50 protein-coding genes and 2 tRNA genes (1 of these 52 running past the window's edge) are annotated in these 57,671 nt (G+C 45.4%); 25 read left to right on the plus strand and 27 right to left on the minus strand.

Features of this window, described 5'->3' with window-relative positions; translation table 11 throughout:
• From RJ47_RS17975 to nspC, 4 genes are all read left to right on the plus strand, one after another.
• A partial coding sequence (locus tag RJ47_RS17975) for a cadherin repeat domain-containing protein (protein ID WP_197058155.1) occupies positions 1 to 1,919 on the plus strand: 1,919 nt, incomplete at its 5' end.
• A 530-nt stretch (positions 1,920 to 2,449) separates the two neighbouring features.
• A complete protein-coding gene (locus RJ47_RS17980; RefSeq protein ID WP_039485955.1) occupies positions 2,450 to 5,341 on the plus strand; it encodes a pyridoxal phosphate-dependent class III aminotransferase in 2,892 nt (963 codons plus the stop codon).
• Between the two features lie 18 nt (positions 5,342 to 5,359).
• Positions 5,360 to 6,613, plus strand: coding sequence for a carboxynorspermidine synthase (locus tag RJ47_RS17985; protein ID WP_039485958.1), 1,254 nt, complete (start codon positions 5,360 to 5,362; stop codon positions 6,611 to 6,613).
• Between the two features lie 192 nt (positions 6,614 to 6,805).
• Entirely contained in the window at positions 6,806 to 7,945 is a 1,140-nt protein-coding gene (gene nspC, locus RJ47_RS17990; RefSeq protein ID WP_039485961.1) for a carboxynorspermidine decarboxylase, read from the plus strand.
• 65 nt (positions 7,946 to 8,010) lie between these two features.
• Here nspC and RJ47_RS17995 read toward each other — a convergent pair whose 3' ends face one another.
• Positions 8,011 to 8,574: a DUF1566 domain-containing protein gene (locus tag RJ47_RS17995; RefSeq protein WP_039477717.1), complete on the minus strand. Its 564-nt coding sequence runs from the start codon at positions 8,572 to 8,574 to the stop codon at positions 8,011 to 8,013.
• Positions 8,574 to 10,259: a DUF1566 domain-containing protein gene (locus RJ47_RS18000; RefSeq protein WP_039485964.1), complete on the minus strand. Its 1,686-nt coding sequence runs from the start codon at positions 10,257 to 10,259 to the stop codon at positions 8,574 to 8,576. Before RJ47_RS18000 ends, RJ47_RS17995 begins: the two co-directional genes overlap by 1 nt.
• A 151-nt stretch (positions 10,260 to 10,410) precedes the next feature.
• On the opposite strand from RJ47_RS18000, the gene RJ47_RS18005 reads away from it, so the two are divergent.
• Positions 10,411 to 10,971: a hypothetical protein gene (locus RJ47_RS18005; protein WP_156143350.1), complete on the plus strand. Its 561-nt coding sequence runs from the start codon at positions 10,411 to 10,413 to the stop codon at positions 10,969 to 10,971.
• Positions 10,972 to 11,020: 49 nt separating this feature from the next.
• On the opposite strand, the gene RJ47_RS18010 is transcribed toward RJ47_RS18005, so the two are convergent.
• Together RJ47_RS18010 and RJ47_RS18015 are read right to left on the minus strand one after the other, a co-directional pair.
• Entirely contained in the window at positions 11,021 to 11,533 is a 513-nt protein-coding gene (locus RJ47_RS18010) for a glycine cleavage system protein R (protein ID WP_005473739.1), read from the minus strand.
• 178 nt (positions 11,534 to 11,711) lie between these two features.
• Positions 11,712 to 12,608, minus strand: coding sequence for a DUF3943 domain-containing protein (locus RJ47_RS18015; protein WP_038212008.1), 897 nt, complete (start codon positions 12,606 to 12,608; stop codon positions 11,712 to 11,714).
• Between the two features lie 175 nt (positions 12,609 to 12,783).
• On the opposite strand from RJ47_RS18015, the gene RJ47_RS18020 reads away from it, so the two are divergent.
• Both RJ47_RS18020 and RJ47_RS18025 read left to right on the plus strand, forming a co-directional pair.
• Complete coding sequence (locus tag RJ47_RS18020) at positions 12,784 to 14,028, plus strand: CinA family nicotinamide mononucleotide deamidase-related protein (protein WP_039485968.1); 1,245 nt, start codon at positions 12,784 to 12,786, stop codon at positions 14,026 to 14,028.
• A gap of 230 nt (positions 14,029 to 14,258) precedes the next feature.
• The gene (locus RJ47_RS18025) at positions 14,259 to 14,510 is read left to right on the plus strand and encodes a hypothetical protein (protein ID WP_039485971.1); all 252 of its coding nucleotides are present in this window, start codon (positions 14,259 to 14,261) and stop codon (positions 14,508 to 14,510) included.
• A 51-nt stretch (positions 14,511 to 14,561) separates the two neighbouring features.
• Here the strand turns inward: RJ47_RS18025 and yfaE are convergent, their stop codons facing one another.
• The 4 genes from yfaE to ubiG form a co-directional block, all read right to left on the minus strand.
• Positions 14,562 to 14,840, minus strand: a complete 279-nt coding sequence (gene yfaE, locus RJ47_RS18030) for a class I ribonucleotide reductase maintenance protein YfaE (RefSeq protein WP_005473726.1) — start codon at positions 14,838 to 14,840, stop codon at positions 14,562 to 14,564.
• A gap of 8 nt (positions 14,841 to 14,848) precedes the next feature.
• Positions 14,849 to 15,982 carry a class Ia ribonucleoside-diphosphate reductase subunit beta gene (gene nrdB, locus RJ47_RS18035; protein WP_038212006.1) on the minus strand — a complete coding sequence of 378 codons (1,134 nt, stop codon included), beginning with the start codon at positions 15,980 to 15,982 and terminating at the stop codon, positions 14,849 to 14,851.
• An 82-nt stretch (positions 15,983 to 16,064) separates the two neighbouring features.
• Entirely contained in the window at positions 16,065 to 18,347 is a 2,283-nt protein-coding gene (gene nrdA / locus RJ47_RS18040) for a class 1a ribonucleoside-diphosphate reductase subunit alpha (RefSeq protein WP_005473790.1), read from the minus strand.
• 470 nt (positions 18,348 to 18,817) lie between these two features.
• The gene (gene ubiG / locus RJ47_RS18045) at positions 18,818 to 19,525 is read right to left on the minus strand and encodes a bifunctional 2-polyprenyl-6-hydroxyphenol methylase/3-demethylubiquinol 3-O-methyltransferase UbiG (protein ID WP_039485974.1); all 708 of its coding nucleotides are present in this window, start codon (positions 19,523 to 19,525) and stop codon (positions 18,818 to 18,820) included.
• Positions 19,526 to 19,810: 285 nt separating this feature from the next.
• On the opposite strand from ubiG, the gene gyrA reads away from it, so the two are divergent.
• The 5 genes from gyrA (at position 19,811) to RJ47_RS18070 (ending at position 27,539) form a co-directional block, all read left to right on the plus strand.
• Positions 19,811 to 22,444 (plus strand): DNA topoisomerase (ATP-hydrolyzing) subunit A, encoded by a 2,634-nt coding sequence (gene gyrA, locus RJ47_RS18050; protein ID WP_039485977.1) that lies wholly within the window; start codon positions 19,811 to 19,813, stop codon positions 22,442 to 22,444.
• Positions 22,445 to 22,623: 179 nt separating this feature from the next.
• Complete coding sequence (locus RJ47_RS18055) at positions 22,624 to 22,956, plus strand: hypothetical protein (RefSeq protein ID WP_038134466.1); 333 nt, start codon at positions 22,624 to 22,626, stop codon at positions 22,954 to 22,956.
• A gap of 126 nt (positions 22,957 to 23,082) precedes the next feature.
• Positions 23,083 to 24,966, plus strand: coding sequence for a methyl-accepting chemotaxis protein (locus RJ47_RS18060; protein ID WP_038212000.1), 1,884 nt, complete (start codon positions 23,083 to 23,085; stop codon positions 24,964 to 24,966).
• 155 nt (positions 24,967 to 25,121) lie between these two features.
• On the plus strand, positions 25,122 to 26,663 hold the full coding sequence (locus RJ47_RS18065; protein ID WP_039485980.1) for a YjjI family glycine radical enzyme: 1,542 nt from the start codon (positions 25,122 to 25,124) through the stop codon (positions 26,661 to 26,663).
• A 9-nt stretch (positions 26,664 to 26,672) separates the two neighbouring features.
• Positions 26,673 to 27,539, plus strand: coding sequence for a YjjW family glycine radical enzyme activase (locus tag RJ47_RS18070; RefSeq protein ID WP_039485983.1), 867 nt, complete (start codon positions 26,673 to 26,675; stop codon positions 27,537 to 27,539).
• Here RJ47_RS18070 and RJ47_RS18075 read toward each other — a convergent pair.
• Positions 27,530 to 28,453: a LysR family transcriptional regulator gene (locus tag RJ47_RS18075; RefSeq protein ID WP_038134473.1), complete on the minus strand. Its 924-nt coding sequence runs from the start codon at positions 28,451 to 28,453 to the stop codon at positions 27,530 to 27,532. The genes RJ47_RS18070 and RJ47_RS18075 overlap by 10 nt on opposite strands.
• Before the next feature lie 159 nt (positions 28,454 to 28,612).
• Here RJ47_RS18075 and RJ47_RS18080 point away from each other — a divergent pair, with 159 nt between their 5' ends.
• Positions 28,613 to 29,047, plus strand: coding sequence for an EF-hand domain-containing protein (locus RJ47_RS18080; RefSeq protein WP_038211991.1), 435 nt, complete (start codon positions 28,613 to 28,615; stop codon positions 29,045 to 29,047).
• A 48-nt stretch (positions 29,048 to 29,095) separates the two neighbouring features.
• Here the strand turns inward: RJ47_RS18080 and RJ47_RS18085 are convergent, their stop codons facing one another.
• The 3 genes from RJ47_RS18085 to RJ47_RS18095 form a co-directional block, all read right to left on the minus strand.
• On the minus strand, positions 29,096 to 30,199 hold the full coding sequence (locus RJ47_RS18085) for a phosphoribosylaminoimidazolesuccinocarboxamide synthase (protein WP_039485985.1): 1,104 nt from the start codon (positions 30,197 to 30,199) through the stop codon (positions 29,096 to 29,098).
• Between the two features lie 201 nt (positions 30,200 to 30,400).
• A complete protein-coding gene (locus RJ47_RS18090; RefSeq protein ID WP_005473851.1) occupies positions 30,401 to 30,796 on the minus strand; it encodes a SulA-like leucine-rich domain-containing protein in 396 nt (131 codons plus the stop codon).
• A gap of 366 nt (positions 30,797 to 31,162) precedes the next feature.
• Positions 31,163 to 31,867: a glycerophosphodiester phosphodiesterase gene (locus tag RJ47_RS18095; protein ID WP_039485988.1), complete on the minus strand. Its 705-nt coding sequence runs from the start codon at positions 31,865 to 31,867 to the stop codon at positions 31,163 to 31,165.
• Between the two features lie 146 nt (positions 31,868 to 32,013).
• Here RJ47_RS18095 and RJ47_RS18100 point away from each other — a divergent pair, with 146 nt between their 5' ends.
• The 3 genes from RJ47_RS18100 (at position 32,014) to RJ47_RS18110 (ending at position 34,827) form a co-directional block, all read left to right on the plus strand.
• Complete coding sequence (locus RJ47_RS18100; protein ID WP_039485990.1) at positions 32,014 to 32,886, plus strand: DMT family transporter; 873 nt, start codon at positions 32,014 to 32,016, stop codon at positions 32,884 to 32,886.
• A gap of 114 nt (positions 32,887 to 33,000) precedes the next feature.
• Entirely contained in the window at positions 33,001 to 33,957 is a 957-nt protein-coding gene (locus tag RJ47_RS18105) for a lactate/malate family dehydrogenase (protein WP_039485992.1), read from the plus strand.
• Positions 33,958 to 34,044: 87 nt separating this feature from the next.
• On the plus strand, positions 34,045 to 34,827 hold the full coding sequence (locus RJ47_RS18110; protein ID WP_039485999.1) for an MBL fold metallo-hydrolase: 783 nt from the start codon (positions 34,045 to 34,047) through the stop codon (positions 34,825 to 34,827).
• On the opposite strand, the gene RJ47_RS18115 is transcribed toward RJ47_RS18110, so the two are convergent.
• A complete protein-coding gene (locus RJ47_RS18115; protein ID WP_038134485.1) occupies positions 34,795 to 35,313 on the minus strand; it encodes a lipocalin family protein in 519 nt (172 codons plus the stop codon). The two genes, RJ47_RS18110 and RJ47_RS18115, sit on opposite strands and share 33 nt — an antisense overlap.
• 167 nt (positions 35,314 to 35,480) lie before the next feature.
• Positions 35,481 to 35,705 (minus strand): hypothetical protein, encoded by a 225-nt coding sequence (locus tag RJ47_RS21570; RefSeq protein WP_038187030.1) that lies wholly within the window; start codon positions 35,703 to 35,705, stop codon positions 35,481 to 35,483.
• 323 nt (positions 35,706 to 36,028) lie between these two features.
• Between RJ47_RS21570 and RJ47_RS18125 the strand changes: the two genes are divergently transcribed.
• The 4 genes from RJ47_RS18125 to RJ47_RS18140 all read left to right on the plus strand — a co-directional run bounded on the left by RJ47_RS18125 (position 36,029) and on the right by RJ47_RS18140 (position 40,101).
• Positions 36,029 to 37,648 carry an ATP-binding protein gene (locus RJ47_RS18125; RefSeq protein ID WP_039486004.1) on the plus strand — a complete coding sequence of 540 codons (1,620 nt, stop codon included), beginning with the start codon at positions 36,029 to 36,031 and terminating at the stop codon, positions 37,646 to 37,648.
• Entirely contained in the window at positions 37,645 to 38,328 is a 684-nt protein-coding gene (locus tag RJ47_RS18130) for a response regulator (protein ID WP_039477686.1), read from the plus strand. Before RJ47_RS18125 ends, RJ47_RS18130 begins: the two co-directional genes overlap by 4 nt.
• A 236-nt stretch (positions 38,329 to 38,564) precedes the next feature.
• Positions 38,565 to 39,371 carry a hypothetical protein gene (locus tag RJ47_RS18135; protein ID WP_039486007.1) on the plus strand — a complete coding sequence of 269 codons (807 nt, stop codon included), beginning with the start codon at positions 38,565 to 38,567 and terminating at the stop codon, positions 39,369 to 39,371.
• A gap of 70 nt (positions 39,372 to 39,441) precedes the next feature.
• Positions 39,442 to 40,101 (plus strand): DUF2726 domain-containing protein, encoded by a 660-nt coding sequence (locus RJ47_RS18140; RefSeq protein WP_005473818.1) that lies wholly within the window; start codon positions 39,442 to 39,444, stop codon positions 40,099 to 40,101.
• A 122-nt stretch (positions 40,102 to 40,223) separates the two neighbouring features.
• Here RJ47_RS18140 and RJ47_RS18145 read toward each other — a convergent pair whose 3' ends face one another.
• Both RJ47_RS18145 and RJ47_RS18150 read right to left on the minus strand, forming a co-directional pair.
• The gene (locus tag RJ47_RS18145; RefSeq protein WP_039486009.1) at positions 40,224 to 41,261 is read right to left on the minus strand and encodes a GGDEF domain-containing protein; all 1,038 of its coding nucleotides are present in this window, start codon (positions 41,259 to 41,261) and stop codon (positions 40,224 to 40,226) included.
• A gap of 296 nt (positions 41,262 to 41,557) precedes the next feature.
• The gene (locus RJ47_RS18150; protein ID WP_038187021.1) at positions 41,558 to 42,049 is read right to left on the minus strand and encodes a VOC family protein; all 492 of its coding nucleotides are present in this window, start codon (positions 42,047 to 42,049) and stop codon (positions 41,558 to 41,560) included.
• 360 nt (positions 42,050 to 42,409) lie between these two features.
• Here RJ47_RS18150 and nirB point away from each other — a divergent pair, with 360 nt between their 5' ends.
• The 5 genes from nirB to RJ47_RS18175 all read left to right on the plus strand — a co-directional run bounded on the left by nirB (position 42,410) and on the right by RJ47_RS18175 (position 47,793).
• Positions 42,410 to 44,983, plus strand: coding sequence for a nitrite reductase large subunit NirB (gene nirB, locus RJ47_RS18155; RefSeq protein ID WP_039486011.1), 2,574 nt, complete (start codon positions 42,410 to 42,412; stop codon positions 44,981 to 44,983).
• A 14-nt stretch (positions 44,984 to 44,997) separates the two neighbouring features.
• Positions 44,998 to 45,321, plus strand: a complete 324-nt coding sequence (gene nirD, locus RJ47_RS18160; protein WP_005473845.1) for a nitrite reductase small subunit NirD — start codon at positions 44,998 to 45,000, stop codon at positions 45,319 to 45,321.
• A 126-nt stretch (positions 45,322 to 45,447) separates the two neighbouring features.
• Positions 45,448 to 46,296: a formate/nitrite transporter family protein gene (locus RJ47_RS18165; protein ID WP_038134501.1), complete on the plus strand. Its 849-nt coding sequence runs from the start codon at positions 45,448 to 45,450 to the stop codon at positions 46,294 to 46,296.
• Between the two features lie 138 nt (positions 46,297 to 46,434).
• On the plus strand, positions 46,435 to 47,193 hold the full coding sequence (gene cobA, locus RJ47_RS18170; protein ID WP_039486015.1) for a uroporphyrinogen-III C-methyltransferase: 759 nt from the start codon (positions 46,435 to 46,437) through the stop codon (positions 47,191 to 47,193).
• Between the two features lie 114 nt (positions 47,194 to 47,307).
• Positions 47,308 to 47,793: an NYN domain-containing protein gene (locus tag RJ47_RS18175; protein ID WP_038134506.1), complete on the plus strand. Its 486-nt coding sequence runs from the start codon at positions 47,308 to 47,310 to the stop codon at positions 47,791 to 47,793.
• Here RJ47_RS18175 and RJ47_RS18180 read toward each other — a convergent pair.
• The 11 genes from RJ47_RS18180 to RJ47_RS18230 all read right to left on the minus strand — a co-directional run.
• Complete coding sequence (locus RJ47_RS18180) at positions 47,770 to 47,967, minus strand: DUF2986 domain-containing protein (protein ID WP_039486018.1); 198 nt, start codon at positions 47,965 to 47,967, stop codon at positions 47,770 to 47,772. The two genes, RJ47_RS18175 and RJ47_RS18180, sit on opposite strands and share 24 nt — an antisense overlap.
• A 70-nt stretch (positions 47,968 to 48,037) precedes the next feature.
• On the minus strand, positions 48,038 to 50,170 hold the full coding sequence (locus tag RJ47_RS18185; protein ID WP_072036375.1) for an EAL domain-containing protein: 2,133 nt from the start codon (positions 50,168 to 50,170) through the stop codon (positions 48,038 to 48,040).
• A 3-nt stretch (positions 50,171 to 50,173) separates the two neighbouring features.
• The gene (locus RJ47_RS18190; RefSeq protein ID WP_231565975.1) at positions 50,174 to 51,118 is read right to left on the minus strand and encodes a phosphate/phosphite/phosphonate ABC transporter substrate-binding protein; all 945 of its coding nucleotides are present in this window, start codon (positions 51,116 to 51,118) and stop codon (positions 50,174 to 50,176) included.
• 232 nt (positions 51,119 to 51,350) lie between these two features.
• Positions 51,351 to 53,102 (minus strand): Na/Pi cotransporter family protein, encoded by a 1,752-nt coding sequence (locus RJ47_RS18195; protein WP_231565976.1) that lies wholly within the window; start codon positions 53,100 to 53,102, stop codon positions 51,351 to 51,353.
• Between the two features lie 179 nt (positions 53,103 to 53,281).
• Entirely contained in the window at positions 53,282 to 53,818 is a 537-nt protein-coding gene (locus RJ47_RS18200; RefSeq protein WP_231565977.1) for a hypothetical protein, read from the minus strand.
• A 245-nt stretch (positions 53,819 to 54,063) separates the two neighbouring features.
• Positions 54,064 to 54,140, minus strand: a tRNA-Val gene (locus RJ47_RS18205).
• 46 nt (positions 54,141 to 54,186) lie between these two features.
• Positions 54,187 to 54,263 (minus strand) — tRNA-Val (locus RJ47_RS18210).
• A gap of 168 nt (positions 54,264 to 54,431) precedes the next feature.
• The gene (locus RJ47_RS18215) at positions 54,432 to 55,070 is read right to left on the minus strand and encodes a sugar transferase (RefSeq protein WP_038134513.1); all 639 of its coding nucleotides are present in this window, start codon (positions 55,068 to 55,070) and stop codon (positions 54,432 to 54,434) included.
• A 10-nt stretch (positions 55,071 to 55,080) separates the two neighbouring features.
• Positions 55,081 to 56,268 carry a glycosyltransferase family 2 protein gene (locus RJ47_RS18220; RefSeq protein WP_039486025.1) on the minus strand — a complete coding sequence of 396 codons (1,188 nt, stop codon included), beginning with the start codon at positions 56,266 to 56,268 and terminating at the stop codon, positions 55,081 to 55,083.
• A complete protein-coding gene (locus RJ47_RS18225; protein WP_039486027.1) occupies positions 56,265 to 57,356 on the minus strand; it encodes a glycosyltransferase in 1,092 nt (363 codons plus the stop codon). Before RJ47_RS18225 ends, RJ47_RS18220 begins: the two co-directional genes overlap by 4 nt.
• 169 nt (positions 57,357 to 57,525) lie before the next feature.
• Positions 57,526 to 57,671: the end of a GumC family protein gene (locus RJ47_RS18230; protein ID WP_038134520.1), read on the minus strand. It continues 1,279 nt past the right edge of the window; only the last 146 of its 1,425 coding nucleotides appear in the window; the start codon falls outside the window, past its right edge — the gene reads right to left on this strand; the stop codon is at positions 57,526 to 57,528.

The following is a 57,671-nucleotide window of genomic DNA, read 5'->3' on the forward strand; positions in this document are numbered from 1 at the left end:
ACGTCACCTACAGCATCACCACCAATGTCACCAACGACGCCGATGAGCCGCTGTTTGAAATCGACGCCAACTCCGGTGAGATCAGCTTAACGGCAGCCGGGGTCGCTGCGTTTACCAATGATTTTGAACTTGCGGGCAATATTCACAGTCTTGTCGTGACTGCTACGGAAGTTGATGGACTTGGTCCAATTAAATCTACTGACGTTCAAGTCACGCTTGAAGAGCTCAATATTGATGACAATGCTCCGGTGTTTGATGCGAATGATGGTGATCAATATTCATTCTCCTACTATGAAAACAACAACGACGAACATGTTATCGGAACTGTATCTGCAACCGATGCTGATGGCGAAGACGTCACCTACAGCATCACCACCAATGTGACCAATGATGCGAATGAACCATTGTTCGCGATTGACTCTTCAAGTGGATCAATTTCCTTAACGGCTGCTGGTGTGCTTGCGTTTACAAACAACTTCGAGGCTTTGGCCAATGCGCATACATTAGTGGTAACCGCCACAGAAGTGGATGGATTCGGTATTCAGAAGTCGACCAATATTGATGTGGTTCTTACCGAGTTGAATGTCAATGAGTTGCCGGTGGCAGAGGACTTTGAGGTTGATGCCGGAGAGGCCATCGTGATACCGATCGTGTTTGACTCTGATGTTGAGGAGTTTGACCATATTTCAGATGAAGACGACGATTTCAACGATGTACAACTCAACGTCATGCTGACTTCCTTACCAGAATATGGGACGTTGCTGTATACCGATGATTTTGGTGACACTCGCGTCATTACCGAAGCGGATCTGCATGTGATCGGTGCCGAGATTGACTCTAGCAAATTGTTTGATCCTGATAACATCAGCTATGTTCCAGGACCAGGGGAAGCCTTTGAAATAGGTTACTCTGGTGATCCGGACAATATCGTTTTGGATGAAGATGGATTCTACAACTGGGGTGAGTATATCAGCGATACCGAGCGACTCATCACGTTGGAAAACGGCAACACGATTGGCATCAGTATTACTGATAACAATGATAAACCACTCAAACAGTACACTGGCGGCCCTGCTCACGTTGGATGGGGGATTGGCGATACTGATGGCAACGGGCTCAACGCGCAGGAGACGTTAATTGTTGATTTAAGTGATAACCCATTGGATGTGGTGACGTTTGGCCTAGATGGAATGGGGGGCGCATTTAACAGCAACAGTAACGTTTATGTCGAAGTTACCTATACCTTTGCAGATGGCACGACGGCCGTAGAGCACTATCAAAAAGACGAAGGTGATGTTGGAAACGACAAAATTCTCTATGAGTTTAGTTACTCCTCACCAGATAACCCGATTACAAAAATGGAATTGAGCTCTACTGGGGGAAACTGGGAGTTTAGATACTTATCCGGCAACCAAGACATCACGGAAGATGTGTCGTTCGATTACGTTGCTGTCGACTCTGATCTGGCAATAAGCAACGAAGCGACCGTCACCATCGATGTGTCTGATTCTCCGGAATACACGGTGCTATCTGCCGAGTTAGGGGAGGACTTAACCGCGCAGCTAGGCAATCAAATGATGCTTGGTGATGACAATAGCAACGTGTTTACTTGGCTTGATACCACGCTGGACAATGGTACCGATGTGATTGATAACTTCAAATTAGGCAGTGATTTAATCGATTTGCGTGAAATACTGCAAGACGATGACAACGTTGAAGTCGCCGATTTGGTTAATCAAATAGACGTGAGTATCAGTGAAGACGATGTAGTCTTTACCGTGAGTGACGAAGGCCGAGAGCAGACCATCGTTTTGGAGGGGGTCTATGACAGCTTTGCTGATGCGGGCCTTATCGCAAACAATGCGATAACGGATGAGCTGGAAATGCTCACTCAAGTTCTAAAAACTGACGCGGCGTAAGTGCGCTCGAGAGTGTTTTTAGCTAAAGATAGAGAGGCGAGTTAAGACACTCGCCTCTTTTTGATAGATGAATAAATAATTTAACATTCAAAAGTGAAAAATTGTTGCCAGAAGATTTTATTTTATGATACTTTCGCGCGCAATCTCGGACGAGAGTCTAGTAAAGACATTCTGGGGGATACGCGAGGTGTTCATTCGGGCTGAGTGAGCATCGCGTAGGGTAGGTATCGGTAAGTTCTTTTACCGATAGACGGGATACTAATGTCGTGGATGCGGCATGTGAATGGGAAACCCAACATTGAACTCACTTAACAAACACACAATAATCAGCTTCGTTCTCCCTCAATGCCCTGTTCTGCAAGACAGTTGCATTACCGAACCTTGATCTAATTTCTTACATGTAACCCGCGTCTTGTTATGCGGAGTGATTTGTCGTACCCGATTTACTTCATTGGGGCGGCTGACTGTACCTTGCATTCACCCATTGCGTGAAATTGCGAGTGTTCATTTACATTTCATGGGATTAAATCATGAGCACAGCCTTTGAAGTCGATACGCCAGCCCTAGACGCTGGGATCGCAACACCATTTTCTCGTCAGATTCCAACTGTGGAAGGTCTTTATGATTTAACGCCTGATGAGGTGTTACTAGACCAAGAACAACACGAATCTGAAGTTCGTTCATATCCACGTCGTTTACCGATTGCGATTAAACAAGCGTTTGGCTGTTTAGTCGAAGATACGCGTGGTCAAATCTTCCTAGATTGCCTCGCGGGTGCGGGTACATTGGCTCTGGGCTACAACCATCCAGAGATCAACCAAGCGCTAAAAGAACAATTGGATTCTGGTTTGCCATACCAGACTCTCGATATCGCGACCTCAGCGAAAACGCATTTTATTAAGTCTGTTAAAGGCTTCCTTCCTCAAGAGTTGAGCGACAACTGTGTGATCCAGTTCTGTGGTCCTTCTGGCGCGGATGCGGTTGAAGCGGCAATCAAACTGGCAAAGCAGACAACTGGTCGTAACACCATGTTTGCTTTCCGCGGTGCATACCACGGTATGACAAACGGCACCATGGGTATGATGGGTAACTTGGGCACCAAAGCACGTCGCACTGGCTTGATGTCAGACGTCCACTTTATGCCATTCCCTTACGATCTGCGTTGTCCATTTGGTCTAGGTGGCGATGAAGGCGCGAAAGCGGGTATTCGTTATATTGAACGTCTTTTAAACGATGATGAAGCAGGGATCATGAAGCCTGCGGCGATCGTAGTAGAGCCTGTGCAAGGTGAAGGTGGTGTTATTCCAGCACCTGCATTTTGGCTACGTGAGTTGCGTCGTATTTGTGACGAGCACGGCATCCTACTAATTTTTGATGAAATTCAATGTGGTGTAGGTAAATCTGGCTACAACTTCGCATTTGAAGAAGCAGGGATTGTTCCTGATATTTTGTGTTTGTCTAAAGCGATTGGCGGCGGCTTGCCGATGTCGCTACTTGTGATCAACAAACAACACGACACATGGAAGCCTGGTGAACACACCGGTACTTTCCGTGGCAACCAACTTGCAATGGTGTCAGGTGCGAAAGCATTAGAAATCATCCAGCGCGACAACCTTGTTGAGCACGCTAACGTTTCAGGCCAGTACCTTCGTTTTGGTCTTGAGAGCATTCAAAAGCGTGTCAACTGTATTGCAGATGTGCGCGGTAAAGGTTTGATGCTTGGCGTTGAGATTAAACATCCAAGTGGCGAGCTAAACAAGTTTGGCGAGCCTTTGTCTGATGGCCAGCTTACTCTTGCGATTCAACGCGCAGCCCTTGAGCGTGGCTTAATGGTAGAAAAGGGCGGCCGCGACGGTTCGGTGATTCGTTTCCTTCCACCACTGATTATCTCTTTCGAGCAAATCGACTTTGCACTACGTGTACTGGAAGATGCGATCATCGCTGCAGGCGGTAACCATGTTGAAGCGGACCCACAAGAAGAGTGGAAGAAGCACTTCATTCAAACTGGTGAGCTAGGCGGTACTGAGTTTGCCTCAGTAATGAATCACATGACAGCCGCGATGAAGTCCGTGTTCGAGCAGGTGGACGCGCCATACTCAGGTATGGATCCAAAACTGTTGGAAACGGCAATTAACGCAGTCGATCTGGACAACAAAAACGCATCTCTAAAATCTGTAATTGATGAAGCAGCAGAGCTTGTTGCGAAGAATGCGATTTTCACTCAGCACCCAGATTGCATTGCTCACCTGCATACACCGCCTCTTATGCCTGCAGTCGCGGCAGAAACCATGATTGCAGCATTGAACCAATCAATGGATTCATGGGATCAAGCATCGTCTGCGACTTACGTTGAGCAGAAAGTCATAAACTGGTTGTGTGACAAGTACGAACTTGGTGAGAAGTCGGACGGCATCTTCACTAGTGGCGGCACACAAAGCAACCAAATGGGCTTGATGTTGGCTCGTGATTGGATTGCTGACAAGCTAAGCGGTCACTCTATTCAGAAGTTGGGTCTTCCGGATTACGCCGACAAACTGCGTATTGTGTGCTCTAAGAAATCACACTTCACGGTTCAGAAGTCAGCATCTTGGATGGGGCTAGGTGAGAAAGCCGTGATGACCGTTGATGCGAACGCTGACGGCACAATGGACGTAAGCCAATTAGATCAAGTTCTAACTCAGGCAAAAGCAGAAGGTTTGATTCCATTCGCGGTTGTTGGCACTGCGGGTACGACCGATCACGGTGCGATTGACGATCTTGATTTCATTGCTGATATGGCAGCGAAACATGAGATGTGGATGCATGTTGACGGCGCTTATGGTGGTGCTCTGATTCTTAGCAGTCACAAATCTCGCCTGAAAGGTGTAGAGCGTGCACACTCGATCAGCGTCGATTTCCACAAATTGTTCTACCAAACAATCAGTTGTGGCGCTTTGCTGGTGAACGACAAGTCGAACTTTAAGTTCTTGCTTCACCATGCTGACTACCTAAACCGTGAACACGATGAGCTACCAAACTTGGTGGACAAATCCATCGCAACGACGAAGCGATTTGACGCATTGAAAGTCTTTATGACGATGCAAAACGTCGGTCCTAAAGCGCTTGGTGATATGTACGATCACTTGTTGGCACAAACTAAAGACGTTGCTGAGATGGTTCGTGCACATGATCAGTTCGAGCTTCTGGCTGAACCAGCACTTTCAACGGTTCTTTTCCGCGCAACCAATGTGTGTGCCGATCTTGATGAATTGAACAAAGCGTTGCGCCTTGAAGCGTTGACTCGTGGTATTGCAGTTCTGGGTGAAACCATCGTTGATGGTAAGACCGCACTTAAATTTACGATTTTAAACCCTTGTTTGACGACAGCGGATTTTGAATCTTTGCTTTTGAAAATTAACACGCTAGCGGCTGAGCTAGCTTAATAAAGGTAACGGAAAACTATGGCTATTCTACAGATTGGTGCAGGTGGTGTTGGTTGGGTTGTTGCACACAAAGCGGCACAAAACAACGACGTTCTAGGAGATATTACTATTGCGTCTCGCACGGTTGGTAAGTGTGAAAAAATCATCGAATCGATTCAGAAGAAAAATAACCTGAAAGATGCATCTAAGAAACTCGAAGCACGCGCAGTGAATGCTGATGATGTCGATGCACTCGTTGCTCTTATTAACGAAGTGAAGCCAGATCTTGTGATTAACGCAGGTCCTCCTTGGGTTAACATGACCATTATGGAAGCGTGTTACCAAGCGAAAGTTTCATACCTAGATACATCAGTAGCCGTTGATCTCTGTTCTGAAGGGCAGCAAGTGCCAGAGGCTTACGACTGGCAGTGGGGTTACCGTGAGAAGTTCGAAGAAGCGGGCATCACTGGTATTCTAGGTGCTGGTTTCGATCCTGGTGTAGTGTCGGTGTTCGCGGCGTACGCTGTGAAGCATCTGTTTGATGAAATCGATACGATCGACGTTATGGATGTAAACGCAGGCGATCACGGCAAGAAGTTCGCAACCAACTTTGACCCAGAAACGAACATGCTTGAGATCCAGGGCGACTCGTTCTACTGGGAAAACGGTGAGTGGAAGCAAGTGCCTTGTCACTCTCGTATGCTAGAGTTTGATTTCCCGAATTGTGGTTCACACAAAGTGTACTCAATGGCGCACGATGAAGTTCGTTCAATGAAAGAGTTCATCCCAGCTAAACGCATTGAATTCTGGATGGGTTTCGGTGACCGTTACCTAAACTACTTCAATGTAATGCGTGATATCGGCCTATTGAGCCCAGATCCACTCACGCTGCACGATGGCACTGTTGTACAGCCTCTACACGTGTTGAAGGCACTATTACCAGATCCAACATCACTAGCGCCAGGCTACACAGGTCTAACGTGTATCGGTACTTGGGTTCAAGGTAAGAAAGACGGTAAAGAGCGTAGTGTGTTTATCTACAACAACGCAGACCACGAAGTGGCTTACGAAGATGTAGAACACCAAGCGATCTCTTACACGACAGGTGTTCCTGCCATTACTGCTGCACTGCAATTCTTCCGTGGTAAGTGGGCGGATAAAGGCGTGTTCAACATGGAACAGCTAGATCCAGATCCGTTCTTAGAGACAATGCCAAGTATTGGTCTAGATTGGCACGTTCAGGAGTTGGAAGCGGGTCAAGGTCTGCCAGTAATTCACGAGCTTAATAAGTAACGACTGAATTTTCGTTTTGTATCAAAAGGGGACAGCAGTGTTCCCTTTTTCGGTCATAGCATTCGATTAGGTATGCTATTAACCATGTTTATTTTGTAACTCACTTCGTTCAAACAGGACAAAATAAACATAATCAATAGCAACGCCATCTGCTTTGGCTATTTATTCTTAGATTCTGCTTGAGTGCATAAAATGACATTTCAGAAAGAAGAACTTAAAACCCCGTACTTCATGATCAACGAAGATAAGTTGATTGAGAACCTTGAGAAAGCGAAACAGTTGAAAGAGATTTCGGGCGTGAAGCTAGTGTTGGCACTGAAGTGCTTCTCAACATGGGGGGTATTTGACATCATCAAGCCTTACCTAGACGGCACAACTAGCTCTGGCCCGTTTGAAGTGAAACTTGGCTACGAAACGTTTGGTGGTGAGACTCATGCATACAGCGTGGGCTACAGCGAAGATGATGTACGCGAAGTCGCGGATATCTGTGACAAGATGATTTTTAATTCGCAGTCACAGTTAGCGGCTTACCGCCATATCGTTGAAGGCAAAGCGTCAATTGGCCTTCGCCTAAACCCAGGTGTGAGCTACGCAGGTCAAGACTTAGCGAACCCTGCACGTCAGTTTTCTCGTTTGGGTGTACAAGCTGACCACATCAAACCAGAAATTTTCGATGGCATTGATGGTGTGATGTTCCACATGAACTGCGAAAACAAAGACGTGGATGCGTTTATTGGCCTGCTGGATTCCATCTCTGAGCAATTTGGCGAATACCTAAATAAACTCGATTGGGTGAGCATGGGCGGCGGCGTGTTTTTCACATGGCCGGGCTATGACATTGAAAAACTGGGTCTTGCACTTAAAGCCTTCTCTGAAAAGCACGGCGTACAAATGTACTTAGAGCCGGGAGAGGCAATCATCACCAAAACCACGGACCTTGTGGTGACTGTGGTCGACATCGTAGAAAACGTGAAGAAGACTGCGATTGTGGATTCGGCAACGGAAGCGCACCGCTTGGATACCTTGATTTATAACGAGCCAGCGTCAATCTTGGAAGCATCTGAAAACGGTGATCATGAATACGTGATTGGTTCGTGTTCTTGTCTGGCTGGTGACCAGTTCTGTGTTGCGAACTTCGAGCAGCCACTAGAAATTGGTCAGCGCTTACATATTTTGGACAGTGCCGGTTACACCATGGTGAAACTGAACTGGTTCAACGGTCTGCGTATGCCTTCGGTATACTGTGAACGTTCCAACGGTGAGATTCAAAAGCTGAACGAATTTGATTACTCAGACTTTAAACGCTCTCTCTCTCAGTGGAGTGTAGAGTAAGCGTAAATTGATTGGTGAAATGTAAAAAGAGCAGCTTGTCGCTGCTCTTTTTTTGCCTTTCTGAACTACTGATAATCTTTAACCAAACGAATAAGAATTCTATCGTTTTCTCCGTTAATAAATTCTTCTCCATTATTAAAGTCGATCACTAAACCTTTGATATCAGAGTTTATCTCAGTATTAGAAATCCCATTCACAGTTCTCGGAGCATCTGGAGTGTTGGTCCAATAAGGTTCATTTTCCGTTGCAGGGAAAAACGTTGTGTCAATGGCTGGGAACACACACTGGTAATTTACGATTGAGGTGAGCTCTTTGATATTCGGCAAACGAAAACCAGGGATTCCTTCAACAGTCGTAATAGCTGTGTCCTCTGTTGCTTTAAGAGCCGCTTGCCATGTTCCAAAGTGTTCTGCGCCATCGTTGGTACAACTGTTGCTGTCAGCCAAGTAGGTTTGCCCCAACGTACATTTTTGCCAAAGCAAGTTGGTTTTTACATCAAGGATGGTACCGTTTTCAAGGTCGACCAATTGCCCCTCGTCTTGTGACAGTGGCTGGTTGGTGATACAAGTTTGAGCCCAAGCCGAAGTTGTTACGAACGTTAAGCAAGCTATTAGATGTAGTGCTTTCATTATTCTTTACCTCCGCTTACGGCAATAACTGAGTTGTAGGATCCTTTGTTACAGAGTTTCGCTTGACCAGAGATGGTATCAATACACCAAGCAGAACCGTTACGTTCTGCGTTTGTCGCGCTGGTGAAATAGGTCTTTCCATGGATAAATTTTAGGAACGCTCGGTTGTTGTCGTCGTTGTTATCGACATTAAAGCTAACTAATGATTTCATTTCAGCAGGCGTGGGCAAGCGCCAGTCAGTAAACCCACAAATCGAAAATCGATTCATTTGGCTTAAATAACCCGCTGTATCACAACGGCGATCACCACCAGACAATTCATCAATAGCACAGGTTGTGTAAAAAGGTACTTTCTCTGGCATTGTATCGTTCTCTGCACCTAAAGAACCGCCATTGAGCTCATTATTTGGTTCATACCAAGTGTAAAAATAGTCGGTGTGTTGCCAATACTCAGAAGCCATTACGAAAACGTCTGGATAGATGTAATTGTCTGGATCTTTTTTCTGCTTGTCTCGCTCTTCTTTAACTTTGTTCTTTGAAGGTGGCCACTGACCAGGGAAGTTACTATCGAAATCAAAGAATGTTTTGTTTTCAACATATAGACCCGTCGTGTTATCACGGACACAAGCAAAGTTAGACGCATTCAAAGGAAGAGCGTTACCATGGATATCAAACTTAGTGTAACTAAAGCCGTAGCGTCCATCATCGTGCGTCATATCTGGAGCGGTGTCCAAACCAAAATCAGCATCTTGATTTGGATATTCCGCTTGAGGGTTAGCGTTGTTAAAGTTGTTACCGTCGTAACGAGTTACAAAGCCTGTATCGTTAAAGCGTTTGTCACCCGGAATATAAATGGTGAGCGCTTTGTGTTGTTCATCAATTGTGACGTTGTTTGGGTTTGTGAGAGTATAAATTAACTTCTCCGCGCCTTCGCTGATGTCATCTTTTGTCGCGGTGACGCCAAATGTTACGCTTAGTTCGTCTTTTAATATTGTGACGGTTTTCTCTGGGGTGAGTGTGTCGGTGAAGTCGTTTTGATTTACTGTCCCCGATTGTTCCAAAGTCACAGATATAGGCAGGCTCGACGGATGAGTAACACTAATAGAGAAAGTGTCACTTTCACCTTCAAGCAGTGTGCGGTTTAGTTTTTCAAAACTAATATGGGGCTCGCCATCGATGTCAGATAGGGTAACGGTTGATTGACCACGCTCAATTGTGTAGTCAGAGCGAATCGGACCGGAGATGGAATAGGTGAGTGACACATCATTTTCGAAATATTTGTTATTGCTTACGCTAAGTGGCAATTTTACTTGTGTCTCTCCAGCAACAATCGTAAAAGGTTCTGATACTTTCGCTGTGTAGTTTTTGAATTTACCGCTACTTCTCGCATTAATATCCGAAGTGGTGATATATAGCGTAAGGTCGCTTTTTAAAGCTTCCGAGAGTGTCAGTTGAATATATTGTGTTTCACTACCATTAATTGGCTCAACAAAGCTGATTGAGCTAGGGATATTGATTTTACTAACAGTAGGGAGAGGATCAGGATTGGGTGTTGGTCCCGGATTTGGAGAGACTCCACCATTGTCACCACCTAGGCTTCCGCCGCTGCCACCTTTACAACCACCGAGCAGAATTGCAAATAATGCAATAGCTATCGCTTTCTTATTATGCGTAATCTCATGCATGAGAATATAAATTCCTGAATATGTAATACAACTAATCTATCGATTGTATCAGAGATGTGTGCTGTAAAATAAGGGTATTTCTTGGATAGTTAGAGTTAATCACACTTGATTGGTGTTACTTTGTATATATAAATACTTTGATTATAATGCGATGGATTATTTATTATCTGGAATACACAAAATGTATAAAGCCCTTATCATTGCGCTGTCTGCTTCGGTTGCATTTACCGCACAAGCAGAGCAGGAAAAAGAGTATTTAACACAAGATTTCTATGTTGGCGGTAACTTTAGTTCTTACAGTCTTGAAGGTAATAACGGAGCATCGTTTGGTGCTCATGTTGGCGCGAAAAATATTTATAATGAGCGTTTTTTGGTTGGTGGTGAGTTTGTCATTGCAGGTTACGGTAGCAGTGATTTTGAAAAAGAACAAAACGCCTCAGAAAAATACTCTATTGCAGGTAATATCCCACTCGGTGTAAGGATTGATGCTGGCAACGCATTAAATGTAGATATTTACGGTTTGCTTGGTTATAAAGTGCTGTTTCTTGATGGTGCAAGCGACGACTATATTAAAGGTGTATCGTTTGGTGCCGGCGCCGATTTAGATTTCAAACACTGGGCATTGGGTTTGCAATTCTCTCGTACAGAGTATGACTATGAGATTACAGACAACACAGTAATGCTTAAAGGCAGTTACAAGTTCAATCTGTAATTGGTTAAGTCAGTTCTTACGATGAAAGACCGTAAGAACTGACATTTCGCTATGCTTCAACCATTACTCGTGTATCTTCGCTCAGTGATTCCAACTCATTGGCTATATCATCAATACTGATTTCTTGCGGCAATCGAATCGCCATATTGGCGGTAAACAAACTTGAACTTACACCGCCGCCACCGGCAATAAAGACGCGCTGACAGTCCATATCCAAAATATTTACGCCTTGTCCATCCAAAACATGGGTAATCTCATTAACGATGCCTGCACGATCGTTTGAATCGAGTCTTAGCTGATAGATCGTATCGACGTTATGACCCATAGAGTCAGAATCGACAATCTGTACGACAAGATCAGGGTGTTGTTTAAACGCTTCTTGAACAACTAAAGCATTTTCTTCTGGAACGTCGATCTTGATAACAGCAGCCACTTGATCTTCGATAAAGTTAACTTTGCTAATTAGCCATTTCCCACCGTTTTCGTGTGTGACAGCGGCTAACTGCTTAATGGTCGCAGGTGTTGCTTTACCAACGAAGTTGGCGATAAAGGTTGTATTCACAGTGGGCCTCCTAAGAGATTGCAGGAAGGGTTTAATTTGAGTGTAGATGGGGAGGCCATAATAGGTTTGATATGCGTCAAGTTTTCAACCTAATCCATTGTTCAGGTTGTAGTTATTGTATCTTGAGCACAAAAAAAGCGACGCATTGCGTCGCTTTTATAGGAACGTTGTCTCTACTCTAGAAAGTGATTTTCATTTCTACGCCGTAGAATGCTTTGTCATAGCTTGCGCCTGCATCCATCGCAAATTGTGCTGCATCATGATTGCCAAACCATGGCGTACTGCTGTATTGAAACTCTGCACTGCCACCCCAAGCATCACTAACCCAGCCATGAATGTGTCCTACCGGGTTTAGGAAAAAGAGGGTTACACCGCCCATGGTTTCTGAACCCCAAACTTCTCCCCCTGACGCCACGATGTCTTGTTCTGCTTCGAACATCAACTCACCGACAACCGCACCAAAGAAAGGGGTAATGAACAGATCTTGCCAAGATGGAACTTCAGCAAATGCTTCTACGCCATATTCCCAGAAGAAGGCAGACATTGTCGCGGAGTAGAGGAATGATTCAAATTCGTTGAAACCAGCATGACGCGCCGCAGTGTAATAAACACCACCGAAATAAGGGTGCATAATGTAGTTCAAGAAATGTTCGTCGCGATCCCAAACTGGGCCGTCAGTGACGTTATCTTTCCATTTGGTGCCAAGGCCGCTTAAGTTGCGATCTTCCGCATCCCATTTTGTGATGGATTCAGGGAGCAGTGTCATTAAGCCGACCGTTGCCACACTCAAGCCCAAGATTGTATAAGTTTGCCCTTTTAGGTAATCCCAATCCTTCTCGTTTTGTACAGTCAGGTATTTAGGTAGTGGTGGCTCTTCAAGATTCAGCGTGTTCTCTGACAAACTTAAGCTAAACGGGTCTGGGTTGATTGCGTCATTGGAGTATGAATACAAGGTGTAATTTTCCGCTTGATCAACCGTGTAGGAAAACTCAATATGTTGGTTGTAGTTGCTCATATTGGCATGAGCTAGGGTAGAGGTTGACAAGACTAAAGCGGCAATGCTTTTTTTGAACACGGAAAACTCCACTGCGATTTTTTAATGATCAGACTCACAATTATCTAATAAAGTCATGCTAATGGAAACCAGAAATTAGCTTGCAGGAACGATTTGTCAGATTCTCACTCTATAAGTAGCGAAAACGACAATTTTAAGTGCACCAAAAGTAATGCCTACTAGTAAGGACCTTTTTATGTTGAAAATTGCGATGCTGAGCACCGGGGAAGAAGTACTTCACGGAGATATCGTCGACACCAATGCGGCTTGGTTGTCTCAGCGTTTCTTTGAGAAGGGTTACTCCCTCAGCAAGCGTTCCACTGTTGGGGATGAGAGCCAAGCTCTAATCGAAGAGCTTCTAATGCTGAGTTTCAACAGTGATGTGGTCATTGTGAATGGTGGTCTTGGGCCCACAACTGATGACCTCAGTGCTCAGGCGGCAGCACAGGCTGCAGATGTAAACCTTGTTGAGTTCCCAGAGTGGATAGAACGGCTAGAAGCGTTTTTCGCTGCTCGTGGTCTAACCATGCCTGAAAGTAACCGAAAGCAAGCGATGTTACCGCAAGGTTCCTTACTTATTGACAACCCAGTCGGCACTGCGTGTGGTTTCAAACTTAAGATTAACGACTGTGACTTTTATTTTACGCCGGGCGTTCCAAGTGAGTTTAAGATGATGGTAGACACTCAGATTCTACCAGACCTTAAAAAATCACACTCTCAGGTGGTCGGGATGGATTGCAGTAAGCTTCATACCTTTGGTACCTCTGAATCGGCATTGTCCGATGCGTTAGACAAAGTCCAACTGCCGGAAGGGTATATGCTTGGATACCGTTCTTACTTGCCTTACATCGAGGTGAAGCTGTTTGGGCCCAAAGGGGATGTAGATACACGTATCAAGTTGCTACAGCTTATTTTCAAATTGATAGAGCCCAATGTTGTTAGTGTCGATGAGTCGATGCAAGATCACGTTGGTCACTTGATTCTGGATAAGAAACTTTCTATCTCGACAGCAGAGCAATCAACACAAGGTTGCCTGTCACATTGGCTACATTCGAATGAGCGCGCCGCTGACTATTGTGGGCACGGTTGGGTTTTAGGAAAACGTGTTGAAGTGGGGCAAGCGGATCAAGACTCGCTTGCAGCGGCTTTTGCCTTAGCCGGAGCAACTAAAGAGAAGTGCGCTACCGACATTTCGATCGTAACTGGACGTGTCTATGAAAAAAGCTTTTCTGTCGCCATTTCTACCCGTGAAGGTGAATGGGGGCAAACATTGAGCTTCAATCGTCAGTTTTCAGCAGATGATCAAGTGCTACTAATTACCACCGTGGCGGCCGATATGTTAAGGCGTTACCTAGCAGCGAAACCCATGTTTCCCAATTACAGCTCACTGAAACGTGAAAAGGAAATGTATGTTCCTCAGAGTGCGATTCAAACGGGGTAGGACTCGGTCGTCATTGCGTGATTAAATCGGTCCACCATGCTGTTTTAAATGAATGAATATTCTTGTTATTACTCATTTGCTTTCATACTTTTTTGTTATAGCAAAATCGTCTAATTGCTAAGCTAATGATTTCTAATAGGAGCGATTTTTGTCTCTAAATTGCAACGTGCATTTGCAACATTAGATCTTAAACTAAGAGTTCGTCGCAGGAGTCATTCAGGGAGGAAGGCATGTTTCATCAGTCTAAAATACTGGTTTGGTATCAAGTTGCTAGCCAAAAAGTGATTCTGGGTGAGGCAGTTAACTCAGAAAGCTTGGATGCAATTTCAATGTGGTTGACCGCGCCAGAAGAGAAGGAAATCACCTCTACCATGGGGTATCGACTCTCTCTGTTTGATGATGATGGTAGAGAAATCGCGGATAAAGCCGTGTCGATGCTGACAGCAGATGAGTTTTTATCAGGAGCAAATTTACGCGCGTAGATACAAAAAAGCCCGGATGAGATACATCCAGGCTTTCTTTTTATTGAATAGTTATGCGCGTTTTTCTCTTAGCGTGTAATTGACGTCTTGCAGTTCAATATCCGTTTTCGCACGAGATATACAAGGTAAAATTTCATCGCTTTGCACATAAGCCATCGCAAAACCAACGTATTCCACTTCACCTGATACAATTTTGCAGCGGCATGCACCACAATGGCCATCTCGGCAATTGTACTCAGGCTCTAATCCCGCTTGTTCCATTGTTTCCAACAGAGTATTCGAAGGGTTTGATTGAATCGGTGTGAAGCCGTTAATTTTAATTCTTGGCATATTCGTTTTTATAGCTCGAAGTCTTTAAAGTCGTCTGCACGAACGTCGCTGTCGATCTGACCAACAAGGTAAGATGAAATTTCAGCTTCTTGCGGAGCAACCTGAACATTATCCGAAGACAACCAAGCATTGATCCAAGGGATCGGGTTAGAGGTCGCTTCTGGATACGCCGCACTTAAGCCAACCGCTTGCATGCGGATGTTGGTGATGTATTCCACGTACTGGCAAAGAATGTCTTTGTTTAAGCCGATCATCGAGCCATCTTTGAATAGGTATTCTGCCCACTCTTTCTCTTGCTCTGCCGCTTCTTTGAACAGGTCGAAACACTCTTGTTTACACTCTTCGGCAATCTGCATGAAAGAGAAGTCATCCTGACCGTTACGAAGAAGGTTGATCATGTGCTGAGTACCGGTTAGGTGCAGCGCCTCATCACGAGCGATAAGCTTGATGATTTTTGCGTTGCCTTCCATCAGTTCACGCTCTGCAAACGCAAATGAACAAGCAAAGCTGACGTAGAAGCGAATAGCTTCTAGAGCGTTAACAGACATCAGACACAGGTAAAGCTTCTTCTTTAGGTCGTGAAGCTTGATAGTCTTCTCTTCACCTTTGATGACGTGAGTGCCTTCGCCGTAACGGTGATAATCGTTTGTTAGCTCAATTAGGTCATCGTAGTAACCAGAAATATCTTTCGCTCGCTTTAGAATGTGCTCGTTCTCAACGATGTCATCAAATACGATACCTGGATCGTTAACGATGTTACGAATGATATGTGTGTAAGAGCGTGAGTGAATTGTTTCAGAGAAAGACCAAGTCTCAATCCATGTCTCTACTTCTGGCAGAGAAACAAGAGGCAGAAGCGCAACGTTCGGGCTACGACCTTGAATAGAATCAAGCAACGTTTGATATTTTAAGTTGGAGATGAAAATGTGCTTTTCGTGATCAGGCAACTTGTTGTAGTCGATACGGTCGCTTGATACGTCTACTTCCTCTGGACGCCAAAAGAAAGAAAGCTGTTTTTCAATCAGCTTTTCGAAGATCTCAAATTTTTGTTGGTCGTAACGTGCTACGTTGACTGACTGACCTAAGAACATTGGTTCTTTTAGCTGATCGTTTTTGTTTCTGTTAAAAGTACTGTAAGCCATGATGCCTCAATTCCTTTTATGCCCCTCACTGTGGAGGGGCGAATAATGTCTATTGCCTAATAATCCGCTAGGGGATTATGGATTAAATCTTACAACCGCCGCCCGCACAATCATCATCTTGTGGTTGTACGGCGTCTTTCTGGTCATCGCTCGCACCGTCACGAGTATTGTGGTAGTAAAGCGTTTTCACACCGTACTTGTACGCAGTAAGAAGATCTTGGAGAAGTTTCTTCATTGGTACTTTACCGCTCTCGAAACGGGTTGGATCATAGTTTGTGTTCGCCGAGATAGCCTGATCCACAAACTTCTGCATGATGCCCACAAGGTGTAAGTAGCCATCATTCGAGCCGATATTCCAAAGAAGCTCATAGTTTTCCTTGTATTCTGTGAACTCTGGAACAACTTGCTTCAAGATACCATCTTTAGACGCTTTGACTGATACATAGCCACGTGGAGGCTCAATACCGTTGGTTGCGTTCGAAATTTGAGAAGATGTTTCAGACGGCATTAGCGCAGTTAGCGTCGAGTTACGCAGACCGTGTGTCATGATTTCTTCGCGTAGGCCATCCCAGTCGTAATGCAATGGTTCGTCACACACGAGATCGACGTCTTTCTTGTAAGTGTCGATTGGCAGTAGACCTTTCGCGTAGTTCGTCTCGTGGAATGAAGGACATTTACCTTGCTCTTTCGCTAGTGCCACAGACGCTTTGAGCAAGTAGTACTGCATTGCTTCAAATGTACGGTGAGTTAGGCCGTTTGCACTGCCGTCCGAATATTTCACGCCATTTTTCGCTAGGTAGTAAGCGTAGTTGATCACGCCCACACCCAAAGTACGGCGGTTCATCGTTGACTTGTAAGCCGCTGGAAGCGGGTAATCTTGGTAATCAAGCAGCGCATCAAGAGCACGAACAACTAGGTCAGACAGTTCTTCGAAATCATCAAGAGATTTAATCGCGCCAAGGTTGAATGCAGATAGCGTACACAGCGCAATCTCACCTGAATCATCTTCAACGTTGGTTAGCGGCTTAGTTGGCAGCGCGATTTCCAAACACAGGTTAGATTGACGAACAGGTGCAACTTCTGAATCAAACGGGCTGTGGGTGTTACAGTGGTCAACGTTTTGAATATAGATACGACCTGTAGAAGCACGTTCTTGCATCAAGATAGAGAACATCTCGATTGCTTTAACCGTTTCTTTCTTAACTGAAGGATCGTTTTCGTATTTAACGTATAGACGCTCGAACTCATCTTGGTTCTCAAAGAACGCATCATACAGACCTGGTACGTCAGAAGGAGAGAACAACGTGATGTTGCCACCTTCTACCAAGCGTTGATACATCAAGCGGTTCAACTGAACGCCGTAATCCATGTGACGAACACGGTTCTCTTCAACACCACGGTTATTCTTAAGAACCATCAGTGCTTGAGATTCACCATGCCACAGTGGGTAGAATACCGTTGCAGCACCACCACGAACACCACCTTGAGAACAGCATTTCACTGCGGTTTGGAAGTATTTGTAGAAAGGAATACAACCCGTGTGGAATGCTTCACCACCGCGGATCTCTGAACCCAGAGCACGGATACGACCTGCGTTGATACCGATACCGGCACGCTGAGAAACGTAACGAACAATGGAGCTTGCCGTTGCGTTGATAGAATCTAGGCTGTCACCACACTCGATCAGTACACACGAGCTGAACTGGCGAGTAGGAGTACGTACACCTGACATGATCGGTGTAGGTAGAGAAATCTTGAATGTAGAGGTCGCATCGTAAAAACGCTTGATGTAGTCAAGGCGCGTTTCTTTCGGGTATTTCGCGAACAAACAAGCAGCAACAAGAATGTAAAGGAACTGTGCACTCTCGTAGATCTCACCAGATACTCGGTTCTGAACAAAGTACTTACCTTCAAGCTGTTTAACCGCTGCGTAAGAGAAATCTAAATCACGGCGGTGATCGATATACGCGTCAAGCTCATCCAATTCCGCTTTTGTGTAGTCCTCTAGAATATGCTGGTCGTATTTACCCATATCGATCAGCTTCGCAACGTGATCATACAGTGCTGGTGGTTCGTACTGACCATACGCTTTTTTGCGCAGGTGGAATACCGCCAAGCGAGCAGCAAGGTATTGATAATCTGGCGTCTCTTCTGAGATCAGATCAGCTGCGGATTTGATGATGGTTTCATGGATGTCTGAAGTCGTGATGCCATCATAAAATTGAATGTGAGCGCGTAGTTCTACTTGAGATACAGAAACGTTGTCGAGGCCTTCTGCTGCCCAAGCGATTACTCGGTGGATCTTCTCAAGATCAATGCTTTCTTTACGACCGTCGCGTTTGGTAACGGTAAGTTGTTGGTTCATTCTGCTTAATTTCCCTAACAAAACTGATAAAAGCCGTGTTTTTGTGTAATTCTTGTAAAATTCGTACCGGCTTTGTGATCAAAGTCTATCTATATATTGTAGTACAAACACAATATATAGGGGTGCATTGGTGTGCGGGTTACAAGATAGTGCTATCTGAGGTGGTTTTCAAGTTGGAGATCTTGGATGACTTGTGGATAACTAACAAAATTGAAAAAATCAGTAAGTGACTACTAACCGATGAAATAAGAGCGGATAAGATTGTAGAAAATTACCGTTTTGGAATCGGTTTATTCGTAACCACAAACAAAAAAAAATATCTTGATCTTTGCCAATTTTTTCCCGCATTTTTCCGCCTGGTGAAAATGGAATCAACTCGACAAAAATCGTTCAAAAAAGCACTAAAAAAGGCGGTGAGCTTATGCTACCGCCTTAGAAATAACCACTAGATATAGGGTGTTATCTTGGTGTTAAAACTTCTGAGTGTGGACGATGTAATTAACGTCGACCTTACGACCAAGCTTATATGAATCAGTGAGCGGGTTATAGTGTAGCCCTGTAATTCCCGTCTCTGTCAGGTCGGTTTGGTCAACCATTTTAATCAGCTCAGACGGGCGAATGAACTTCTCGTGATCGTGAGTACCTTCAGGGACGATCTTAAGCAGTTTCTCTGCACCGACGATGGCAAACAAGTAAGACTTAATATTGCGATTTAAGGTCGAGAAAAAGACATGGCCACCTGGTTTAACTAGCGCTGCGCAAGAGCGAACAACGGAAAGTGGGTCAGGGACGTGCTCAAGCATCTCCATGCAAGTGACGACATCGTATTTTCCAGCATGGGTTGCGGCATGGTCTTCGATGGTGCTTTGGATGTACTCAAGCTTGGTGCCTGTCTCCAGAGCGTGAAGTCGAGCGACTTCAAGGGGGTCTTTGCCCATGTCTAATCCGGTCACGATCGCGCCTTCTTTCGCCATACTCTCAGCAAGGATGCCACCACCACAGCCAACGTCGAGCACTGTCTTGCCAAAAAGGCCATTGGCGTTATCTAAAACATAGTTCAAGCGTAGCGGGTTGATTTGATGCAGAGGTTTAAACTCGCCCTCCAGATCCCACCAGCGTGAAGCCATATCCTCAAATTTCTTAATTTCGTTTGGGTCGACGTTTTGTGCTTGTGTCATAACTGCTCTGTGTTGTACCGCTTCCTTGAATTAGGCAGGCATTATAGCGCGTTAAAATGAACACTCCATAGGGCACGTCACTTTTATACTGAAGTGGTGAAAATATAACCATTAATCAGCGAGATAAAATAAGAGTGTGCAATTTCTCGGCATTTGATTCACAACCAAGCTCACAACCTGATAAAAGGAGAGGGAAAGTAATGCCGAAGAGTCGATTTGTGTGTTATATTTTTGCACCTTAAACGTATTGTACATACGATCTATAAATAGAGGGATAATGGCTCTATGAGCGATCTAGCTAAAGAGATCACGCCCGTAAACATTGAAGATGAGCTTAGAGGTTCATACCTTGACTATGCGATGTCCGTAATCGTTGGTCGTGCTCTTCCTGATGTGCGTGATGGCCTAAAGCCTGTACACCGCCGCGTTTTGTTCGCGATGAATGTGCTAGGTAATGATTGGAATAAACCATACAAAAAATCTGCCCGTGTTGTTGGCGACGTAATCGGTAAATATCACCCGCATGGTGACAGTGCTGTATACGACACTATCGTTCGTATGGCTCAGCCGTTTTCATTACGTTACATGCTAGTTGATGGCCAAGGTAACTTTGGTTCTATCGATGGTGACTCAGCAGCGGCAATGCGTTATACCGAAGTTCGCATGGCAAAAATTGCCCATGAACTTCTCGCTGACCTAGACAAAGAAACCGTGGATTACGTACCGAACTATGACGGTACTGAGCAAATCCCAGCGGTTCTTCCTACTAAAATTCCTAACCTATTGGTAAACGGTGCCTCTGGTATCGCAGTAGGTATGGCAACCAACATCCCGCCACATAACCTTGGCGAAGTGATCGATGGCTGCTTGGCATACATCAATAATGAAGAGATCACGATTGATGAGTTAATGGACTACATTCCTGGTCCAGATTTCCCAACAGCGGCACTAATCAGTGGTCGCAAAGGTATTGTAGACGCGTACAAGACTGGCCGCGGTAAAATTTACATGCGTTCTAAAGCGGAAATCGAAGCGGACAAGAATGGTAAAGAGACCATTGTCGTTACCGAGATCCCTTATCAGGTGAACAAAGCTCGCTTGATCGAAAAGATCGCTGAGCTTGTTAAAGATAAGAAAGTTGAAGGCATTAGTGCACTGCGCGATGAGTCTGACAAAGACGGTATGCGCATTGTTATCGAATGTAAGCGTGATGCAGTGGGCGAAGTGGTTCTAAACAACCTATACGCGAACACTCAGCTTCAAACGACGTTCGGTATCAACATGGTTGCGCTGAACAACGGCCAGCCACAGCTGTTCAACCTAAAAGAGATGTTGAAGTGCTTCGTGGATCACCGCCGTGAAGTGGTGACTCGTCGTACTATCTTTGAATTGCGTAAAGCTCGTGAGCGTGCGCATATCCTAGAAGGTTTGGCACTGGCATTAGCGAACATCGATGAGATCATCGAACTGATCCGTAAGGCGCCAACACCAGCAGAGGCGAAAGCCGGTCTTGTGGCTCGCGGTTGGGATCTAGGTAATGTAGCAGCAATGCTAGAGCGCGCGGGTACTGATGCGGCTCGTCCTGAGTGGCTAGAAGCACAATACGGTATCCGTGATGGTCAGTACTTCCTGACTGAAACTCAAGCGCAAGCAATCCTAGACCTACGTCTACACAAGCTTACTGGTCTTGAGCACGAGAAGATTCTTGACGAGTACAAAGCGCTTCTAGAAGAAATCGCTGAACTGATGCATATTCTTGCAAGCACTGAGCGTTTGATGGAAGTGATCCGCGAAGAACTAGAAACAGTTCGCGATGCATTTGGTGATGTTCGTCGTACGGAAATCACAGCAGCAAGCCATGACATCGACATGGAAGAGCTGATTGCACGTGAAGACGTGGTCGTGACTCTTTCTCACGAAGGTTACGTTAAGTACCAAATCCTAAGCGACTACGAAGCACAGCGTCGTGGTGGTAAAGGTAAGAGTGCAACGAAGATGAAAGATGAAGATTACATCGAGCGTCTGTTGGTTGCGAATACTCACGATAACATCCTATGTTTCTCTACACGTGGTAAAACTTACCGTCTGAAAGTGTATCAATTGCCGTTAGCGAGCCGAACTGCTCGTGGTAAGCCAATCATCAATATTCTACCGCTAGAAGAAGGTGAGCGTATTACCGCAATTCTACCAGTTGATGAGTTCTCACCAGAGAAATTCATCTTTATGGCAACTGGTGACGGTACGGTTAAGAAGACATCGCTTGATCAATTTGCAAACGTACGTTCAAACGGTCTAATTGCAGTTAACCTACGTGATGACGATTCCTTGATTGGCGTTGATATTACCAACGGCGATAGCGACATCATGCTGTTCTCTAAAGCGGGTAAAGTAGTTCGTTTCAACGAAGATAAAGTTCGTGCAATGGGTCGTACTGCGGCAGGTGTTCGCGGTATGAAACTGGCTGATGAAGATCAAGTGGTCTCTCTCATTGTTCCTTCAAACGAAGGTGACATTCTAACTGTAACGCAAAACGGCTACGGTAAACGTACCGAGCTTGCCGAGTACCCGACGAAAGGTCGTGCAACACAAGGTGTCGTCTCTATCAAAGTGTCAGAGCGTAACGGTCCAGTTGTTGGCGCGGTACAGGTAGAAGAAGGCGATGAGATGATGATGATCACTGACGCTGGTACTCTAGTTCGTACACGTGTTTCTGAAGTGAGCCAAGTTGGCCGTAATACGCAAGGTGTTACGCTAATTCGCACTGCAGAAGATGAGAGTGTTGTTGGACTTCAGCGTATTGACGAAGTAGAAGAGGTGGATTTACCAGAAGGTGAAGATGCTGCTGATACAGAAAACACAGCTGAAGTAACGTCTGAGAATCCAGAAACGCCGACTGGCGATGATGAGCCTCAAGCGTAAACACGTTTTAAATGAATCAAAGCCGAGCAATTGCTCGGCTTTTTTGTGCTCAGAATTAAGCAATTTCGCCAATAGTTTCAATAAGGTGTATAACTCGTCTCAAAAGTGTCTCTCTCTGAGTTAGTCTGCACTTTGGTTCACGTATAGTGACCAAACTACGCAGTAAAAGGAGAGATGAGATGGGTTTAGATACACCAATGGCGATATCCAATTATCTAGGTGGCTTGCTCGCCTTGCTCATTTTCTATCCATTTGCTCTTGTTACACTGCAAATTGCTATTTACTCCCCCACTAAACGCGGCCGTATTACGAAAAAATTTAATATTCTTTGCGCTTGTGCGGCAGCGTTCCTGCTTGTCATGCATATGCAAACTGAGGTGATTTATGGCAAAGAGCTGTTAGATCGCTACTATTCGACGCACGCCAACGAACGACCTGTTGTAAGTGAAGAGGATGGGTCCACGCAAGCGGCTAACGACGGGGTTGGGCTGCCTGAAATGACGGAAAAATGACGTCAATATTTTGCAGTCAATTCAATAATTTACAGTCTGTTGTTTGGTTGTCAAATGTTCGTGCATCTTGGTTAAAATCCCGATAATATTCGCCACTTTCCTACTGTTCCAGGCGAAATATCAACCATGAAATTATCATTAAAACAAAAACTGATAGGTGCCAGCTTATTAGCGGTGGTGCTAATGGCAAGCGTGCTAACTTGGCTATCTGCAGACCAACTTTTCCAACAAACTCGTAACGGCGTATACGCTCGTGCAGAGAGTCTAGCCGCTGCTGCTTCAGAAGGGATCTCTGACTGGATTTCCATTCGTAAACAAATTTCTACTGCGTTCAACGATTACAGCCAAGAAGCCGATGTCGTTCCATACTTGCAGCAAGCGCGTAAAGCGGGTGGGTTCGATGATATCTTCCTCGGTACTCCAGAGGGCGGAATGTACCGCTCGCATCCAGAGCGAAATCGTGCAGACTATGATCCACGTACTCGCCCTTGGTACAAAGATGCCAATGCTGCGGGCAAGCAAATCATCACAACTGCCTATAAAGATGCGATTACCAATGCGCTATTGGTGACAATTGCTGAGCCAGTTCGTCGCAACGGCCAGTTTGTCGGCATTGTTGGAGCTGATGTTTTGATCGATCAGTTGATCAACGATGTCATTAATCTCGATGCGGGTAAGAACGCTTACGCGATGCTTATTGATACTCAAGATGGCAACTTCCTAGCGCACCCAAACAAAGACTTATCGCTGAAACCTGTGTCAACGCTTTCAAATAAATTTACCCTTCGCGCGATTCAAGAAGCGGCAAATACCGGCTCTATTGAGCTGATTGAGCGAAACGGCGTAGAGAAAATGGTCTTCTTTAAACAAGTACCAGATACCCCGTGGATTTTTGCGATTGAAATGGATCGCGCAACAGAAGAAGCGGCACACTCAGAGCTGTTGGTTGACCTGATTATTACGGCAATCGTAATTACTTTGATCGTTGTCTTTGTTGTCTCTTGGTTGGTGAGCTTCTTGTTCCGCGATTTAGGCCGTGTGTCCAAAGCGTTGGAAGAAATTGCATCAGGTGAAGGTGATTTGACTCAAAGACTTGAACCTCGTAGTGACGACGAAGTTGGTCAATTGGCGTCAAACTTCAATACCTTCGTTGGTAACATGCATTCGATGGTGTCTAAACTGAGCTTAGTTTCGGCGTCACTGTCAGAGCAGGCGAAGCAAACTGCGCAACATGCTGAAGAGCGCAGTGCCCGTATTCGTCATCAACAAGATGAAATCAACATGGTTGCTACCGCTATCAATGAAATGGCTGCAGCCACACAGGAAATCGCGGGCAACGCCGATCATACGGCGCAAAACTCGTCAGAAGCGGTATCAGCGTGTGTGCATGGTGGTCAGCAAGTGGTGCAAACACAAAGTTCGATTCAAAATCTGGCGCAGGAAGTTCAGGTAGCGACCGAGGTTATTCAAGAACTTGAAGCACACGGCAATAGCATTAGTACGATTCTATCGACCATTCAAGATATTGCAGAGCAAACCAACCTACTTGCACTTAACGCGGCAATTGAAGCGGCGCGTGCGGGTGAACAAGGTCGTGGATTTGCAGTGGTGGCCGACGAAGTTCGTGTGTTGAGTCAACGTACTCATGCTTCGACGAAAGAGATCCAGCAGATGATTGAAACTCTGCAAGGTACGACGGGTAAAGCCGTGGGCATTATGGGCGATAGCCGCATGTTGGCGGATACCAGTGTGGGCGATGCAGATTCTGCGGCAGTGAGTTTAACCCAAATCCAAACGGCTGTTGAACGCATCAGTGATATGGCGACTCAAATTGCTTCAGCGGCAGAAGAGCAAGCGTCGGTCACATCTGAAATTACGCGAAACACCGTGGGTATTCGTGATGTGTCGAATGACTTGGCGGATGAGGCACATGACGCGGCATCTCAAGCGGCGCAATTGTCAGAGCTATCTCATGAGCTAGAACAAGAAATCAATCGCTTCAAGTTGTAAGCGCCATACCTTGTTTCGACTAAGCCCGGTTTTTACTACCGGGCTTTTTTTGTTTGATGCTTTTCCGAAATGGAAAAATAAACTTATCAAAGTTTCAATAGTAGAAATGATCGTGCAAGTTTTAAAATCCATACAAAAAACAAGGATTACAAGCTATGCCGACTTCTCTCAACGCATTCCAACAACGTGTTCACGCTATCGTGACCGACACCAACCTTAGCCCAAAACAAAAGAACCAATTTCTCGCGTTAGAAGCGGAGGCGAACCTTCCATATTTGGAGGTGTCTGATGCCGTTTCGATTGCGATGGAGCAAGGCATCATTTGTGACATGTTTGAGGGACACGCACCTTTCAAACCTCGCTACGTGCTGCCCGATTATGCAAAATATCTAAAGCAAGGCTCGATGCATCTTGAAGTTGAGCCTGCGCAAGATTTTGATGATGCCCTCAATTTGCTGACCATTCTTTATCATCACGTTCCCTCAGTCACTAATATTCCCGTTTATCTTGGTCAACTTGACGAAGTGCTGCTTCCTTATGTCGGCTCTCTAACAGAGCAACAGGTTTATGCCAAACTCAAGCGCTTCTGGATTATGTTGGACCGCACCCTACCTGATGCGTTCATGCATGTGAATATCGGTCCTACGGACAATATGATTTGCCGAACCATTCTTAAAGTCGATGCAGAGCTTAAGCAGATCGCGCCCAACTTAACTTTTATGTATGACTCGAGCATCACTCCGGACGATCTTTTAAGGCAGGCAACCAGTAATATTTGCGAATGCAGTAAGCCACACATCGCCAACTATCCGATGCATGTAACCGCATATGGTGATAAACAGTTTGGCATTGTTAGCTGCTACAACTCATTGCCGTTAGCGGGTGGTTCCAACACGCTAGTGAGAATGAACTTGAAAGAAGTGGCTAAGCGTTCAAAAGACAGTACGGACTTTATTGATTACGTTCTTCCGACGTACAACGAGCTAATGATTGAGCTGATTGAGGCAAGAAGCCGTCATCTGCATGAACACTCAAACTTTTTTAAAGGCTTTTTGGCGACGGAGGCGCTGATTTACGAGAACCGTTTTGCACCAATGTACGGGATATACGGCATGGCAGAGGCGGTCAATATCCTTTTAGAGAAAGAAGATTGCAATGAACAATATGGCCACAGTGATAAGGCAAACCGACTCGCACTTGCCATTTCAGAAAAGCTGGCGCATTTGGTCGACACTAGCCCGGTTAAATACGGCTATGAAGGCAAAGCATTATTGCATGCTCAGGGCGGGATTAGTCTTGATAAAGATGTCACACCAGGTGTGCGTATTCCTTATGGGACCGAGCCGGATCCGGTGAGCTATGTTCAAGCGACCGCGCCGCAGCACAAATACTATACGTCGGGGATCAGTGATATCTTAACGATTGATGAAACCGTTAAATCGAACCCTGAAGCGATGTTCAATCTTTGCAAAGGTGCGTTGGCCATGGGCTACCGCGAGTTTACGGCAAACGTGGCATCAAACGATTTAGTTCGTGTAACTGGCTATATGGTTAAGCTTTCTGACATCGCCAAGTTCGCCGCTTCAGGTTCACGCTCGAACACGACATTTCTTGGGGCAGAAGCGGCAAATAACACCGGGATACTTGAGCGCAGTCCACGAGTCGTCAGCATGGAATCGCAGCCGTACTATCAGTAAGGCCTTAAGATGGAAAAAAGCGCGTTTGTCAGCCGAATTCTGAATTTTTCATGTGTGGATGGACCAGGGAATCGCCTGGTCATCTTCCTACAAGGGTGTAATTTTAGCTGCATTACCTGCCATAACCCTCACACAATCAATCACTGCAACCATTGTGGTGATTGTGTTGCTGTGTGCCCAAGCGGAGCTTTAACGCTAGAGGATAGTGGGCGAGTCGCATGGAACGAGGTCAAGTGCACCCATTGTGATGCTTGCCTTGATCGCTGCGATCATCATTCGAGCCCAAAGATTTTGAGTTACACTGTCACTAAGATCGTGGGGCTGATTAGAAAGCAGCGCCATTTTATCAGTGGCATTACCATGTCCGGAGGTGAAGCGACTTTGCAGCTTCCTTTCATCATTGATCTATTCAAAGCAATCAAACAGGACGAAGAGTTATCACACCTCACTTGTTTTATTGATAGCAATGGTTATTTGTCGCAACAAGGATGGCTCAACGTGTTGCCCTTTATGGATGGGGCGATGATTGACCTGAAATCTTGGCAGGATGAAACCCATCAGTGGCTTGTTGGTCGCGACAACCATAAAGTTATTCAATCGATTCGCTTGTTAGCAGAGCAGGGAAAATTACACGAGCTTAGACTTCTTCACGTGCCAGATAAAAGTGATTTGGAGAGTGAAATTTCCCATATTGCAGCGCTTATCAACCAGCTGCCAGCCAACGTCAATATTAGGCTCAACGCTTTTCAGCATCATGGCGTGATTGGGCAAGCGCTATCTTGGTCAAAATGTAGCGAAGGGCAAATCGATCACCTCTACCAACGGCTTGAAAAGCTCGTTCCAAATCCGATCAGCCGCGCCTGCGTTTACGTCTGATGCACTGCCAAAAGTTGCTGATGGAGCCAGCGCAATGCCGGATGATTTAAACTGGCTTGATTCCAAACCAAACTGTATCCAACTTGGCCATAATCAAAGGGTAGAGGTTTCTGAATGAGCAATTTCGCTTGATATGCCTTGTCTGCCCAGGCTTTGGAGCAGGTTAATATTCGTTCGGAGTGATGGCACAACACGGCGGCAGAACCAAAATCTGAAACAGAGATACTCACATCACGTGAACGATGTTGCTGAGTCAAATTCTGTTCAAAGAAGGGTTCGGCAAGGTCGTCATCGTGAATCCCAATATGTTGGTATTGGAGATAATCATCGATTGATATTGTTCGCTTGCTCGCTAAAGGGTGGGTGGGCGAAAGCAGACAGACCATTTCATCTTCCATGATTTGCTGCCACATCAAATCGCGGCTTCGTGTCGGCGGTTGGCTCACATCGTGGGGCAGCAGCATAAAATCGACCTGACCGCGACTCAACGAATCAAAGTTCATTTGCTCTTTAGCGAAAAGCTGAACGTGTTTAGCAGAGGACAACTGTTGGCAGATTTGTTCAATTCGCTCGGCAAATAGCTCGAAGGTACTTTCGCGCATGGACAATGAAATGGTGCCGGTAAAACTGGCAGGTTCGAATTCTCCTTGATGAAGAATCCCGTTCATGCTCGACAAGATACCATGGATTTGCGGAGCAATGCTCAGAGCAAAGGAGGTTGGGAGCAATAAGGTTCCCTCTCGATAAAATAGCTCATCACCTAACTGCTCTCTAAGTTGTGACAGCGTTTTGCTTACACTAGAGGGCGTGACACATAATTTCTCAGCCGCTTTAGTCACGCTGTTGGTTGAAAGCATAACGTGAAGTACCGTTAAGTGCTTCATGCTGATTCGGGAAAGGGCAATAAAATCCATGGCGTAACATTGTTGGTCAGTTTCTACTGCATTATATCCGCGTTGACTGCTTTGCAAAGTGCTCGTTGTGTGGAAGTGCTATTCCGCTTCTATACTAGAGTAACAATGGCTATTAATTTATTGCTTAATAGTTAGATCGTGTTGGACTAGGAGGAAAACATGAAGGTACAAAGTTTATTGATCATTGGTTTGTTGTTGGTGGTTAATCCAGTGTTGGCTGATGAGGATGATATGGATGAAGCGACCAAGGTGAAGGTTGCTCCAGATTTTCAAGTCATGGACGAGGATAAAGACGGGTTCGTGTCGAAAGAAGAGTTTGATGCGTTTCGTTTAACGATGGACGACGGTGAAGAAGAGGAAGAGAACTCATTAAGTGCTTTCGCTTCGTTTGATAAAGACAAAGATGGTTTTGTCAGCGAAGAAGAGTTAGCGGCTCACGCAAAATACTCAAACCCAGGTAATGGCACAGGCGCATTACTTGATAACAAAAAGCAAAAGTCCAACGCCAACCGTAAAGAGAAAAAGGAAAAGCCCGACCGCAGCGATAGAGGAAAAAACAGTGATCGCGGCAATGGTGGTGGAAAAGATAAATAATCGTAATAAACACAACGCCCCAAATATGGGGCGTTGTGTTTATAGGTATCAGTCAATCAGACCATACTGAGATCCAAGGACATCGATAATCTCTTGCTTTGGATTATCACTTAGCTCAATTGGGCGACCTGTAATCTTTTCTGCGATCCCTGTGTATGTGCGGGAAATATCCATAAGCGCTTCAAGAGGCAGTGCGTTTTCGCGCGCCAGTGCTTCACGTTCAGGCATACGTTCTTTGTTAAGAAGGATATCTGGATCAGGGAAGTGGTTAAGCAAAAATTGTCGGAATCCTTCTTTTGAATTCTCGACAATATTACCGGCTTGATACTCCTTTTCATCCCAAATACGGGATGAATCTGGCGTACCGACCTCATCCATGTAGATCAGTTTTTCGTTGCCTGCAGCATCTTGAACGTAGCCAAACTCAAATTTTGTATCGACAAAGATTTGGTCCACTTTAGCCAGTGCATCACTGATGACGCCAAACCCTTCGCGGAGCAACTTCTCGTAGAGTGCAATATCCTCTGGTTTGGAAAAGTTGAAGGCGGCAAAGTTGTCTTCGATATTTTTACGAGTGATGTTGACATCATCGGCTTCTGGAACGTCTGGGATACCTTTAAGAATGCCTTTGGTTGAAGGAGTCATTAGCAAGTCAGGGAGTGCTTTATCGCGCTCGAGTCCCTCTGGAAGTTCAATGCCACAGAACTCACGCTCACCCTTTTCATAGGCACGCCACATCGAGCCCGTGATGTATTTGCGACAAATCGCTTCGATCATAATTGGTTTGGCTTTTTGAACGATCCAAACTAGTGGATGAGGGATATCAAGAATGTGACTATCGGCGAGTCCATTTTCTTTAAAGAGGCTAAACCAGTGATTAGAGATCGCATTCAAGGCAGCGCCTTTTCCTGGTACACCTTGCAATCCACCCTCTGCATGCCAAATGCAGTCAAACGCCGATATACGGTCACTGATAACCATGATGGCTAAAGGCGCATCAGGGGCAACATCGTAGCCTTTTTCTTGAATAAGGCGTTGGCTGTCTTCTTCAGTTAACCAATATACAGAGCGTACTTTTCCGCTATGAACTGGCTTATTGGTGCGAATTGGAAGATCGTCATTTACGGCGAGAACTTGATCGGCGAGACTCATTTAGACATTCCTATCTTTGTCAAAAATGGGTGAAAGACGTAATTTGCTTTCGATTTGCAGTGCATAATACCAGAACTTAGCGAGGCTTCCAGATAAAAAGCAAACGTTTGCTTAATTTTTTAACGGCGCAATGGCGATGTGATAAAAAGAAAAAGCCCCTCACAAAGGGAGGGGCCAAAGACAGTGTAAATGTTGAGCTTATTAGTGGTACTGGAATGATCTGCCCTCAACAAAAAAGACCGCACACTGGAATTGGTTAGCGAGGTCAGTAAGTAACGCTTGATCTAATTCTGAAATTTGGTTGGACGCGACAACGGCACTTGCGTTACCCGACTGAATGGCTTTGGTCACAATCTCTACCTCTGACTGAGTTTGAGATGCTCTCATCTGGATGATCTTTTTGCAGCTGACATTGTATGAAGCGAACTGTTCGTAGTCTGGACGTGGACATTCAGCAGTAAACAAAATCCATTGCTTTTGGTGCGATAGGCTCGCTAAGCGGTAAAGAACGGTGTCATCGATGTTCATCGGCTGGGTAGGTTGAGCGAGAACATTGAATTTAGAAACCGAGCGACTTGTTGGTTGAAACTGAATCATAATACTGTCCTTTCATACATGCTGTATGTGTATACAGTAGTTTGTTTGCTGGAAGTGATCAAGACTTTTTGTTGTCTTTTTAATCGAAAAATAGAAGCACGTGAGCGAGAATGAAAGTTAAGTGTTTGAATTTAAATGATTACCTTTATCTTATTGCAAGTAATCTAAGTATGAGAAACTGTGAGTGAACGCACATGGTTTTATACAGTACTGTGGAGAAAGTACTGTATAAAACCAGAGAGGTTGTTTGTTGGAAATCGCCCCTAAGTGTCAAGATATCCTCAACCAGCTTGGTATCTTGTCATCTTCATGCTGAGGCTTTGTGGTTTGGGGCGCTAATTTCGACTTGAGCTAATTTAGCACTTTCTAGGGGGTAAGAAAGCGCTCAGGATAATCACTAAAAATACCATCTAGATTGCTAAGGCGCTTTAAGCGATTTGGGTTGTTTACTGTGTAGCACCAGACTTTATAGCCGAGCTTTTGCAGAGATGAAATCTGTCGTTTGCTTGTCCAGAGATGGTTGAGATTGCAACCAACGGCTTGAACCTCTTCTAGAAGAAGCCGATCTTTTCTCCTCAACCTTTCTAACAAAACGGCAATGGCGTGGGTGGGAAACTGCTTTCTAAGCTGGCGAACGACATCGTGGTTAAAACTCGAAAACAGAATCGCCTCTGTTGGCAACTCAATGCCTTTGAGGGTGTGCGCAAGGAGGTCGACAACGTGTTCAGGGTCATGGTGATCGATTTTTACTTCAAGGTTTAACTTGATGCGGTGTCGATTGGCAATGTCGAGCAACTCACTCAAGGTCAATATTGTTTGCGGAGAACATTCAGGATAACGATGGGCAAAATTAAGCTGGCGTAGTTCGCTTAAGGTCAGTGTATCAACTCGACCTTTCCCATTACTGCATCGATCAACTGTGTGATCATGGCAAACCACAAGAACATCATCTTTGCTTGGTTGGATATCGACTTCTATCCAGTTGAGGCCGAGCTCTATCGCAGCTTCAATACTCACTCGGGTGTTTTCAGGGTAATGACCGGCAATGCCTCGGTGTCCGACTATATTCATTTGCTTAACACAATCAAAAAATAATGAGCGGTTAGATTAGCGCTAAAGAGTGGTTGTCACTACAAAAATCTGAGACTATCGCCAAACAACAAAACAATAAAACAACAAAACAACAAAACAATAAAAAATAACGAAGAGATTTGATTTTGAACGCTGAACGTAAAGCTGCTTGGATACTTATTGCCACAACGATGTTGGCAGGTCTGGGGTGGATATTTTCCAAAGAAACCATTCAAGGCTTACCGCCTTTCGGTTTTATAGGCCTTCGCTTTTTGGTTGCTTCGGTTTGTTTGCTGCCATTGTGTTTTCGGGCATTTCGACGCTTGAGTCGCGTTCAGCTAGCACAAGCCATTGGTGGGGGCGGTATTCTCGCTCTGGCACTTTTGGCTTGGGTCCACGCTATCTCTATAAGCGAAACCCTTGGAGAAGGGGCGTTTATTGTTAGTTTGTCTATGATCATTGTGCCAATTGTGGCTTGGGCACTGTTTAAAGAGCGGCCAAAGCGTGCATTTTGGTTTGCGATGCCAATTGCCATCGCTGGATTGGCGTTTCTTTCGTTGCAAGGAGGCTGGAATAGTTCGCCCGGGCAAATTTGGTTTCTTGCCAATGCGTGTTTGTTAGCACTTCATTTCAATGTCAATAGCAAGCTAGCGCAAAAGCTTCCAATCTTACTGCTTACGTGTATACAGCTATTTGTGACGGGCTTGATTGCCTTGGTGATGTCACTTCTGCTCGAAGAGTCGCCAGTCAGTGTCGATTCGTCAATCTGGGGGTGGTTTGCAGCCAGCGCGGTTCTGGCCACCAGTCTAAGATACGTGATGCAGACACTTGGCCAGAAGGGATGTAACCCCGGCAACGCGGCGCTCATCATGTTGTTAGAACCTATTTGGACGGTGATTTTAAGTATCCTCTGGTACGGCGAACAACTTTCAACCAACAAACTGATTGGGTGCAGCTTGATCTTATTTGCTCTTCTATTTTATCGCACCGATGGCAGACTCTTCAGAGTTCGCCGCTAGCAATAGTCTAGGTTTCTAGTGAGATCCTTCATTACTTATTTAGAAGGTAAAATTAAATTGCTATAATTGATGTGATTATTAGTAATTTGTCGTAAGAAACACAGGGATGAACGCATGAAAATTGGAGTAATTGGTGCTGGTGCCGTTGGGGTGGGAGTGTGCAACTACCTTCTGACGATAGGCAGTGTGAGTGAGTTGGTACTGCTTGATAAAAATCTTGAACGTGCCGAAGGTGAAGTGTTCGATTTTCGCCACACCGCAGCGCTGACGTTTTCAAAGAATACTCACTTAGTGCCAACTGATGACTATTTGAACCTGATTGGCGCGGACATTGTGGTGATTACCGCAGGCGCACAAATCCAACAGGGTCAGACTCGAATTGATTTGGCTGAGGTCAATAGCCGAATTGGTGTTGAAATTGCCAAAGAAGTCGAGCGAGTAGCGCCAAACGCCATTTTGATCGTCGTATCGAACCCTTGCGATATTGTGGCGCATTTTATCGCGACAAATACCAAGTTTCCTCGCTCCAAGGTGATCAGTAGCGGTTGTGTAATTGATACCGCGCGTCTGATGACGATAGTGGCAAATCGAGTCAACTTAGACCCTAAAAACGTGTTTGGTTATGTGTTGGGTGAGCATGGAAGTAACTGCTTTACGCCTAAAAGTTTGATTTCAATCGCTGGGCAGCCTGCAGACTACTATTGTGATACTCACCATATCGACCGAATTTGCGCGGATGAGTTATTAGAGTCTGTAAAGCAAGCTGGCTATGAAATATTTAAACGTAAACAAAATACCACTCACGGTATTGCGGCCAGTGTGTTTAGAATTATCCAAGCGATAATGATTAACGAACGCTCAGTATTACCTGTGGCGACTCTTCTTGATGGGCAGTATGGTATTAAGGATGTTGTTCTAAGCCTTCCAACCGTGATTGGTAAGAATGGGGCGGAATCTGTCTTGAGCCATCCATTTACAGAAGAAGAACAGCAGACATTGAAACAAATTGCGCAAAACTTGGATGCCGTTGTGGCTGAAGTAGCCGAAAAAACAGGGCTTCTAAAGTCGTAGCAAATTCACACCTTAGAGTTTTTGCTCTTTCCATTTATTGAGGACTCGCTAAATTAACAAGTGTAAATAACTTGTTAATAATTGCGAATGATACTCCACACTCTCAAAGGCTATATACAAACTCTGTATATAGCCGAATATCCCGATAAATTGATGCTGCTCGATGGTGCAAGCCGAGCGGATGTTGATGATATAACGCAGTTCATCACCCTGAAGTTAAACAGACCAATCACTGATCTTAAAGTCGTGGTGATTACCCATATGCACCCTGACCATGCTGGTGGAGCGAATCTACTGCGGGCGCGCACGGGGTGTGCACTGGTGTCGGCGGACCGCCCTAATCAGTGGTATTCGGGGCTAGATGGTTTCATCATGCACCTAACGGATATTGCATTGGCCATGTGGGTAGCTAAACGCAAGAATCAGCCTAAGAGAAACCTTTGGTATAGTCGCCATTTACATCCTGAGGTAAGGGTTAGAGAGGGCGATGTTATACCCGGATTTGAAGATTGGCGGGTAATGGAAACACCAGGTCACACCGATAGAGACTTGTCACTATACCACTGTGAACAAGACCTGCTTTATGTGGCGGATCTAATTGTTGAAGTTAAGCAGCGTTTGATCTCTCCCTTTCCGATATTCCACCCGAATCAGTACCGAGCTTCAGTAAAAAGGGTATTTGAAATGGCTCCGAAGCGTCTACTGGCAGCGCATGGAGGGGAGGTGACTTTTGATAAGGAAACCTATCGATACCTGATCGAAACCACCCCTCGCACGCCGTCCACGCATTGGCGCGTCACTAAAATTCAATTGAGAAGTTTATTCACCGCACTTTGGTCACTCGGCCGAGCGAAACGGAAAAATCAATGACTCAGTGTTAAACCCTGCTTGTTCGGCAATGCGGAGATATTTATTCAGCTTGTAATCTGGAATGGTGGTGTTGCGAGATAGAATCCAGAAATACTCGTTGTTATAGCCAGAAACAAGCGCAGTTGAGTAATCCGGTTCGAGATAAAAGACGACATAGCTGCTGTAAAACGGCCCAAAAAAGGAAACTTTCAAATGACCGACATCAGCGTCTTGAACAAACTTCGCTTTGCCGATGGCTTCATTCCAGATTTGATCTTTTTCGCTCCAACCTCGGTTAATGACTTTAATGGTGCCATCGTCGTTAAACGAATAGTTTGCCGAGACATTCGTCAGGCCACGTTCAAAGCTGTGGTCAAGCCTAGCGATTTCATACCATGTGCCGAGGTAACGATTGGCATCAAAATCAGAGACGGGTTTTACTCGCTCAGGAATTGCCGTACAGCCGTGGAGAAATATAAGTGCAATAAATAGAATGATTCTTTTCATATTTATCAGCCAGTTAACATAGATATCAATAACTTTAGCTCTGTTGGGCGTGAAGATCTAGCAAAGTCTTATCGCGACTCATTTGCTTCGAGGATTTGCAGGTAATAAAAAAGAGAAGCCGAGCTTCTCTTCGTAGAAAGGTTGAATCTTGCGCGATTCTCTGTGCACTATTTTTGTTCTAAACAAGCAAATTCAGCACGCCACAGTAACGAGTTAGATGACTCCATGTTAGCCAAGATCTCCTTCCCGGATAGTTGGGGGAAAGCGTGCATCACCTTCGCATCGTCTTCGCGATTTGATCTTGCATAAGCCCTAACATGAGTGAAAGTGCCAGATAAATTACTAGACAGCATAGAGCGTGAAAGGCAGATCCCAAATATGTCCCTTTTCATTTCGATTCCCTCAAAAAAGCAGCGATTATAGAGTGTTATTTTTTGCTGCGTAGCCAAATACGTTGCGCGCGTTTGCGCTGCTTAATAATTATACAAGAGGATTGCGTGAATAGCGTAAAAAATGAACATAAAAAAGATTGATCGTAATCAATAAACGATGAGTTTCTGCTCGTAGGTTTGGTGTGTCATCTGGTTAATTCGTTTTAGTTATAAAAATGGCTAAAAACAACAAATCATATACACACTTCATTCACAATTTCGCTACGACAAACTCGGACAGATTCGGCAACAGTGATAGCCTATAGGCGAGTTAAGGAGAGGCTATGAAATGGAGCAGTATCAGCTTTCGTAAGCGAATGTTGATTATCATGACGCTGTCTGGATTGATCGAGCTACTATTGCTCGTGGCAGCGGGCTTTATCTATGTGAAGCATTCTCAGGAAGAAGAGATGGGAATGAAAGCGCTAGGTTTGGCCTCTTTTTTGTCGAAATCCCAATATGTGATTGATGCAATCGAAACGGGAGTGACATCGGAGCAACAACAGCGATTTAGGGACCTGACTCAGCTTGTCGGTGCGGCATTCATTGTGATCGGTGACGAAAATGGCGTTCGGCTCGTTCATCCTGTCGATGAGCGTATTGGTTTACCGATGAAAGGCGGTGACAACAAGCGCGCATTAGTGGATGGTGAGGCATACATTTCTACTGCTAAAGGATCATTGGGCTACTCTGTGAGGGGAAAAGCAGCAGTATTTGATTCTCACGGAAACATTATTGGGGTGGTATCTGTTGGTTATTTGCTAGATAGACTTCAAGATCGAATCGAACCCTTCTTGCTTTATCTCATTTTGATGGCGCTTGCCGTCGTTGCCGCTAATGCGATTTTGTCGAGCTACGCCTCTCGACGTTTTCAAAAAGCCATTCTAGGTTTTGAGCCAGAAGAGATAGGGCGTTTGTATGTTGAGCTTGACGTCACGTTGGAAACATTAAAAGAAGGAATACTGAGTATTGACGGTGATGGGCGACTCCGATCGATAAACCGTAGTGCTTGTCAGATCCTGAATATTAATAAAGCGGACTCTATCAACAAGCCATTGAGTGAAGTACTTCCTGATAGCGACCTGCAATCGGTTCTTCAAACGGCGCGAACCGACCATGATATCAACCTCTATTTAAACCAAAAAAGGCTAATTGCGAACCGCAGTCCAATCATCGTTGATGGAAAGGTGGTCGGTGCGGTTTCAAGTTTCCGACTCAAAGATGATTTGACCGAATTGACCGAGCAGCTCGCAAAAACCAAAGAATACGCAGACCTACTGCGCTCTCAGACACATGAGCATCGTAACAAACTCAACACCATCAGTGGCATGGTTCAAATGGGAGAACTCGAAGCTGTTCAACATCTAATTGGCCAAGAAACCGCCCATTACCAAGCGATTATCGAGTTTTTGCGTGAAACCATTAAAGAGCCACTCATTGCGGGTATGTTACTCGGAAAGACAGAGAGAGCGAGAGAGCTTGGCCTTGAGCTGATGGTTGAAGAAGGCTCAAGGCTACTTCCTCTGCCGGATCGAATTAACGCCGAAGATGTGGTAACGATTTTAGGTAACTTAATCGACAATGCTTTTGATGCCTCGAGAGAAGCGATGGCCAAAGACTCCGCGTTTAACGCCATTAGGCGCAAGGTTGAAGTTTCCATCAGTGATTATGGCAACGAAATCATTCTGGAAGTGTTGGATCGTGGATGCGGCTTACCCGATACCATAACACCAGAATCACTGGTTGAGAGAGGAGTCTCTACCAAAGATCAGGAAACCCGAGGCGTCGGCTTGTATTTAGTTAATGAGTTGGCGATGCGCTATAGGGGCGAGCTGGAAATGGTCAATAACAAGGATAATGGAGCAAGAATGACGGTGTATTTACCGAAGGAAGATGTGGTATGAGCAAGCAAACAAAGGTGATGATCATCGAAGATGATATTGCCATAGCGCAATTGCATCAAAAGTACTTGGAGCAAATTGGTGGTTATGAAGTGATCGGTATTTGTACCACTAAGATGGAAGCCAATATTCAACTCGAGATCTTGAAACCTGACCTAATTATGCTCGATGTTCATCTTCCTGATGGTTCGGGTTTAGAGATCCTCAATGAGCTGCGCAGCAAAAGTCTTCAGTGTGATGTAATTTTGATTACCGCCGCAAGAGATGTGGATACGCTGCAAATGGCGATGCGCGGTGGCGTGGTTGATTACTTACTTAAGCCCGTTATGTTTCCGCGATTGGAGGCGGCCCTAGCTAAGTACGTCGAGCAAAAACAGCAACTGACGCGTGCTTCTGATTTAGACCAAACAATCGTTGATAAAATGCTGCAATCCACCAGCATTCACGAACCTTCCGTCAACCGACTGCCTAAAGGAATCGATGGCGTCACCTTGGATAAAATAAAAGCGTTATTCCAAGAGCCGATAAGCTTAACGGCCGATGAAGCTGGCGAGAGAATCGGTGCCAGTCGAACAACGGCGCGCCGTTATCTAGAATACTTAATTAGCACTGGAGAGTTAGAAGCTGATCTGAACTATGGCTCAGTAGGACGTCCAGAGAGAAGTTACAGAAGATCCCAATAAGAACAACCATTCCTCACTCTCACCTAGACGTTTTAGGTATCGACCTCTAAAGTTGTAGAGTAGCTCGTGTCAGTTTATTCGCTCAATAGGGCGGACACTATAAGATGGAGCGTTGCACGCAACAGCTTCACGTATTGAAGGCTATTTTGATTAGTTGTCACATGACGTTGTCACTTTTGGTTGGGAGTTTGCCAAGATAAGTTTACTAAAACATTTCCAGCCGCTTCGGAGGGTGTATGAGAGTTTCAATTCTTTTCCTTTTGTTCGTTGCTCAAATGGTCGCTGCGAACCAAGAGATAAAACTCAGTTTGTCCTCACAATTGGATGGCGGTCACTCCTTTTATCACGAGTTATTGTATGAGTCGTTAACCGATCTCGGTTACAAAGTGTCGATCTCAAGCCCTAGTGAGCATATTCCTCAGAAACGCGTGGTTAAAATGGTTGAGAGTGGAGCGCTCACGCTCACTTGGTTACTACCCACACCAGAACGAGACGAAAGGTTCGTTGTGGTACCTGTGCCGTTAACCAACGGAATGATTGGCAAACGGATCTTACTCATCCCTCCCCAATTACAATCACAATTTGATGCAGTTAACAGCCTCGATGAACTGCAACGTTCGGGTTTAGTGGCGGGGCTCGGTATTAACTGGTTTGATGTCGCAGTGTGGAAAACCAATCAACTTCCAGTTTATCTCGCCGATGGTGAGTGGCGCTCTCTTTACAGGCTGATTTCTACGGATGGAAAAGTGAACTACTTTCCAAGGGGACTTAATGAGATCGTGTCTGAGGCGGAGCTTAACCCTCATTTGGCGATTGAGCAGCGTTTAATGCTGCAATATGATCGAGATTTTTATTTCTATTTGTCACCGCAAGCAAAAGAATACCAGCCCATCATAGAGCGTGCGCTTCGGAAAGCGAAAAGTTCTGGGCTGCTCGATAAGATCATCACTAAGCATTGGGGACGAACGTTTCAAGTCATAGACCCAGCCAAGCGTGTCGTTATTCGACTCACCACCCCGAACGCCAAATCGCAAAATAACTAGCCGGATCTTGCTGTAAGCGTATAAAATCTAATAATAAACCTTTAGACATGTTTTAACCGGTGAGTCTTCGATGGAAAGTGTTTTTATTGTTGTTGCTATCTTGGTGATCTTTTTCTTTGTTGTGCAGCAGCGATACCTTAAGCAAGATGAGTTAAAAGACAGTGCTTACAAAAAGAAAGGACCTTTGCTCAATATGCAAGAGTCTGCCTTTTATAACGCTTTGGTTACCGCGGTCGGTCAACATGGCGTCGTGTTAGCCAAAGTCAACATGAGCAATGCCATCGCACCTTTGGCAACCAATAAGAAAGAATGGTTTATTGCAAACAATCGCATCGCAAAGAGCTACTTTGACTTCGTCGTGTGTGACCCACGCACCTTGCACCCGAGAGTCGTGATCGAACTCGATAACGGCAAAGAGTTGGATAAAGGGAAGGTCGAACGACAAAAGCTCTTGATGCACGTTTGTAAGTCTGCTGGGGTGCCTTTGATTGGCGCGAGCATTAAGCACAGCTATCAAGTTGGACGACTAAGACGCTTACTGGCGGCGCATATTGATCTGATTGAGCCAGAAAAAGAAGTTCGATTTTGTAAGCGCTGCGGTAGCCCAATGGTGATCAAAATTGCTAGCCAAGGTGAACACAAAGGGCGTCGTTTCTTTACGTGTAGCCGTCAGCCTCATTGTACCTACACGGAAAACTATAATGTAGTCTTTGATGAAGAGGCATCATAGAGCCTTTAAGATAATAAGAGACTGACACTGGTTGAGCGTGAGCTCGTGGGAAAGCAATTTTCCCAAGCGCTTATCACATCAAGCAAGGGTTAAGAGGTTGATCTAGTGGTTAGTATTAGTGATTAAGAACTGGCTGAGGTCACTGCCTCTTGACTTACCATCACTTGATTTCGACCATTTTTCTTCGCTTTGTATAGCTCTTTGTCGGCCTCTTTTAGCACAGACTCCAAGCTATCGAAGTGGTGGCACTCATAAACACCAATACTCACGGTGAGTTTAATGGGGGCTTCCGCACCACTGAAGGAGTATTGCTCGATGGCTTGGCGAATAAGCTCAGCTTTGTACTTAGCGTGCTGTAGGTTTGAGTTGTGCAGTGCGATACAAAATTCCTCCCCACCTATGCGATAGACTAAATGTTCATCGCATAATGCATCAAGCAACGCTGCGGTTTCAACTAAGACTTTATCGCCGACATCATGCCCATATTGGTCATTCACTTGCTTAAAATAATCCAAATCTAATATCAAAAGAGATAGCGGCACTTTTGCACTTTCATTGTGATAGCGGTTGAAATTGTGCACCAGTGCGTGACGATTGTAGACTCCGGTAAGAGAGTCCCGTGAAGCAAGCTGCCCTAATGACGCTTCAGAGGTTTTTCGTTTCACTTCCAGAATGTGGGAGGTAAGCCAAATACAGCAAAAAGTCAGGGCGAAATTGATCGCTAAATGAGCACTGTCAACAAAACTACATTCAATGATTTTGTAGCTAACCGTCATTAGAACGGTCAAAAAACCCGCTCCGGTCGCGAGCGTTCCTTTACGCCTCCCCAATATGAGATAGAACAAGACAGGGAACAAGCAAGCCCAAGTGAACAAGCCATAGGATAAGGGATAGACGAAAGTCGCATAAGTAACCAGAGATATCAGCGTGAACACATAACTGACCGTTAACGGTGCGCCTGAAGAGTGTTGGTAGGTGTTGTAACTAACAAACAGCGAGATAAGGCTAAACGTCGCTAAAGGCCATATTTGAATCGGTTCTGCACCGCCTAAAAAGTTGAAAATGCTAAAAATTGCAGACATACAGGCAAGCATAAGGCTTAACCAAAAAAGGACAGCCCGACGTAAATGTCGAGAAGGATGAAATATATCTAGCTCCATGTCCTTACTTCCTGCATTAATATGCTCTATAGCGAATATCAGACCATAGTATGCTTTTAGTTGCGGGAATCAAGATTGTATCGGGCTCAAGATCACATAATTAAAACGAGAATCGTTGCTTTTGTGAACAGACTAGTCCAAAAGTACTGTTGTTGAATAGCTATGCATTTAACTCAAAGGTAATTTATTTTGAAATATAAAAGAATTCCCTTCGGGTTGGTTCTTTACCGTATGAATGCGTAGGAAAACAAAGGGGAAAGCATGCTGAACAAATCGCCAGCATGCTATTGAGAGGGTTACTCGTAGTCTGAAGCGTAAGTTTCTTCATATGAGTGTGAGTAAAACTCGAACAAATTACCAAACGGGTCTTCTAGGTAAACCATTTGCGCTTGTTTCAGCTCATCTTCCGGATGGTAACGCATAATATCCATGCGAACCTTACCGCCAAACTCTTCAACGCGTTTAATCGCCGTTTCAAATTGTTCTTTTGATACTTGTAGACAGAAGTGGAAGATTCCTAAGCGAGAGAAATCCACTACGTGACGCTCTTGACGTTCTTTCATTTCGAATAGCTCAACACCAATACCGTCTGAAGTCACAAGGTGAGCGATGTTAAAGCCTTTAAAGCCTTCTCCGAATACAGCGATACACATGCGGCCGATTGCAGTTTCACGTTCTTCAATCACTTTGGTGTTGTTCATAACAATACGAAGACCGAGTGCTTTGGTGTAAAACTCGACGGCTTTGTCCATGTCGCCAACCATGATGCCTACGTGATTCATTTTCATAATATGCTCCAAAATTCGTTGTGTGTTTCGTTTCAATGGAGAGAAGTGTAGGGTTAGCGTTGGCAAAATAAAAATTATTGATAATTATTATTTTAATAAATATTGGTTATCAGCAAGGGTGGTTGCAAACAGGAAATTAGCAAGGCGTGCTTTGTCAAAAATATCGTTATAGAATTCGAGATATTTCACGAAATGGAACTGACTGTTCTAAAATGAAAAGTAATTACAAAATATGAGTGGTTATTTTGTGTTCCTACCCCTTTAGAGTAGTTTAATTTTGTAATTGATTTACATCATGTATTAATTATTTTTCATAATTAACAATGCGCTCAGATAAGAACCTAACCCTTAGGAAGTAATATGAGCAAGTTGAAGCTAGTCGTTATTGGTAACGGTATGGTAGGGCACCGTTACATTGAAGACTTAGTCGAGAAAGCGGACGCATCTCAGTACGAGATCACTGTTTTTTGTGAAGAACCACGTGTCGCTTATGACCGTGTCCACCTTTCTTCTTACTTTTCTCACCACACTGCGGACGAGTTATCTCTAGTTAAAGAAGGTTTCTACGAGAAGCATGGTGTGAATATGTTAATTGGTGAACGTGCCATTAACGTAAACCGCGAGAAACGTATCGTTCATTCAAGCACAGGTCGTGAAGTTCAATACGACAAGCTGATTATGGCAACTGGCTCCTTCCCATTTGTTCCACCTATCAAGGGACGTGAAAGCAAAGACTGTTTTGTTTACCGTACTATCGAAGATCTCAAAGCGATCGAAGCGTGCGCGAAGAAGAGCAAAGTCGGTGTAGTTATCGGTGGCGGCCTACTTGGTCTTGAAGCGGCGGGTGCATTGAAAGCGCTGGGCGTTGAAACTCACGTGGTGGAGTTCGCACCGAAGCTGATGGCTGAACAGCTAGACCAAGCGGGCGGCAACCAACTACGCCAAAAAATCGAGAGCATGGGTGTTAAGGTTCACACAAGCAAAAACACACTCGAAATCGCTCCTGAGGGTAGAGAATCACGCAACGTTATGCGTTTTGCAGACGGCACTGAACTAGAGACAGATTTCATCGTTTTCTCTGCAGGTATTCGCCCACAAGATAAGCTGGCTCGTGACATGCAGTTGGATGTAGCACCACGTGGTGGTATCGCCATTAACGACTTCTGTCAGACGTCGGATGAGAACATCTACGCGATTGGCGAGTGTGCGTCTTGGAATGAAACCTTCTACGGTCTAGTCGCTCCTGGTTACAAGATGGCTACTGTTGCGGTTGACCACATTGTAGGTAACGACAGCAAGTTCGAAGGTGCTGATATGTCGGCAAAACTTAAGCTTCTCGGCGTAAAAGTTGGCTCTATCGGTGACGCTAATGGTCGCACTCCTGGTTGTAAGAGCTACGTTTACCAAAACGAAGAGCAAGAAGTTTACAAACGCTTAATCGTATCAAAAGACAACAAGAAGCTTCTTGGCGCAGTAATGGTCGGTGATACCTCTGATTATGGCGATCTTCTGCAGCTACTGCTTAACGAAATCGACCTACCAGAACACCCAGACGCATTGATTCTGCCAGCTCACGTAGGTGCAGAAAAACCAACACTAGGTGCAGATGCTCTGCCTGACTCTGCGGTTATCTGTTCTTGCTTCGACGTAACAAAGGGCAAAATCGCCGAAGCCGTTGCACAAGGTCACCATACGATTGGCGACATCAAAGCAGTAACGGGCGCAGGTACGGGGTGTGGCGGCTGTATTCCACTTGTTACCTCTGTGCTAAATGCTGAACTTGAAAAAGCAGGCGTTGAAGTGAAAGCAGACGTTTGTGAGCACTTTGCTTATTCTCGCCAAGAGCTTTTCCACCTAGTACGCATTGGTGAAATCAAATCGTTTGAAGAATTGCTAGAGAAACACGGTAAAGGCTACGGCTGTGAAGTGTGTAAACCACTAGCAGGCTCTATCCTTGCTTCATGCTGGGGTGACCACATCCTTAAGCCATCTCTGGTTAAACTGCACGATACCAACGATAACTTCCTAGGTAACATGCAAAAAGACGGTACTTACTCTGTTATTCCACGTATGGCAGGTGGTGAAGTTACGCCACAAGCACTTGCTGCACTTGCAGAGGTTGCTGCGGAATACAACTTGTACACCAAGATCACAGGCGCTCAACGTATCGGTCTATTTGGTGCACAGAAAGATGACCTTCCTGCAATCTGGAAAAAGCTAATCGAAGCGGGTTATGAAACGGGTCAGGCTTATGCGAAAGCACTGCGTATGGCGAAAACGTGTGTTGGCTCTACTTGGTGTCGTTACGGCGTTCAAGATTCAGTTGGCCTTGGCGTGATGATCGAGAATCGTTACAAAGGCATTCGCACTCCTCATAAGATGAAGTTCGGTGTGTCTGGTTGTACTCGTGAGTGTGCAGAAGCGCAAGGCAAAGACTTGGGCATCATCGCAACAGACGCGGGTTGGAACATGTACGTGTGTGGTAACGGTGGTATGAAGCCTCGCCATGCAACATTACTGGCCGGTGACCTAGACCAAGAAACCCTCATCAAATACATCGACCGATTCATGATGTTCTACATCCGCACTGCAGCGCCACTGCAGCGCACATCAGTATGGTTTGAAAACCTAGAAGGTGGCATTGATTACCTACGTGACGTGATCATCGAAGACAAGTTAGGTATTAATGACCAACTTGAAACAGACGTAGCAAAATTGGTTGAAGAGTATCGCTGTGAGTGGACTGACACGATTAACGATGAAACTCAGCTTAAGCGCTTTGCGCACTTTGTTAACTCTGATGAGCGCGATGACAACGTTAAGTTTATCACGGATGGTCGTAGTCAGCATCGCCCTGCAACATTCACTGAAAAACACTCTGAAGCCATTGTTAAGAAGCATCAGGGCGACATCATCCACGTTGAGACAGTTTAAGGGGAGACAACATCATGGCATTTACAAAAGTTTGCAACATTGAAGACATCATCCCAGGCACTGGTGTAGTGGCACTGTTTGAGGGGGAGCAAGTGGCTATCTTCCGCCCACGAGCAACGGAAGAAGTCTTTGCAATCAACAATATGGACCCATTTTTTCAGTCAAATGTACTGTCTCGTGGCCTGATTGTTGAGCACGATGAGCAATTATGGGTAGCAAGCCCACTTAAGAAGCAACGCTTTAACCTAGCAACTGGTGCATGTATGGAAGATGAGCGCATGAGCGTGAAATCGTACAAAGCACGGGTTGCGAAGGGCAAAGTAGAGATAGCGGCTTAATCAAGTGTTAAACGAGATCTAATAGCTTAAAGGCTCGCCACCTTTTGGCGGAAAACAAAGAAATTCGCGAGCCTTTCACTATTCGATTTTAACTTTTTACTTTCAATTTTGAATAAGGACACATTCATGTCTACAGATTTTAAACCTGCTGAATTCGTGCAAACTATGATCAATGTTGGTGAAGCTAAGACGAAAACGAGCACTCGTGATCTGCTTCTTCGCGGCACAATGGCGGGTATCATCTTATCGCTTGCTGTTGTGGTTGCGATTACCACAATCGTACAAACGGGTGTGGGCGTCGTTGGTGCGTTGGTCTTCCCAGTTGGCTTCGTTATTCTTTCGGTGATGGGATATGACTTGGTAACAGGTGTATTTGGTCTCGCGCCACTGGCTAAGTTTGAAGGTCGTCCTGGCATTACTTGGAATCGTATCTTCCGTTGTTGGGGCCTTGTTGGTCTGGGTAACCTTATAGGTTCTCTAATCGTAGCTTACCTAGTGGCAATCTCTCTAACGGGTAACTTCTCTCTAGAACTAAACGCAGTAGCGAAGAAATTCATCGCGGTTTCTACTGCACGTAGCCTAGGTTTTGAAAACATGGGTATGGACGGATGGATCACCTGTTTCGTGCGTGGCATCTTCTGTAACCTGATGGTGTGTCTAGGCGTTATCGGCAACATGACAGCACGCACGGTAGCTGGCCGTGTCGCAATGATGTGGTTCCCAATCTTCATCTTCTTTGCACTCGTGTTCGAGCACACAGTAGTCAACATGTTCCTATTCCCACTAGGTATGATTCTAGGCGCGGACTTTGGTATTGCGACTTGGCTGAACTTTAACCTAATCCCAACCATCCTAGGTAACATTGTGGGTGGTCTGATCATGACTTGTATCCCGCTTTACCTAACTCACGCAAAAACGGCACCTTCTCTAAATGATGAAGAGAATGTGAACGCAAAACCTGTGCTAGCAAAATAGTGATGTAAAGACCTCGCGCTAAAATGTGGGGTCTTGTTTCTTTCTCGAGTTTCACTCTGTTTGAATATAAACAGTCTTTATTCCGCCGCTTCGCGCGAGTTTGACTCTTTATATCCAAATTTATTAATAGGCATCGACATGAGCGTGACGACAAATTCTCAAATCAACCAAGGCTTCGTATCACTTGTTGGAGCAGGGCCAGGCGATCCAGACCTACTAACAGTGAAAGGCTATCGAGTTATTCAACAGGCCGACGTTGTTGTGTATGACCGACTGGTGTCTGCGGAAATCCTCGCGCTAGCAAACTGCACTGCGGAAATGATTTATGTGGGTAAAAAGTTAGATTTTCACTGCGTCCCGCAAGATCAGATTAACCAACTGTTAGTAGAGAAAGCACAACAAGGTAAGCGAGTCGTACGTTTAAAAGGTGGAGACTCGTTCATCTTTGGGCGAGGTGGGGAAGAGTTGGAAGAACTTGCACAGCATGGAATATCGTTTGAGGTGGTACCGGGTATTACCGCAGCAGCAGGTGCTACTGCGTATGCGGGGATCCCACTCACTCACCGAGACCATGCGCAAAGCGTTCAGTTTATTACGGGCCATGTACAAAAAGACGGTCGTGAGATTGAGTGGCACTCATTAGCGCAATCGAACAATACGCTTGTGTTCTATATGGGTCTTAAGCAAAGCGGCTATATTACTGAGAAGTTACTCGAAACAGGTTTAGACGCTGAGATCTCTTGCGCCATCATTGAGAACGGTACCCGTCGAGAGCAACGTGTATTTACCGGCCCACTAAAAGATTTGCCGGATATGGCGAAAAAAGCCGTGAGCCCAGCACTTATTGTAGTTGGTAGCGTCACCTCGCTACACGACAAGCTGAATTGGTTTAACTAGCCACGAGCTTGGCGGCATATCGGGCTAAAAAATCGATAACCAAATGGGTTAGCTTACTGAAAACGTCAAGCAGTTCTGTTACAGTCTCGGCGTTGCAGTAAGGGTAATCTAATCATGGAAAAAATCGCTATCTTCGTCGATGTGCAAAACATCTACTACACCACCAGAGATAAATATCGCGCAAACTTTGACTACAACGAGTTTTGGTACCTTGCAACTGAAGGGAAAGAGGTCGTGGAGGCGAAAGCCTACGCCATTGCTTCAACGGATCCAAAGCAAAGGCAGTTTCACCACATCTTGAGAGGAATTGGCTTTGATGTGAAGTTGAAGCCTTATATCCAGCGTTCAGATGGCAGTACCAAAGGGGACTGGGATGTTGGCATCGCGTTGGATGTGTATGAGGCCGCAAACAAAGTCGACCGCGTGATTCTGTTGTCAGGAGATGGCGATTTTGAAATCTTGGTTGAGCGCATTCAGCAACGATTTGGAACCAAGGTGGATGTATACTCTGTTCCTGGTCTTACCGCACAAGCCTTGATAGACGTGTGCGATAAACATATTCCGATTGAAGAGAACTTATTGCTCAGAAGAGTCGGCTGAGGTTGACTCTTGCTCGCTGAGCTCGGTTGAAGTTTGTTCAGTGTTATCTTCTGATTCAAGTTTTGCACGCTCAGCTTTGGAGATATAGCGAGGCTTATTGCTTTTATGTAGCTTCGCGTTTTTCTTCTTAAGTTTCGCCTTCAAGATACTGTTGATCTTCTTTTTACGATTCATGGCTTTTGGTCTGCTGTCTAAATGTGGCGCGCATCATACCGAACTTACCAGCAAACCACAAAAGATAACGTTACAGAGCGGGTTGCAAAACGTGTGGTGTGGCAAATGCTCGATTAAATTCTTTTACCGGTAACGGGCGACTGATCAGATACCCTTGCCCGTATTCGCAGCCTAATTGTTCGAGTAGCAAGCATTGATGTTCGGTCTCGATCCCCTCAGCGACGCTTTGCATTTTCATACTTTTCGCGATAGATAGAATCGCTTCAATCAGAGATGTATTGTTGTTCTCTGGCGATAAACAAAAGATGAAAGAGCGATCTATTTTAACGCCATCAAACTGGTACTCTTGCAAATAACTTAGCGATGAATAACCGGTACCAAAATCGTCGAGCCAAATTTTGATCCCCAAGTCGCGGATTCCCGCCAACACTTTTTTGATGCGCTCACTGTCAGAAAGCAGCAGCGTTTCGGTGACCTCGACGTGAAATGCGCAAGCTGGGAGATGAAATTCGCTGAGCACTTGCTGAAAAATTCCCACCAAATCTTGTCGATGTAACTGCCTAGGCGATAGGTTTAATGCGATGTAAAACCCCCGACCATATTGGCTTCTCCATTCTGCCGCTTGCTTAGCGGCCAGTCGAATCAGGTACTCGCCGAGCTGAAGAATAAAGTCTGTAGACTCTGCGACGGGTATAAACTTATCTGGGCCAATGTAACCTTGTGTCGGGTGATTCCATCGGACAAGCGCTTCGGCACCCACAATACGTCTTGTCTCGGTATGAAACTTAGGCTGATACCAGAGCTCGAACTGGGACAAGTCATCCATCGCTTTACGCAGCTCTCGTTCAATATACAAGCGTTCTTCAATCGATTTGTCCATTTCGCGTGTGTAAATGCTGTAAGCATTCTTACCTTTTTGCTTTTGCTCAAACATGGCCAACTCAGCATGTCGACACAGTAGATCCGCGGAGTTGCCAAAGTCGGGATAACACGCCACCCCAATGCTGGCACTGCATGCGAGCTTGTAGCGCTCATGTTCAATCGGCTCTGTGACTGTGGTTAATACGGCGTTGGCAATGGAAGTGATTCGAGTATCACGCGAGTAAGGCACCATCAGCATAAACTCGTCACCACCGACTCGTGAGAGGATCACCGAATCGGTAAGTGTCGTTTCGGCAAGTCGACGCAAGCGAGTACAGACATGCTGAATTACATCATCACCGATATGGTGGCCGTAATTGTCGTTAATGAATTTGAAATCGTCGAGGTCAATAAACAACACCGCGAGTAATTCGTGTTGCTCCGTTGCGATAGCTTCGTCAAGCAATTGAGTGAAACGCAGGCGGTTGGGTAACCCAGTGAGTTGGTCATGAAATGCGAGGTGCTGGATATGATCTGTGTGGCGAGTGACGGAGTGCTGCATCTCGTTGAAGGCGTCGACTAGGCGATTGAGTTCTTTGTAAGGGGCAGAATTCTCTATGGGTTTGAAACGACCTGACTTGGTTTGCTGGAGCTGCTTGATGATCTGAGTGATGGGGTTAGCAAATGAGTTTGCGACGCTATAGGCCATCGCGACACCGCACACAAGCCCAATGGCGGAAAACACAATTTGCCAATGACGCATTCGCAGACTGTCTTGCTCGCCAAGCGTATCGATCTGCTCAGCGCTGTTTTTGAGTTCAGCAATCAAGCTGTGTTTATTTAGCTCCAAATAGAGAACGCCAATCGGATTCCCCGGCTCGGAAATAGGCGAGGCGACCAAAAAACGCCCCTCGTCATGTCTTGTAACGGTACTTTGAGTGGCGAGTACCTGTTTGATCATATCTGGATGAGCGTTAGGCAAACCATATCGAACAATGTCTGGTGTACCATCGTGAAAAATCAATCCTTCTTTGTCGACGATCTGAATCGTTTCCACATTGGGTTGGCTTAGGTTGGTTTGCAAAAGGTGCAACGCTTCCGAAACATTGTAGTGATAAAGAGGGTTGAAGGTTTGCTGGCTAAGGGTCTGAGCCAGCGAGATCGCTTGTTGCTCAACTTTTTTCTGTAACGTCTGTTCGACGCTTTGGGTAATCTTGTCTAGGTTCTGCTGCGATTGTTGCTCATAAGCAACCGTGTAAAGGATAAAATTAAGCGCACAAACTAGAGCGACAACGCAAGCTGATGAGAACATCAGGTGTCCTTTGAATCCGATGTTCTTCATTACTTACTTTTGTTCCTCAAACTGGCTTAAAAGCTGTTCCGCTTCGTCGAGTAGTTTTTCTGCATTACTATCTATAACGGAAAATCGCTTGGTTTCTTGATAGCTTTGCAGCACTTTTTTCCCCATGTCAGATTGATCTAAATTGAGTAAAACGGATCTGAGCTTTTCCGCTACCGCTGGGTCCAGTTTCGAAGAGACACTGATGATAGAGCGAGGGTAATGACCTGTTTGAGCGAACATGTGCAAGCGCTGTTTGAGTGCTGCCGGGGTGTCTTTGGGGTTTGTCCAGTTTGATGAGCTGTAAGCGATGGCATCGACTTTACCCTTGGCCGCCCACATACTCATGTTGACCTCATTGGTTTCCCTTAGCCGGTCATCAAAAAAGAAATAGCCGATTTTATCACTGTCAGGTTGTTGTTGCGCTGAGGTTATGTGCTGTACTTCAAGCCCTTGATTGAGCAAGGTCACCATAGGAAGAAAATACCCGCTGGTGGAATTGCGGTCTTCAAAACCAATGACTTTGCCTTGAAGTTCGGATAAGTCGTTATAACGCTGACGGTTGTTGGCGACAAAAACAGAGCTATAGCTGGCTTCGCCTTTCTTCCATCTCACCAAAAAGGGCTGAGCTTGCGCTTTATTCTTCAGCAACAGCGCGGGATAAATGGTTGAACTAATCAGGTCGATGCGACCAGATTGTAAGTCTGAGGCAAGTTCATCGATAGAAGAGTAGACGTGAACTTGTGCGCCCTCAAATCCAGAATCAGCCAACTGTTTTGCAACATACGAGAATAGCGGGTAGCTGTCTTTGATGCGCTTGTTTGGCTTCGAGGAGATGACACCATAATTGAGAGTGCGTGCCGATGTGTTTTGTTCCGCATGTATTGGATGGGAGAATCCCACGCAAGTACATACAAGTATCAGAGCGACTGCTTTTGAACTGATGGTCATCTACGTTTTACCTCTTTCATGGTACGCTGTACTTTTTATCATGACGCGAGGTCAATTGGAAGTTTATAGGTCAGCTATTAACAAAGACAAAAACTATAATTTGCTAATTATGCGGCAAGCAACACGATTATCTGGCAATAAGTTTGATAATAATCAACTCGTTTCTCAATAACGGGACATAAGTATCACTCAATACACAAGTGTTTAAAATGGCGTTAAATGAATAATGGGTCTATTTTCGTAGCTGCAGTTTTGCAACACGTTTACTCAATGTGTAGATGCGTTTGAGTGCTTCAACCCATTCCATTTGAATACGGAAAATATCCAAACGTTGCTCGGTCGCTTGTGAGAGTCGCTCAGCTTGAAGCTCCAATATTGACTCCAATAATACGTTGATCTCCCGTTTTGCGCTCAGCACACTCTCGGCCAATTGACGATCACCACGTCGGGTGGCATTCACACTATCCAATAACGCTTGGTTCACTCTTGCATGGGTTCGATCTAGCGTTTTTCTCATTTCGGGGCTCGCCGTGAGATTGGCGTCGAGGGTCTTATAGCTTAACGGGAGCATGGAGTTAACGACTAAGTCTGCCACGCTCTCTAGTTGGTCGGTAATACTCACCAGTTTGATTTGCAAGCGACTTTCCTCTTTGGTCAGAGGGGACTGGCGCAACTTTCCTAAGTACGCGAGGATTTTGGCGTGGAGTATATCGACTTCATCTTCAACTTTTTCGATCTCTCTTAAAGCTTGTCGAATGGATTCTTTGTTTTGTTCATTATGGACAGGGGTGGCTAATGGGGGGAGTTGATTCACCATGTTAGCAACACGTCGCCCTAATCGGCCAATTTCAAGGTGAGTTTGTTCAAGAGCGATATCGGGGGTCGCCAAATATTCAGGTTTGATGTATTTGAGTTCGACTTTCTGCTGCTCTTTGTTAGTCGCAGTATGCGGCACGAGCTTTTTAACGGCGGTGACAAAGAAAGCGCTTAACGGCAGCATGATTAAGGTGTTAGCCACATTAAATAAGGTATTGGCGTTGGCGATTTGGCGCGGCGTTTCTGCTGCCAAGCGCTCCATACCGGTTAAGTCGACGTAACTTGGCGAGATAGAAGTGGACGCAAAGGCGATAATGCTGATTGCGGGTAGCCATATCAATACCCCCGCGAGATTAAAGATAAGGTGAATCGCAGAGGTCTGTTTTGCTTCGGTACTTTTGCCAATTGCGGCCAATAATGCGGTCACACAAGTACCAATGTTCGCTCCCATGGCCATAGCAATACCGGATTCGAGCGAGATAAATCCTTGGCTTGCAAGTACGATGACAATCCCTGTTGTGGCAGAGGAAGATTGAACCAATGCAGTAAAGGAAGCGGCGAGAAGAATGGCAAAGATGGGGTTATCCATTTTGGCCATAAAATCAATAAAGGGCTGAAACACGCGAAGTGGTGACATCGCTTCGCTCATCAGGTTCATGCCTAAAAACAATAGGCCAAGACCAAACAGGATGTTGCCATAGTTTTTGTTTTGTTGCTGTTTGGATGCCATTTCAACAGCAAAACCGATCGCTATCATCGCCATGGCTGCTTTTGTCACTTTGAACGCGATGATCTGAGCCGTGACAGTGGTACCGATGTTAGCACCCATAATGACGCCAACCGCTTGGTTCAACGACATGAGACCAGCACTTACAAATCCCACAACCAGTACCGTTGTAACGGAAGAGGATTGGATTACCGCAGTCAAACCGGCTCCGGTGGCGACAGAGCTGAGCCGCGTTTTGGTTAACGTCCCGAGTACTTGCTTCATCTTGCTGCCAGCGGTGCGTTTTAAAGCATCTGACATCTTCTCCATCCCATAGAGAAACATAGCCAAACCGCCAAATAGGCCCATTGACATGGAAATGTAGTCGAGTTGGCTCTCTGAAGTCTCCGCCAGAGCGCATGGTGAAGCGAGTAAGATCAAGAATAGAAGGGCAGTCAGCATAGCGATACTTATTATTGTTTTTTATAAGTATAGGAGAAATTTACTAAAACAGAGGAGAGGTTAACTGCTTGAAATAAAGAGGGAAGAGGTCAGAATGCAAAAAAGCCACACCTTGGTATGGCTTAAGACAATAACAAAAAGTTAGTGACTGCTTAAAGTCGTGGACTTGAGAAGGTTTATCACAGTGTAAACTGTAATCCAACTGTCACTGCTGTCTCTGGCTTTAGGCGTTTTGCGTATTCCATGCCGATCGTGAATCCAAAAACTGAGCCAAATTGAAAGACGTTGTTGATTCGATAGGTATCCTTCGCGATGTCAAAGAAGTCGTGCTGGTATGTGGCGTCAACCAGCCAATGTTGTGCGACTTGGGCTCTTAGACCGCCCTTGCAGTAGGCTGCTTGCTCAGAATGTGATGACGTTTTATCTGTATCGGCATAGTAGTTAATAACACCGCAAGATAAAGGCATTCTAGCAACAGGCGAGATCGGGGTGTTAAATCCAGCACCAACTTTCCAAGAATCGATAGAAGAACTGAAGCGGGTAATGAAGTCTGCGTTACCTTCCAAGAAAACCGTGTCGGTGACACTCAATCCAAGGTCAAGGTATAAGCCACCATAAGTTTTGCTCTCGTCATTGACGTATTTATTATCTGAGTAGGGTTCAAAGGCCCCTTTTCTAAGGTGGGCATGTTTATAGCCAAATCCAATGTGGGACATTTGAGCAACTATGTTGCTATCAGCGATTGTTGCAAATGAAGTCAGCGAAAGAAGGGGCAGTAAAAAGAGTGATTTTTTGAGCATAATAAACGTTTTATGTCGATTCGGAACCGCCCAACTTTATGCTCATATCTATGTAAGATCGATGAAAGTTTCGTAAGCCTGTGTAAGTGATACACAACTTACAAATACAACAAAGCCCGCTAAAAAGCGGGCTTTGCGTTTCGTTCACTGAGAACTAAATTTGGTGGGTCCGGGCGAACTCGAATCGCCGACCCCTACCATGTCAAGGTAGTACTCTAACCAACTGAGCTACGGACCCAAATTTAATCTTCGGCATACTTTGGTTTTAGTATGGCTTTAAGGAGTGGTGGGTCCGGGCGAACTCGAATCGCCGACCCCTACCATGTCAAGGTAGTACTCTAACCAACTGAGCTACGGACCCATTCCTTAAGAACGAGATGGATATTACCGAGAGTTATTCTCGCGTGCAAGAGCAAATTATTGGTTTTTCTACCGTTTGCTTTACATCTAATCAAAAAGCCTGTTTTTTATACGCCGTGGCCGAATAAATGTGCACTAAATCATGTTTTAATTTTCGTTTGAGGTGAGCTTATCTACCTCGTCCATCAAACATAACGATAATCGTGCGAGTAATAATATCAATATCCATCGCCAACCATGAGCGTAGCGAGCGAAGCGAAAGGGCGTAGCTGTGGTCAAAGCCTACTTTTCTGCGTACATCGTCAATACAGGTATCATAGCCTTGGTTTACTTGAGCAAGTCCAGTAATGCCTGGCATTACGCCATAAGTTCGATCAGCAAAGAAGGGGATCGCGTTTTCCAGTTTACTGTAGAAACTTGGGCGCTCTGGTCTTGGTCCAATCAACGACATTTCCCCACGAATCACGTTGAACAATTGTGGAATCTCATCAAGGCGTGTCTTTCTGAGGAAACGGCCCACAGGCGTAATGCGAGGATCGTTTTCTGTCGCCCAAACGGCACCGGTACGCTGCTCGGCATCTTGATACATAGTGCGAAACTTGATGATTTCGAAGAACACCATTTTTTCTGGCGTCGATTTACCAACACGTAGCTGTTTATAAAACACGGGCCCGGGTGACGAGAGCTTAATCGCGATAGCAATAAACGGCAGGATTGGTAAAAGCAGGATCAAAGCCACAACCGAGCCAGTAAGGTCAAACAGACGCTTTGCAAAGTAGATGCTCATTGGGGTAGTTAAAATACTCATCATAAACTCCTTAGTGGTTCACTTTTGACCACTTGCCGGTTTCAATACCAAGTAAGTAACGGACGCCACCGACGAAGTTGGCAAGGTGCCCGGCAACAATATACAGAACTAACTTGCACACTTTGTGCTTGAAGATAAACGGAAACTGATAGCTAAGATATGCAAGGCAGTAAACAGCCAGTTGGCCTGCACATAAAACTGCAAATAGCGGTGAATGTAAAAGCAAGGCAGAGCTTAGCAAGCACGCAATCATTAGGTATGGGGTGACCAGTCTTAATCCTTTACCTGAAAGAAAAGCAAACGCGACTCCGCCGTGTCTTGGGAGGAACATTTCAGCAAGCAGGATGGCTTGCTGCATGTTGCCAGCGGAAATACGCAAGCGGCGTTTGAAATCCATGCTCTCTGATGAGGCTTCCAGTTCAAGGGCTGTCATGTTTGCGTCATATTCGGCAAGGTAACCTTTTTTAACGATGTTCATCGGCAAGATGAAATCATCATTGATGGTGTTGGCTTGCAATTGCTCAAACAAACGCGTTCTGAATAGATAGAAGGCTCCGTGCGCACCAAGTGTTGAGCCGAACGTGGCTTCGTTCATTTTGACTTGGCACTGGTATTGCCAGTACTTTTGCTCACCTTTGTTTTGCGTATCAAACAAGGTATAAGCGCCATTGACTACGCCCACTTCTGGGTTACTAAAATGCTTATTGGCTCTCCAGAGTGCATCGAGAGAGATGATGGCAGAAACGTCGCTCAGTGCGGTGATATCACTGGTGATGTGTTTCATTTCATCATTGACTACCGCCACCTTGCCGCGGTTGGTCTCATGAGCGTGAATTTCAAAATGGGTATCGCAACAGATCGCTTCTTGAATTGTCTCTTCGGCCACCAAGACGGTGTTGTCGGTGCAACCATCGCAGGCAATGATCACTTTGAACTTTTTCTTTGGATAATCTAAAGATGCGAGATTACGGATCTTGTCGGCGATCCACTGTTCTTCGTTGTACGCGGGAATCAAAATGGTCACGGTTGCGCATTCTTGATCCGCATTCTGCGTTTTGAAGCCACGTGTTTGATGGCGTAATGCCTTCAGTGGGTGACTTTTCGAATACCAAGCAAGAATCACGGGGTAGCCCACGTGGTGGTAGACGATCAACAACGCACCAACAGAAAAAATAAGCATTAAAATTGTATCGCTCATGCGAGTTTCTCCTCAGTCAATGCGTTGTAGGCGTGAACCATTTGGCGGATATCATTGTTGGAATGCACAAATGCTCTAGGGCGGGCGATTATGGACGCTTTAAGCGCCGATTCTAGAGCGCAAGCGAGGGCAACGGCGTCTTCGCTATCCACCAAAATGCCCGATTCAGGGTCTAGGGTTTCGTCTGTCGCACCCACATCGGTGGCCACTGTGATAATGCCGCATGACTGAGCCTCTAGTGTTGAGAGCGGAAAGCCTTCAGAGCGCGAGGGTAAGCAAAACACATCTAGAGCTTGATAAAAGCGGGGCATATCATCGACTAAGCCGAGGAAGGCGACTCGATTTGCTACTCCGAGCGCGCGAGCTTGATCCTCTAGCGTTTCCCGCTCGCTGCCGTGCCCAGCGATAACTAAATGAGTAGAACTCGGCATATGAGAAAACGCCTCAATCAGTACGTCATGACCTTTGACTGGCTCCAGTCTTCCCGCAGAGCCAATGATCTTGGCGTCTTCTGGTAATCCTAGCGATTGGCGAGCGAGCAACTTCGCACCCGGTTTGAAACGTTCACAGTCAACGCCGTTTTTGATGACCGAGAGGTCGTTGTAAGCGAAATATTGATGAATTTGATCGCGCACGCGTTTGGCGTCTGCCACTACTTTCGGCTTGGCAATTTTCAACGCTAGACTTTGTAGGAAACGGTGTTTGAAAGCCTGCAAGTGCCACGCATCGTGCTCGGTATGAATTCTAGTATGAACACCAGCCAGCCTTGCGGCTACCGCGCCATAAAGTAATGGACCAATATGGTGGGTATGAACGCAGTGTGGTTTGAGCAAGCGAAACAGGGTATGGAGTTGACGAAAAACTTGCCCACTGCGACCCGCGGGCTTGTCTAGAAACATGAGCTGGTTTTGGTAGCGTGCCAATTTTGGCCAGTGGGCGATGGCGTCTGCTTTGTTTCCTTCTAGGCTCACAATCATAACGCGCTGACTAGGGTTCGAAAATGCCAACATATTTAGCGCAAGCGCTTCTAAGCCTCCAGGGGCGAGGTGTTGCACGACATGGATAATGAGTTTTTGTTGGATTGCCATTGTGTGACCTCTCTTAAAGCGGGTAGTCAATACCCTAATTTCACTTATGTCTTTCTGGATAATTTGCATAGGTCGTGCCAACTAAAAACTCTTATATAAACAATGATTTGTGATTGTTTTTCATCTTCCTTTTTCAAATTGGTCAAAATGAAATGCGAAATGATTGGAACTATTTCATTTTGGGTAGATAGGTGAGCACCGGTGCCTTGGTGATGGTTTCGATCTCTTCGATTCGTCGAATGGAAGAGTTGAAAAGCTCAATGAAGGTCGCAACACCGCCCCCCAAACCTATCCCTGCGACTAAACCAGCAAGGA

The organism is Vibrio sinaloensis, assembly GCF_000808535.1.
Taxonomy (GTDB): domain Bacteria; phylum Pseudomonadota; class Gammaproteobacteria; order Enterobacterales; family Vibrionaceae; genus Vibrio; species Vibrio sinaloensis_D.

Bases quoted from the DNA above. Each gene is read 5' to 3' on its own strand.
- RJ47_RS17980 (WP_039485955.1), top strand. From the start codon at position 2,450: ATGAGCACAGCCTTTGAAGTCGATACGCCAGCCCTAGACGCTGGGATC.
- RJ47_RS17985 (WP_039485958.1), top strand. From the start codon at position 5,360: ATGGCTATTCTACAGATTGGTGCAGGTGGTGTTGGTTGGGTTGTTGCA.
- nspC (WP_039485961.1), top strand. From the start codon at position 6,806: ATGACATTTCAGAAAGAAGAACTTAAAACCCCGTACTTCATGATCAAC.
- RJ47_RS17995 (WP_039477717.1), bottom strand. From the start codon at position 8,574: ATGAAAGCACTACATCTAATAGCTTGCTTAACGTTCGTAACAACTTCG.
- RJ47_RS18000 (WP_039485964.1), bottom strand. From the start codon at position 10,259: ATGCATGAGATTACGCATAATAAGAAAGCGATAGCTATTGCATTATTT.
- RJ47_RS18005 (WP_156143350.1), top strand. From the start codon at position 10,411: ATGGATTATTTATTATCTGGAATACACAAAATGTATAAAGCCCTTATC.
- RJ47_RS18020 (WP_039485968.1), top strand. From the start codon at position 12,784: ATGTTGAAAATTGCGATGCTGAGCACCGGGGAAGAAGTACTTCACGGA.
- RJ47_RS18025 (WP_039485971.1), top strand. From the start codon at position 14,259: ATGTTTCATCAGTCTAAAATACTGGTTTGGTATCAAGTTGCTAGCCAA.
- yfaE (WP_005473726.1), bottom strand. From the start codon at position 14,840: ATGCCAAGAATTAAAATTAACGGCTTCACACCGATTCAATCAAACCCT.
- nrdB (WP_038212006.1), bottom strand. From the start codon at position 15,982: ATGGCTTACAGTACTTTTAACAGAAACAAAAACGATCAGCTAAAAGAA.
- nrdA (WP_005473790.1), bottom strand. From the start codon at position 18,347: ATGAACCAACAACTTACCGTTACCAAACGCGACGGTCGTAAAGAAAGC.
- ubiG (WP_039485974.1), bottom strand. From the start codon at position 19,525: ATGACACAAGCACAAAACGTCGACCCAAACGAAATTAAGAAATTTGAG.
- gyrA (WP_039485977.1), top strand. From the start codon at position 19,811: ATGAGCGATCTAGCTAAAGAGATCACGCCCGTAAACATTGAAGATGAG.
- RJ47_RS18055 (WP_038134466.1), top strand. From the start codon at position 22,624: ATGGGTTTAGATACACCAATGGCGATATCCAATTATCTAGGTGGCTTG.
- RJ47_RS18060 (WP_038212000.1), top strand. From the start codon at position 23,083: ATGAAATTATCATTAAAACAAAAACTGATAGGTGCCAGCTTATTAGCG.
- RJ47_RS18065 (WP_039485980.1), top strand. From the start codon at position 25,122: ATGCCGACTTCTCTCAACGCATTCCAACAACGTGTTCACGCTATCGTG.
- RJ47_RS18070 (WP_039485983.1), top strand. From the start codon at position 26,673: ATGGAAAAAAGCGCGTTTGTCAGCCGAATTCTGAATTTTTCATGTGTG.
- RJ47_RS18075 (WP_038134473.1), bottom strand. From the start codon at position 28,453: ATGGATTTTATTGCCCTTTCCCGAATCAGCATGAAGCACTTAACGGTA.
- RJ47_RS18080 (WP_038211991.1), top strand. From the start codon at position 28,613: ATGAAGGTACAAAGTTTATTGATCATTGGTTTGTTGTTGGTGGTTAAT.
- RJ47_RS18085 (WP_039485985.1), bottom strand. From the start codon at position 30,199: ATGAGTCTCGCCGATCAAGTTCTCGCCGTAAATGACGATCTTCCAATT.
- RJ47_RS18090 (WP_005473851.1), bottom strand. From the start codon at position 30,796: ATGATTCAGTTTCAACCAACAAGTCGCTCGGTTTCTAAATTCAATGTT.
- RJ47_RS18095 (WP_039485988.1), bottom strand. From the start codon at position 31,867: ATGAATATAGTCGGACACCGAGGCATTGCCGGTCATTACCCTGAAAAC.
- RJ47_RS18105 (WP_039485992.1), top strand. From the start codon at position 33,001: ATGAAAATTGGAGTAATTGGTGCTGGTGCCGTTGGGGTGGGAGTGTGC.
- RJ47_RS18110 (WP_039485999.1), top strand. From the start codon at position 34,045: ATGATACTCCACACTCTCAAAGGCTATATACAAACTCTGTATATAGCC.
- RJ47_RS18115 (WP_038134485.1), bottom strand. From the start codon at position 35,313: ATGAAAAGAATCATTCTATTTATTGCACTTATATTTCTCCACGGCTGT.
- RJ47_RS21570 (WP_038187030.1), bottom strand. From the start codon at position 35,705: ATGAAAAGGGACATATTTGGGATCTGCCTTTCACGCTCTATGCTGTCT.
- RJ47_RS18125 (WP_039486004.1), top strand. From the start codon at position 36,029: ATGAAATGGAGCAGTATCAGCTTTCGTAAGCGAATGTTGATTATCATG.
- RJ47_RS18130 (WP_039477686.1), top strand. From the start codon at position 37,645: ATGAGCAAGCAAACAAAGGTGATGATCATCGAAGATGATATTGCCATA.
- RJ47_RS18135 (WP_039486007.1), top strand. From the start codon at position 38,565: ATGAGAGTTTCAATTCTTTTCCTTTTGTTCGTTGCTCAAATGGTCGCT.
- RJ47_RS18140 (WP_005473818.1), top strand. From the start codon at position 39,442: ATGGAAAGTGTTTTTATTGTTGTTGCTATCTTGGTGATCTTTTTCTTT.
- RJ47_RS18145 (WP_039486009.1), bottom strand. From the start codon at position 41,261: ATGGAGCTAGATATATTTCATCCTTCTCGACATTTACGTCGGGCTGTC.
- RJ47_RS18150 (WP_038187021.1), bottom strand. From the start codon at position 42,049: ATGAAAATGAATCACGTAGGCATCATGGTTGGCGACATGGACAAAGCC.
- nirB (WP_039486011.1), top strand. From the start codon at position 42,410: ATGAGCAAGTTGAAGCTAGTCGTTATTGGTAACGGTATGGTAGGGCAC.
- nirD (WP_005473845.1), top strand. From the start codon at position 44,998: ATGGCATTTACAAAAGTTTGCAACATTGAAGACATCATCCCAGGCACT.
- RJ47_RS18165 (WP_038134501.1), top strand. From the start codon at position 45,448: ATGTCTACAGATTTTAAACCTGCTGAATTCGTGCAAACTATGATCAAT.
- cobA (WP_039486015.1), top strand. From the start codon at position 46,435: ATGAGCGTGACGACAAATTCTCAAATCAACCAAGGCTTCGTATCACTT.
- RJ47_RS18175 (WP_038134506.1), top strand. From the start codon at position 47,308: ATGGAAAAAATCGCTATCTTCGTCGATGTGCAAAACATCTACTACACC.
- RJ47_RS18180 (WP_039486018.1), bottom strand. From the start codon at position 47,967: ATGAATCGTAAAAAGAAGATCAACAGTATCTTGAAGGCGAAACTTAAG.
- RJ47_RS18185 (WP_072036375.1), bottom strand. From the start codon at position 50,170: ATGAAGAACATCGGATTCAAAGGACACCTGATGTTCTCATCAGCTTGC.
- RJ47_RS18190 (WP_231565975.1), bottom strand. From the start codon at position 51,118: ATGACCATCAGTTCAAAAGCAGTCGCTCTGATACTTGTATGTACTTGC.
- RJ47_RS18195 (WP_231565976.1), bottom strand. From the start codon at position 53,102: ATGCTGACTGCCCTTCTATTCTTGATCTTACTCGCTTCACCATGCGCT.
- RJ47_RS18200 (WP_231565977.1), bottom strand. From the start codon at position 53,818: ATGTCCCACATTGGATTTGGCTATAAACATGCCCACCTTAGAAAAGGG.
- RJ47_RS18215 (WP_038134513.1), bottom strand. From the start codon at position 55,070: ATGAGTATTTTAACTACCCCAATGAGCATCTACTTTGCAAAGCGTCTG.
- RJ47_RS18220 (WP_039486025.1), bottom strand. From the start codon at position 56,268: ATGAGCGATACAATTTTAATGCTTATTTTTTCTGTTGGTGCGTTGTTG.
- RJ47_RS18225 (WP_039486027.1), bottom strand. From the start codon at position 57,356: ATGGCAATCCAACAAAAACTCATTATCCATGTCGTGCAACACCTCGCC.